The sequence below is a fragment of the Undibacterium parvum genome, assembly GCF_003955735.1.
Taxonomy (GTDB): Bacteria; Pseudomonadota; Gammaproteobacteria; order Burkholderiales; family Burkholderiaceae_D; genus Undibacterium; species Undibacterium parvum.
This window is the reverse complement of sequence record NZ_CP034464.1, coordinates 403,565-461,235: the sequence shown is the minus strand read 5'-3', so window position 1 is coordinate 461,235 and position 57,671 is coordinate 403,565. Positions and strand designations below refer to the sequence as shown.

General features: G+C 48.2%; 44 protein-coding genes, 2 tRNA genes and 3 rRNA genes (2 of these 49 running past the window's edge). 32 read left to right on the top strand and 17 right to left on the bottom strand.

The annotated features are described in order from the left end of the window. From EJN92_RS02035 to EJN92_RS02015, 5 genes are all read left to right on the top strand, one after another. On the top strand, positions 1-1,562 hold the 3' portion of the coding sequence (locus EJN92_RS02035; protein WP_126126303.1) for a LuxR C-terminal-related transcriptional regulator. The gene continues 1,051 nt to the left of window position 1, outside the view; only the last 1,562 of its 2,613 coding nucleotides appear in the window; the start codon falls outside the window, past its left edge; it ends in the stop codon at positions 1,560-1,562. A 910-nt stretch (positions 1,563-2,472) separates the two neighbouring features. Further along, positions 2,473-3,279 (top strand): TorF family putative porin, encoded by an 807-nt coding sequence (locus EJN92_RS02030; protein ID WP_126126302.1) that lies wholly within the window; start codon positions 2,473-2,475, stop codon positions 3,277-3,279. Positions 3,280-3,328: 49 nt separating this feature from the next. Then, positions 3,329-5,356 (top strand): methyl-accepting chemotaxis protein, encoded by a 2,028-nt coding sequence (locus EJN92_RS02025; protein ID WP_126126301.1) that lies wholly within the window; start codon positions 3,329-3,331, stop codon positions 5,354-5,356. A gap of 270 nt (positions 5,357-5,626) precedes the next feature. After that, positions 5,627-6,790 (top strand): glycosyltransferase family 4 protein, encoded by a 1,164-nt coding sequence (locus EJN92_RS02020; RefSeq protein WP_126126300.1) that lies wholly within the window; start codon positions 5,627-5,629, stop codon positions 6,788-6,790. Positions 6,791-7,003: 213 nt separating this feature from the next. Beyond that, positions 7,004-7,522: a DUF2867 domain-containing protein gene (locus EJN92_RS02015; protein WP_126126299.1), complete on the top strand. Its 519-nt coding sequence runs from the start codon at positions 7,004-7,006 to the stop codon at positions 7,520-7,522. 258 nt (positions 7,523-7,780) lie between these two features. Here the strand turns inward: EJN92_RS02015 and EJN92_RS02010 are convergent, their stop codons facing one another. Beyond that, a complete protein-coding gene (locus EJN92_RS02010) occupies positions 7,781-8,470 on the bottom strand; it encodes a glutathione S-transferase family protein (protein ID WP_126126298.1) in 690 nt (229 codons plus the stop codon). Between the two features lie 13 nt (positions 8,471-8,483). After that, complete coding sequence (locus EJN92_RS02005) at positions 8,484-8,915, bottom strand: DoxX family protein (RefSeq protein WP_227869660.1); 432 nt, start codon at positions 8,913-8,915, stop codon at positions 8,484-8,486. A gap of 78 nt (positions 8,916-8,993) precedes the next feature. Here EJN92_RS02005 and EJN92_RS02000 point away from each other — a divergent pair, with 78 nt between their 5' ends. Beyond that, on the top strand, positions 8,994-9,878 hold the full coding sequence (locus tag EJN92_RS02000) for a LysR family transcriptional regulator (protein ID WP_126126297.1): 885 nt from the start codon (positions 8,994-8,996) through the stop codon (positions 9,876-9,878). Between the two features lie 164 nt (positions 9,879-10,042). Here the strand turns inward: EJN92_RS02000 and gorA are convergent, their stop codons facing one another. The 6 genes from gorA to EJN92_RS01970 form a co-directional block, all read right to left on the bottom strand. Beyond that, a complete protein-coding gene (gene gorA, locus EJN92_RS01995) occupies positions 10,043-11,395 on the bottom strand; it encodes a glutathione-disulfide reductase (RefSeq protein WP_126126296.1) in 1,353 nt (450 codons plus the stop codon). A 187-nt stretch (positions 11,396-11,582) separates the two neighbouring features. Beyond that, positions 11,583-12,287, bottom strand: a complete 705-nt coding sequence (locus EJN92_RS01990; RefSeq protein WP_126129713.1) for a glutathione S-transferase N-terminal domain-containing protein — start codon at positions 12,285-12,287, stop codon at positions 11,583-11,585. A 181-nt stretch (positions 12,288-12,468) separates the two neighbouring features. Continuing rightward, the gene (locus EJN92_RS01985) at positions 12,469-13,275 is read right to left on the bottom strand and encodes a siderophore-interacting protein (RefSeq protein WP_170174850.1); all 807 of its coding nucleotides are present in this window, start codon (positions 13,273-13,275) and stop codon (positions 12,469-12,471) included. 45 nt (positions 13,276-13,320) lie between these two features. Next, the gene (locus EJN92_RS01980; RefSeq protein ID WP_126126294.1) at positions 13,321-14,763 is read right to left on the bottom strand and encodes an efflux transporter outer membrane subunit; all 1,443 of its coding nucleotides are present in this window, start codon (positions 14,761-14,763) and stop codon (positions 13,321-13,323) included. Further along, positions 14,760-17,909, bottom strand: coding sequence for an efflux RND transporter permease subunit (locus EJN92_RS01975; RefSeq protein ID WP_126126293.1), 3,150 nt, complete (start codon positions 17,907-17,909; stop codon positions 14,760-14,762). The genes EJN92_RS01980 and EJN92_RS01975 overlap by 4 nt, the downstream gene beginning before the upstream one ends. A 15-nt stretch (positions 17,910-17,924) precedes the next feature. After that, positions 17,925-19,055, bottom strand: a complete 1,131-nt coding sequence (locus EJN92_RS01970; RefSeq protein WP_126126292.1) for an efflux RND transporter periplasmic adaptor subunit — start codon at positions 19,053-19,055, stop codon at positions 17,925-17,927. A 352-nt stretch (positions 19,056-19,407) separates the two neighbouring features. Between EJN92_RS01970 and EJN92_RS01965 the strand changes: the two genes are divergently transcribed. Continuing rightward, the gene (locus EJN92_RS01965) at positions 19,408-20,172 is read left to right on the top strand and encodes an SDR family oxidoreductase (RefSeq protein ID WP_126126291.1); all 765 of its coding nucleotides are present in this window, start codon (positions 19,408-19,410) and stop codon (positions 20,170-20,172) included. A 216-nt stretch (positions 20,173-20,388) separates the two neighbouring features. Here the strand turns inward: EJN92_RS01965 and EJN92_RS01960 are convergent, their stop codons facing one another. Further along, positions 20,389-20,655, bottom strand: a complete 267-nt coding sequence (locus EJN92_RS01960) for a DUF2798 domain-containing protein (protein ID WP_126126290.1) — start codon at positions 20,653-20,655, stop codon at positions 20,389-20,391. A gap of 222 nt (positions 20,656-20,877) precedes the next feature. Here EJN92_RS01960 and EJN92_RS01955 point away from each other — a divergent pair, with 222 nt between their 5' ends. The 5 genes from EJN92_RS01955 to EJN92_RS01935 all read left to right on the top strand — a co-directional run bounded on the left by EJN92_RS01955 (position 20,878) and on the right by EJN92_RS01935 (position 28,385). After that, entirely contained in the window at positions 20,878-21,774 is an 897-nt protein-coding gene (locus EJN92_RS01955; protein WP_126126289.1) for a LysR family transcriptional regulator, read from the top strand. A 613-nt stretch (positions 21,775-22,387) separates the two neighbouring features. After that, positions 22,388-22,888 carry a hypothetical protein gene (locus EJN92_RS01950; RefSeq protein WP_126126288.1) on the top strand — a complete coding sequence of 167 codons (501 nt, stop codon included), beginning with the start codon at positions 22,388-22,390 and terminating at the stop codon, positions 22,886-22,888. Positions 22,889-22,962: 74 nt separating this feature from the next. After that, positions 22,963-23,739 carry a hypothetical protein gene (locus EJN92_RS01945; protein ID WP_126126287.1) on the top strand — a complete coding sequence of 259 codons (777 nt, stop codon included), beginning with the start codon at positions 22,963-22,965 and terminating at the stop codon, positions 23,737-23,739. Positions 23,740-24,534: 795 nt separating this feature from the next. Continuing rightward, entirely contained in the window at positions 24,535-25,965 is a 1,431-nt protein-coding gene (locus EJN92_RS01940) for an MFS transporter (RefSeq protein WP_126129712.1), read from the top strand. Between the two features lie 1,241 nt (positions 25,966-27,206). Further along, positions 27,207-28,385 carry a DJ-1/PfpI family protein gene (locus tag EJN92_RS01935; protein ID WP_126126286.1) on the top strand — a complete coding sequence of 393 codons (1,179 nt, stop codon included), beginning with the start codon at positions 27,207-27,209 and terminating at the stop codon, positions 28,383-28,385. 139 nt (positions 28,386-28,524) lie between these two features. Here the strand turns inward: EJN92_RS01935 and EJN92_RS01930 are convergent, their stop codons facing one another. Next, positions 28,525-29,220, bottom strand: coding sequence for a glutathione S-transferase family protein (locus tag EJN92_RS01930; RefSeq protein ID WP_126126285.1), 696 nt, complete (start codon positions 29,218-29,220; stop codon positions 28,525-28,527). Between the two features lie 145 nt (positions 29,221-29,365). Here EJN92_RS01930 and EJN92_RS01925 point away from each other — a divergent pair, with 145 nt between their 5' ends. The 6 genes from EJN92_RS01925 (at position 29,366) to EJN92_RS01900 (ending at position 34,632) form a co-directional block, all read left to right on the top strand. Further along, positions 29,366-30,265 carry a LysR family transcriptional regulator gene (locus EJN92_RS01925; RefSeq protein WP_126126284.1) on the top strand — a complete coding sequence of 300 codons (900 nt, stop codon included), beginning with the start codon at positions 29,366-29,368 and terminating at the stop codon, positions 30,263-30,265. A 695-nt stretch (positions 30,266-30,960) separates the two neighbouring features. After that, positions 30,961-31,254, top strand: coding sequence for a putative quinol monooxygenase (locus EJN92_RS01920; protein ID WP_126126283.1), 294 nt, complete (start codon positions 30,961-30,963; stop codon positions 31,252-31,254). 109 nt (positions 31,255-31,363) lie between these two features. Next, positions 31,364-32,254 carry an SDR family oxidoreductase gene (locus EJN92_RS01915; protein WP_227869659.1) on the top strand — a complete coding sequence of 297 codons (891 nt, stop codon included), beginning with the start codon at positions 31,364-31,366 and terminating at the stop codon, positions 32,252-32,254. Between the two features lie 18 nt (positions 32,255-32,272). Then, positions 32,273-32,884 carry a LysE family translocator gene (locus EJN92_RS01910; protein ID WP_126126282.1) on the top strand — a complete coding sequence of 204 codons (612 nt, stop codon included), beginning with the start codon at positions 32,273-32,275 and terminating at the stop codon, positions 32,882-32,884. Next, positions 32,881-33,771, top strand: a complete 891-nt coding sequence (locus tag EJN92_RS01905) for an EamA family transporter (RefSeq protein ID WP_126126281.1) — start codon at positions 32,881-32,883, stop codon at positions 33,769-33,771. Before EJN92_RS01910 ends, EJN92_RS01905 begins: the two co-directional genes overlap by 4 nt. Positions 33,772-34,047: 276 nt before the next feature. Next, a complete protein-coding gene (locus tag EJN92_RS01900; RefSeq protein ID WP_126126280.1) occupies positions 34,048-34,632 on the top strand; it encodes a LysE family translocator in 585 nt (194 codons plus the stop codon). Between the two features lie 216 nt (positions 34,633-34,848). Here EJN92_RS01900 and EJN92_RS01895 read toward each other — a convergent pair whose 3' ends face one another. The 5 genes from EJN92_RS01895 to EJN92_RS01875 form a co-directional block, all read right to left on the bottom strand. Continuing rightward, complete coding sequence (locus EJN92_RS01895) at positions 34,849-35,646, bottom strand: isocitrate lyase/PEP mutase family protein (protein WP_126126279.1); 798 nt, start codon at positions 35,644-35,646, stop codon at positions 34,849-34,851. Positions 35,647-35,728: 82 nt separating this feature from the next. Beyond that, the gene (locus EJN92_RS01890) at positions 35,729-36,715 is read right to left on the bottom strand and encodes an alpha/beta fold hydrolase (protein WP_126126278.1); all 987 of its coding nucleotides are present in this window, start codon (positions 36,713-36,715) and stop codon (positions 35,729-35,731) included. A gap of 119 nt (positions 36,716-36,834) precedes the next feature. Beyond that, positions 36,835-37,179 (bottom strand): 5-carboxymethyl-2-hydroxymuconate Delta-isomerase, encoded by a 345-nt coding sequence (locus EJN92_RS01885; protein ID WP_126126277.1) that lies wholly within the window; start codon positions 37,177-37,179, stop codon positions 36,835-36,837. 147 nt (positions 37,180-37,326) lie between these two features. After that, entirely contained in the window at positions 37,327-37,845 is a 519-nt protein-coding gene (locus tag EJN92_RS01880; protein WP_227869658.1) for a lipocalin-like domain-containing protein, read from the bottom strand. Positions 37,846-38,239: 394 nt separating this feature from the next. Continuing rightward, on the bottom strand, positions 38,240-39,157 hold the full coding sequence (locus tag EJN92_RS01875; protein ID WP_126126276.1) for an SDR family oxidoreductase: 918 nt from the start codon (positions 39,155-39,157) through the stop codon (positions 38,240-38,242). 161 nt (positions 39,158-39,318) lie between these two features. On the opposite strand from EJN92_RS01875, the gene EJN92_RS01870 reads away from it, so the two are divergent. Then, positions 39,319-39,912 (top strand): TetR/AcrR family transcriptional regulator, encoded by a 594-nt coding sequence (locus tag EJN92_RS01870; RefSeq protein ID WP_126126275.1) that lies wholly within the window; start codon positions 39,319-39,321, stop codon positions 39,910-39,912. Between the two features lie 173 nt (positions 39,913-40,085). Here the strand turns inward: EJN92_RS01870 and EJN92_RS01865 are convergent, their stop codons facing one another. Then, positions 40,086-40,403 carry a hypothetical protein gene (locus tag EJN92_RS01865; protein WP_126126274.1) on the bottom strand — a complete coding sequence of 106 codons (318 nt, stop codon included), beginning with the start codon at positions 40,401-40,403 and terminating at the stop codon, positions 40,086-40,088. Between the two features lie 775 nt (positions 40,404-41,178). On the opposite strand from EJN92_RS01865, the gene EJN92_RS01860 reads away from it, so the two are divergent. The 12 genes from EJN92_RS01860 (at position 41,179) to rrf (ending at position 55,152) form a co-directional block, all read left to right on the top strand. After that, complete coding sequence (locus tag EJN92_RS01860; RefSeq protein WP_170174848.1) at positions 41,179-42,666, top strand: putative bifunctional diguanylate cyclase/phosphodiesterase; 1,488 nt, start codon at positions 41,179-41,181, stop codon at positions 42,664-42,666. Between the two features lie 43 nt (positions 42,667-42,709). Next, positions 42,710-42,925 carry a hypothetical protein gene (locus EJN92_RS01855; RefSeq protein ID WP_126126272.1) on the top strand — a complete coding sequence of 72 codons (216 nt, stop codon included), beginning with the start codon at positions 42,710-42,712 and terminating at the stop codon, positions 42,923-42,925. Positions 42,926-42,945: 20 nt separating this feature from the next. Further along, complete coding sequence (locus EJN92_RS01850) at positions 42,946-44,091, top strand: serine hydrolase domain-containing protein (protein ID WP_126126271.1); 1,146 nt, start codon at positions 42,946-42,948, stop codon at positions 44,089-44,091. Positions 44,092-44,723: 632 nt separating this feature from the next. Further along, positions 44,724-45,581 carry a MipA/OmpV family protein gene (locus EJN92_RS01845; RefSeq protein ID WP_157984290.1) on the top strand — a complete coding sequence of 286 codons (858 nt, stop codon included), beginning with the start codon at positions 44,724-44,726 and terminating at the stop codon, positions 45,579-45,581. A gap of 14 nt (positions 45,582-45,595) precedes the next feature. Then, complete coding sequence (locus EJN92_RS01840) at positions 45,596-46,228, top strand: DUF2306 domain-containing protein (RefSeq protein ID WP_227869657.1); 633 nt, start codon at positions 45,596-45,598, stop codon at positions 46,226-46,228. Positions 46,229-46,420: 192 nt separating this feature from the next. Then, complete coding sequence (locus tag EJN92_RS01835) at positions 46,421-47,260, top strand: CPBP family intramembrane glutamic endopeptidase (RefSeq protein WP_170174847.1); 840 nt, start codon at positions 46,421-46,423, stop codon at positions 47,258-47,260. A 471-nt stretch (positions 47,261-47,731) separates the two neighbouring features. After that, the gene (locus tag EJN92_RS01830; protein ID WP_126126268.1) at positions 47,732-48,490 is read left to right on the top strand and encodes a hypothetical protein; all 759 of its coding nucleotides are present in this window, start codon (positions 47,732-47,734) and stop codon (positions 48,488-48,490) included. A 1,109-nt stretch (positions 48,491-49,599) separates the two neighbouring features. Further along, a 16S ribosomal RNA gene (locus tag EJN92_RS01820) occupies positions 49,600-51,132 on the top strand. Between the two features lie 96 nt (positions 51,133-51,228). After that, positions 51,229-51,304: transfer RNA gene (locus EJN92_RS01815), tRNA-Ala, on the top strand. Between the two features lie 29 nt (positions 51,305-51,333). After that, positions 51,334-51,410: transfer RNA gene (locus EJN92_RS01810), tRNA-Ile, on the top strand. 469 nt (positions 51,411-51,879) lie between these two features. After that, a 23S ribosomal RNA gene (locus EJN92_RS01805) occupies positions 51,880-54,756 on the top strand. A gap of 283 nt (positions 54,757-55,039) precedes the next feature. Then, a 5S ribosomal RNA gene (gene rrf, locus EJN92_RS01800) occupies positions 55,040-55,152 on the top strand. The 16S, 23S and 5S rRNA genes sit together here with 2 tRNA genes alongside, the layout of an rRNA operon. Before the next feature lie 317 nt (positions 55,153-55,469). On the opposite strand, the gene EJN92_RS01795 is transcribed toward rrf, so the two are convergent. Further along, entirely contained in the window at positions 55,470-56,396 is a 927-nt protein-coding gene (locus EJN92_RS01795; RefSeq protein WP_126126267.1) for a LysR family transcriptional regulator, read from the bottom strand. A 183-nt stretch (positions 56,397-56,579) separates the two neighbouring features. On the opposite strand from EJN92_RS01795, the gene EJN92_RS01790 reads away from it, so the two are divergent. Then, positions 56,580-57,671, top strand: partial view of a YeiH family protein gene (locus EJN92_RS01790; protein ID WP_126129708.1) — the 5' portion only. It continues 27 nt past the right edge of the window; 1,092 of the gene's 1,119 nt are visible here — the first part of the coding sequence; it begins with the start codon at positions 56,580-56,582; its stop codon lies off the right edge, out of view.

The following is a 57,671-nucleotide window of genomic DNA, read 5'->3' as shown; positions in this document are numbered from 1 at the left end:
GGTACGAGGTCAATGGTTTGGAGGTTGAGGCTTTTCATCAAGCGACCTCGGCAAAGGATATTCCGAGATCAATACGGCTGATCGAAGGAAATGGCATGCCGTTGTACTTTCGTGGAGAGACCGCGCCTATCATACAGTGGCTGTCATTACAGCCGCATGCCGTTCTGAACACCTACCCCTATTTATGGGTAGCATTTTCCTGGTCCTTGTTATTTGGCGGCCACCCCCGTCAGATAGAGGAAAAGTTGTTGTGCGCTGAAGCGGCCATGCGCCTTGCACCGCAAGACATGTCAGCGATGGAGATTAATGGTCAAATAGCTGTGCTTTGGGCCTGGTTGGCGGTGTATAGAAACGAGGCTGATTCCATTTATACACATGCGAGCCGCGCGCTTGAGTTATTAAATCAAGATAGTCGCCCCGCTCGCACCGCGGCGCAGTGCGCTCTAGGTGTGGCACAAATGTTTCGAGGTAAACGAGTCGAGGCTAGTGAGGCATTTTTACAAGTCATAGATGCTGTTCGATCTTCCGGAAATCTGATGTTCTCTGCGGTCGCTTCAACCGCGTTGGCTGGCATACATGCGACTAATTTCAAACTTCACCTAGCGGCTGCGACCTACCGAGATGTCATCCAAATGATTGCCGATCCAACGCATTCGCTGGGGTATGAAGCACATCTTGGCCTAGCCAAAATTTATTATGATTGGAATGAGCTGGATCAAGCGGAGTCTCATGCTCTAGTGTGTAGTGAGCTTGTCGCGAGAGTGAAAAGTGAATCAGAGGTAGGTGCTGACGTATTGCTTGTTCGCCTGATGTTGGCGCGAGATAAACACACTGAGTCTGAGACCCTGTTGGCCAGAACCAATGTGACGGCAAAAACCGGACAATTGGCAGGGCGTATGCAAGAAGCCGCGGAATTGCATGTGTTGCATTTGTTGCGTCGTGGTGAGATCAAGGAGGCGGCTTATTTTTCTAACCAGTTTCAGCTACCCATAGGCCTGGCCAGAACGTTATTGGCTCAGTACAAGGGCTTCGAGGCGTTGCGTGTCGTCGAAAGTCATCGGAGTGGAATGGAAGCACAGGGGCTCGCGCAAGAAGCACTCAAGGCAAGGGTGGTACAGGCTATGGTTCACCAAGCCGTAGGAGACGTAGATGTAGCCGTGCAGGTGTTGAGCGAGGTAGTGACTCAAGCCGAGCCACAAGGATCTATTCGACTCTTTCTGGATGAGGGTGTGCCCATGAAAACACTGCTGACCAAATTGCAGTATAAAACAGGAATGTCGACTTACGTCTCACAATTGCTAGCCGCATTTGGTACGCAAATGGCTGACGAAAAACGAGTCACCGTTGCCACATTGTCTCATTTGCCACCAGAAGTCTTTAGTCAGCGGGAGTTGGAGATATTGCGACTAATTCAGGATGGAAATTCCAACCAAAAAATCAGTGAACGCCTATTTCTGTCTCTTAGCACTGTGAAGTGGCACAACCAGAATATCTTTGCCAAACTGGATGTACAGAGGCGCACTGAAGCCGTTGCACGTGCACTGGAATTGAAATTGTTGTAGCCAGCGCGTTGCGAATGGAGTGAAAACCGTAACACTTCAGTATAAGTAGCGTAATGAAAGCTGTTGTGAACTGTTTAAGGCCATTTCATGCTTCGAGCCATCGCCTAAAAATAACCAATTCCCGACCTTTCTACACTCGAATATTGCGAGAGTGATGTCCTGATTCTTTCGCTGTTTGCACGTTTAAAAGCGATTGAGTCTTTGGTGCGCGAAGACTTCATGATTCGATTAACTCTCAACGCGTGGGTTACTTTTTAATCTTAGCCAATACCGTCTGCGACACTGCACGAAAACGGAAAAACACTTTCCAATGTCACTATTTCTTGCTTTGAGGCTGTCTGCGAACCCCTATTGAGTGGCAGTAACGGAGGCATTCCTGAAGTGGCGACGGGTATTGGAAAACGTATGCCCAGCAAGCAATCTATTACACTTAGTTTGCAGCGGCGCTTACGAAAATATGCCGATGCTTCTCTTTATCCATGAACCCACCGGTCGATTTACAATATCTAGGCTTAGCGCGCAGTTCATATTCCAAAAGTAAAATAAAAATTATCTGCCTGCTTTCGCACACTCGACGGTGCCTAAGATTTCTGCGTTATTCAGTCTTGCCTGGAAACACTGGGCAAACAAGGTCATGGAATGTTAGATGTATTGTAACGTGCCTTTTCTGGCAACCAAATACGACCGGCTCATTGCTGCTGAATTGTCACCAAAATCCATACTTTAGTATGGTTACAAAAAATGACGTTTTGCATAAGCTCTCCCTAATGAAAAAATAAAAAATGTTAGCGATAAGATTGCTGATATTCGAACTGGGAGTTCAAAAATGGTTGGAGGTATTGGGGACAGGAACGTTGGGGAGGAGGCTGCAGGGCCGTACTTGTTCAGGACTAAAAGCAGCAAGAAATTAATGAGTTTGTGCGTTCCGCAGCGTTTCATTACGCCAGTTGGAGGAGCAGCTTGTTGTGTCGTGTGGGTTCTGGGTGCGCTGTGCGCGCACGCGGAAACGACGGAACCCGTCGCCTCCGCTATCACCGCTAATGCCTCAGTCATTTCGCAATATGTGTCGCGCGGATTTCGCCAGACTTGGGGCGAACCAGCCCTGCAAGTGGGAGTCGACTATGTCCACCCTAATGGCTGGTCTCTGGGCACCTGGGTTTCCACCGTGAGTGACCGTTATATCGAGGATGCTACCGTCGAGTGGGACCTGTACGGAGGCTACGGCGGCGCAGCGGGCGGTTTCGGTTACAGTATCCTTGGCTACTACTACAAATATCCCGGCGCTGAGTATCGCGCCACCGGTACTAAATACGATTATGGCGAGCTGTCGTTGGGGCTGACCTATGGGGTAGCCTACGCCAAATATAACCACACGGTGACGCGCGATTTTTTTGGCGTTACCAATGCGCGAGGCACGGGCTACCTTGACTTGGGTGCGAACCTCGATATGGGAGGTGGCTACACCTTGAATCTGCATGCCGGTAATGGTCGAGTGGCAGGTACAGGCAACGCAATCTGGAATTGGCGTGATGCAAAGCTGGGCGTGAGCCGCGCGTTCAATGACGGCTGGAACGTCAGCGCTGCTTGGACCCGCGCCTGGGCAGCAACCGATGTCTACGACCATTACACGCTGGGCATTCCGAATCGAGCCGGCGCTATTGAAAGTTCAAATCCAGCAGCAGCCACCTGGGTGTGCGCCTTAACGAAGACATTCTGAGCCTACTGTTTGGCACCCGAATACGTTTAATCTCCACAAGGAAGACAAAGTGCAACTTTCACTGAACAGCAGAATCTGCCTGGCGGCCACTGTGCTGGCGGTCCTGAGTCTAGGTCTCACCGCGGCTGTGACCGGCTACAAAAGTACCGCCAGCGCCGAGGCGGCCGCACTGGAATTGGTGCGTACCTCAACGCGCGAAATATCGGGTGTACTGCAGGCCCGCATCGGCGCCAACCTGTCTAGCGTGATCAGCCTGGCTGGCGCGATGCGCGGCACGAAGAGCGCCAGTCTGCCCTTGCAACGCGAGCAGATCAACGAAATGACTAAGGCCACTCTGATCAGTTCGGACGATCTGATAGGGGGCGCCGTGACGTGGGAGCCGAACGCGCTCGATGACAAGGATGCGCAGTATGCCAATCAGGGGCCCTTCTATGACGCCAGCGGTCGCTTTATGCCCTACTGGACGCGCGCTGGTGATGGCAGTCTACATGTCGAACCCATCGTCTTCGACGTGGCGGCCGGCGCCAACGACTGGTACGACATTCCGAAGAAAAGTGGTAAGGTTTTCTTCACTGAACCGTATGCGTATCCTATCGATGGCAAGAGCGTGCTGATGGCTTCGCTCGTTGCGCCGATCATGATCGATGGCAAATTCCAGGGCACGGCCAGCGCCGACTTCATGCTCACGCACCTAGCGGAAATCCTCGATGGGCTGAAGGTGATCAGTGGTGGCAAGCTGACCTTGATTTCGAACGGAGGTTTGTATGCGAGTAATCCTGCCGCCGAACGACTGGGCAAGCAGGCCGACGACGTGCCGGCAGCTGGCCTTCAGCGCATACGCCAAGGCCAGCCCTATGAGTATGAAGATGCGCGAGGTTATATCCATCTGCTGCAGCCTCTGCAAATTCACGCGGACATCGCACCGTGGAGCATTAAACTGAGTTTTCCGAAAAGCGTGGCCACCGCATCGGCGCGTGAGCTGATGATCTATACGCTGGTCGTCGCCCTGCTGTGCGCAGCCGTAACGGCCAGCATACTGATCGCCATCGTGCGACGACTAACCCGTCCCCTTCGCGTCTTGGGCGCAGCGATGACGGAATTATCCAGCGGCGATGCCGACTTGCGGGTTAAGTTGGAAGTCAAAGGCTCGGACGAGCTGGCTGTCATCGGCAAGGGCTTCAATCAGTTCGTGGGAAATATACATACCGTGTTACTTCGGGTGCAGGCCAGTGCTGATAATGTGGCGCTCGCCAGCGCCGAGATCGCGCAAGGCAATTACGACCTGTCGGTACGCACGGAGCAGCAGGCCAGTTCGCTCGAAGAAACGGCTGCCACCTTGGAAGAGCTGACCGGCTCCGTCAGGGAAAACGCCGGCCATGCACGCTTGGCAAATCAGTTAGCTTCCTCGGCATCGGAGGTGGCGCAAAAAAGCGGTGCCGTGGTCGACAATGTAATCGAGACGATGATCTCGATCAACAAATCGTCGAATAAGATCGTCGATATCATCAGCGTCATTGATGGCATCGCCTTTCAGACGAATATCCTGGCCCTGAATGCTGCCGTCGAGGCGGCCCGCGCCGGTGAGCAGGGACGGGGCTTTGCCGTTGTCGCCTCGGAGGTGCGCAGCCTGGCCCAGCGTAGCGCGGCGGCAGCCAAAGAAATTAAGTTGTTGATCGACGATTCGGTGGGTAAGGTAGCGGTTGGCAGCAAGCTCGTCGATGAAGCTGGCGCTACCATGCGGCAAGTGGTCGACAGCGTGAGCGGCGTCACTAACCTTATCGGTGATATCAGCGATGCCATCACAGAGCAGAGCGAGGGCATTGGTCAAGTCAACCGGGCGCTCGCACAGATGGATGGCGTGACACAGAGAAATGCAGCGCTGGTAGAGGAGGCGGCTGCCGCCGCGGAAAGCCTGCGAGACCAAGCGGGCTACCTTGCCGAAGTGGTGAGCGTATTTAAGTTGGGAGAACAGACTCCACACGCACCCAAGGTAGCTCCAGCCAGGAAGCAGCTGTCCAATGCTAGAGGCGCACTCGCGTTTGACTCTCCGGCACCGACAGGCGACGGCTGGGAGTAAGGCTAACTCGCATGCGATGATATGTAGGCCGTTTGTCGAAGTTAAATCCGTACAGCACTGTACAACGATACTTTCTGACGTTAATGCCCTTTATGCAATTTTATTCTTGACGCAAAACCGCCCTGTTCAGAACAAAGATGTGCTGTTTTTATCAAATGCGTCTGCAACAGAAATACAAAAATTCTCTAATACAGTGGTGACCGTGGTACTCCAAATTGCAAATATTGGTTGTGCGATTAAATGGTATTTTTATAACCGATCGAGTTCTATATGCGTGAAAATTTAATCGACGTAACAAGGTTGCTTGATTGCAGAATGCAGGAGCGGTTACCTACAGGGATTGATCGAGTCAGCTTGGAGTATGTTAGGCATTTTGGTGATCGCTCGACTGTTTTGTTGCGCTTTGCCGGTCAGTGGATAGAACTGTCTATAGCGGATTCAGAAAAAATCATTGCTGTACTACTGGCGGGTGCCGATAATGTTAATGCAGTGATACGGCGGGTGGTTGTTGGTAGTTTGATGAAAAGTATTGGCCGATCGTTTTCTACGCCAAGATTTTTGTTTAATACCGGACCCAGCGGGGTAGCGGAAACGGACTACGCTCGGCGCTTACAAGGTTCAGCTTTGAAACAGGTATTTTTTTTGCACGATCTTATCCCTATTACCCATCCTGAATATTGCCGGCCTGGTGAGTCTCTACGGCATCAGAACAGAGTTAAGACGATGTTGACATTGGGGCATGGGGTTATTGCCCACTCTGACGCGACGCATGTCGAGTTGGTTGCGTATGCCAGCAAAAATAATCTGCCAATGCCACCGTCGACGGTGGCATTGTTGCCTGCAGCAGGGTTATCTGTAGCTAATGCTACTGCACCTATAGACGTACCGTATTTTTTAGTGTTGGGTACGATAGAACCCCGCAAAAACCATTCTTTATTGCTGCTGCTTTGGCGGCAATTAATAGAGCGCTTTGGCGCATATACACCACGTCTGGTGGTGATTGGGCAACGAGGTGAAAACTGTGAAAACATAGTAGATCTGCTTGAACGTTGCGAGACTTTAAATGGCTTTGTATTTGAGTATTCAACTTGTAGCGATACCGAATTGGCGACCTGGCTCCAACACGCAAGAGCCCTGTTGCTCCCTTCATTCGCAGAAGACTATGGTATGTCTCTGGTTGATGCATTAAGTTTAGGCGTACCTGTCATTGCGAGTGATCTTCCAGCCTTTAGAGAGATAGCTGGCGATGTGCCGGAATATGTTGATCCTCTGGATGGAAAGCGTTGGTCAGAATTAGTGCTTGCTTATTCTCAGTCGGATAGTCCGGTACGAGCGGCCCAATGCAAAAAAATGCTCAACTTCGTCGCACCTACTTGGGCTGCACATTTTGATCAAGTAGAGGTATTAATGGAACGTCTGCGAGCTGCAAAATAGTAACGATTTTCATGCGACTGTAATTTATGCATTGGATCTTCCATTATGAAAAAATCCAGTAGTACGGCAATTTTTTCCGGTCTTACAAGCGGTGTTTGTTTGCAATGCTGGCGATATGCCTGAGGTCAATCGGCGTAGAATCGCCAATGACTATTTCATTTACATTTATGACCGTCGTGGCGTTCTCGTCATTTCGGCGTTAGGCCCCACAAAATGAACATAGAAGCCACTGAAGTACCGACATTTAGCGCACTCAATGAGAGCTTGAAAACAGCCTACTTTTACGACTGCTACTCCGTCGAACTCCCCCCCGACTCGAGAAGCCCTCTCGAACTCTATTTGAGTGTCTTCTCGCGTACCCCGCGTTGGATTGACGCTCTCATGAACATGCGCAATAAGATCGGTGTGCGATTGGGGCTCAAAGATATGGGGCAGTTGAGTAGCATCGATTCTCAAAAGCCCTCTCAGGCTTACCAAATCGGCGATCAGGCGGGCATCTTCAAGGTGCTCGAACTGCACGAGTGCGAAGTCATCCTTGGGGAAACAGATAAGCACTTGGACGTGAAGATCTCTGTCGCAAAGCAAGACAAGCCCGGATGCACCTTGGTTTCGGTTTCTACCGTGGTTCATGTACACAACTACATGGGCCGTCTGTACATGCTCTTCGTCACGCCAGCCCATCGCATCATTGCTCCCGCAACATTGTCTAAACTAGCTCAATGCCTTCATTAAGTAAGACGCTTGCTCTATGCTCGCAACATTGCGGCTGCATTTCCTCTGCCTCTCTGGTCGGTCAAGCGGACACCAATACTAGCTAGCAAGTATTGGTTCCCTACGTGCTGCGAACTACGGCTCTGGGAGTTCGGATGCTACTGCATCTTCCCACCCCATCCAATTAATCTTCTGTTGCACTTCGAGTTTGAACTCGCGCTTGTCTTTATCGGCGTTTCCAAAAAGAACCATACTTAATTTCCCTACTAATAGTTAGTTCTAATGCGTTTCCATTCGTTTTGATAAGGCGGATTGCCGATCGACTAAAAATGTTTTTAATAGATCTTGATAGTCGTCACTAACAGCGCCTTGGATTGACGGACGCGATGCTAATTGTTGGCGCCAGGCGCGCACTTTTGGCGTGTGCTCGAAAAAGTGGAAATCATCAATCAACTCAAACGTGTCGAAATAACGAAAAAGTGGCCCGAATACTGCATCGACGATCGAAAAATCGTCTCCGGAAAAATATCCACCTCGCTCGCCTAATGCCAATTCTATTTGAGCGAATCTTTCTGCTATTTCATTGACCTTCAATGCGAGCGTTTTCTCATCCAGTGCATTGTAGAAACCCGCTATGCTGTTCAAGATGGTAGAGCCAAATTCCATCCATGCCCGGTGTCGAGCACGTTGCAGCGGATGCTCAGGATGCAGGCGTGGGCTTTGCGTTTCATCGAGGTATTCACAGATCACAGCGGATTCAAAGATTGCCTCATCGCCCACCATCAAGACAGGCGTTTTCCCTAGCGGTGATAGCTGCAAAAACCATTTTGGCTTGTTCGCCAGATCGATGTCTTTTCGTTCGAAAGGAATTCCTTTTTCGGTGAGTAAAATTGCCGCACGTTGTACGTATGGGCACAAAGGATGGCTGAGTAATGTCAATGCGGGCAGAGGTATGCTAGGGGTCGACATGTTGTTCTCCTCATTAAGAAAAAATAAAGCGTTGGCTGCGGCGGGCGGCAAAACTGCCATCGCCAATCAACCAAAGTGAGATCGAGGCGATGCTGAGAAATAGTGGGTATTCCCAACCACCGCCTGGGCTAGTGTGGCCCCAACCATTTGGCAGATGTACCCATGTCGCGGTCAACATGACAGGCACTAGCGCCAATGAAATTTGCCTGGCGTAGAGGCCAAAAATTAAGGCGATGCCACCGAAAAGTTCGGCAGCAAATACCGGATACGCCAAAAATCCGGCAAAACCGATACTTTCAAAATACCCGGCAGTGCCCGGCAACGTAAAAACGAAATACTTTAAACCGGCATGCGCCAGCCACATGATGCCCAGGCTAACGCGTAATAAGCTGATGCCGTATTGGGTCGAAGTATTTTTCATTTCTTTGTTCATTTCATTATTCATTTCGTTGCTCCATTGAGTTGTTAAGGTCTTCAGTATATGATTGCCTTCACGCATACAAAATAGGCAAATGTGAATTCTATGATTTCGAAAACGCAATACAAACTAAGTGCGGCCGATCTTGAGTTGGTGTTGGCTTTGAATCGAGGTGGCACGCTCGCGGCGGCGGGGGAACGTCTGGCGCTGGATGCGTCGACTGTCTTTCGTTCAATACAGCGCATAGAGCGTGGCTTGGGGCAACAGCTCTTTGCCAGATCACGCAACGGCTATTTGGCGTTGGAGCTGGCGCAAGTGTTGACCGCTCATGCAGAGCAATTAGAGCGCGAGCTGGAATCAGCACGTTCTGCCGCCCAGCTTGTGCCCGATCAGGTCTCTGGCACCGTGCGCCTTTCCACGACCGACACCATTTTGCATGGTCTGGTCGCTGGCGTACTCCCATCCTTACGAGTGGCACACCCACTGCTTGAGCTTGAAATGCATACGGGAAATGAACTGGCCAATCTGACTCGCAGAGATGCAGATATCGCGTTGCGCGCCACGAAAAAGCCACCACAACATTTAGTCGGAAAGCGTATCGGCCCTATCCGAATTGCCTTGTTTGCGTCAGCAAAAAGTGGTATCCAAAATTTGGACGATGTCCGTGCACAGAATAGTGCATGGATAGCTCCTGATGATGCTCTGCCAGAGCACCCCTCGGTATTGTGGAGAAAAAAATACTTTCCGAAAGTGCAGCCGCAATATCGGGTCAGCAGTATCTTAACCGTCGCTGAATTTGTGGCGCAGGGCGTGGGTGTCGGTATTGTCCCGCTATTCTTAGGCCAGCATCGTAGTGAACTGCGACAAATTACCGATGCGCTCGACGAGAACCAAACTGAACTCTGGCTACTCACACACACGGAATCGAGACATCTCAGGCGCGTGTCTACCGTGTTCGCACATTTGGCTAACCAGCTTATCTTGAATTAGTTTGCACTTTGCGCGACAGGGATCAGCTTCGATCAATTTTTGGAACTAACAAATATTGGCATCTAATCAAGCAAAAACCTCAACCCAACAACCCACCAAATACTCAAAAGTCCCATCCAAATAAATCGGCAAGTGCGTCGAATCTTCTGCGTTTGACATTACCTTTAAGTAACGATTCTCATCGTCACAAACTCTTCTGCCGCAGTAGGATGAATGCCGATTGTGCTGTCAAACACGGCTTTGGTAGCGCCTGCTTTCATGGCGACGGTAAATCCTTGGATGACTTCGCCAGCATCAGCCCCCACCATGTGCATTCCGACCACGCGATCAGTTACATCATCGACGATGAGTTTCATCATTGACCGTTCTGTGCTGCCGCTTAAGGTGTGTTTAAGTGCTTTAAATTCGCTGCGATAAACGCGTATTTTGCCGAATGTTTTTTGTGCATCAGATTCGCTATATCCGACCGTGGCAACGTTTGGATGAGTGAAGACAGCTGTCGGGATGAAATCGTAATCCATCTGCATTTGCTTTTTGCCGTACAGATGATCCACTAGGGTCATTGCTTCACCTAATGCGACTGGAGTTAGCTGAATTCGAGCAGTGACATCTCCCAGCGCATAAATGCCGGGGACGGATGTTTGATATTGATCGTTTACTTTAATTGCACCATCGGAACTTTGCGCAATATCGTTCGCTTTCAGCCCTAAACCTTGAATATTCGGTATGCGCCCAATGGCATACAAGACAGTATCGACTTGTATTGTCTGGCCGTCTTTTAAACTGACGATCAGTCCATTTTCCGATTTGCTAATCGCAGCGACATAGGCATTGATGCGTAAATCCACGCCAGATTTACGCATTTCTGACGCAAGAAATTGACGCACATCATCGTCAAAGCCGCGCAATATTTGGTCGCCGCGATAAAGTTGAGTGACTTGCGCACCAAGCCCGTTAAATATGGACGCAAATTCGCAAGCGATATATCCACCGCCCACGACCAACAATCGTTTAGGAAATGTCGCAAGATCAAACATGTCGTTGGACGTGATCACATGTTCTGCTCCTGCAATTTCCGGTACCATTGGGGTACCGCCAGTGGCGATCAACAATGTTTTGGCATGATACTCAACGCCGTTGACTTGCACCGTATTGCTATTGACTATCTTGGCCCAACCGGCAATCATCAATACCCCGGCATCGCGCAGTAGATTTGCATATACTGCATTGAGACGAAAAATTTCTTTGCTTCGGTTGGCTTTCAACAGTTCCCAGTCTAATTTTGGCTTTTCAGAAATCGACCAACCAAAGCCAGGCGCCTCATCGAAAGACTCTGAATAGTTCGCTGCATAGCTATAGAGTTTTTTGGGAATACAGCCGACATTGACGCAAGTGCCGCCTAAATCGCCACCTTCAATTAAAGCGACGCGTGCACCTTTCTGTGCTGCCATACGCGCAGCGCGTACACCACCACTGCCACCACCGATTACTAATAAATCAAACATTTCAACGCCCATTGCAGTCCTCTATCTCTATTAAGTTTCATGCCAGGACTTCCGTAAATCTGTCGTTTTCAAATATGAAAAACACTCTAATTAAACTGATCCTGTTGTGCGGGAAATCACTATGCTCATAGCACAAAGAAAAATTGGTTTGGTATAACGCTCACTTAACCATTTGGAGTGCATTTCTTCCAATCCAACTTCAGGTGCGTCTGGGTACTTCAAGGCCTCTTATAACCGCTGGTCGAACTGTGAAGCTATCTAATACTCGAATAACGTGTGGAAAGTCCTCAATACCCACCAAATCGGCGGCTCCATAGGGGCCGACTAAATTACGCACCCACGGAAAGATAGCGATGTCTGCAATCGTGTAAGTATCTCCCATCATCCAATTGCGGTTCTCCAACCGGTTATTTAAGACATTCAGGAGGCGTTTCGACTCCGTCACGTAACGATCCCTCGGTCGCTTGTCTTCATATTCTTTGCCTGCAAATTTGTGGAAAAAGCCCAGTTGACCAAACATCGGACCAATGCCTCCTATCTGGAACATCAGCCACTGAATCGTCTCATACCTTTCGGCGGGATCTAACGGTAAAAAACGACCTGTCTTATCTGCCAAATAGAGCAAAATCGCTCCTGATTCGAAAAGAGGAAAGGGTTTGTGTTTTGGGCCATTAGGGTCGAGGAGCGCTGGAATTTTGTTGTTTGGGTTTAAGGACAAAAATTCAGCTGACATTTGATCATTGTTTGAGAAATCTACCAGATGAGATTCATATGCCAACCCAGTTTCTTCTAACATAATCGATATTTTGACGCCATTAGGCGTCGGCAGCGAGTAAAGTTGAATGTCGTTAGGCCGAGTAGGGGGCCATTTTTTTGTAATAGGAAAAGCAGAAAAATTAATCATCATGTTCTTTCATTTATCTTCTTGTACTCGTGTGAATTTTGCAAATTAGAACATTACAAACTACCGTTTCAGTTTTGAACTGTTCGTCTCTAAAATTATCTCGTTTGAATAAATGTAGTTTTGCCGTACTAACGTCGGTTCACTCCCTTTACCCGAGAAGTGAACAATCATTCGCGAATGGCTATGAACGAAAATGTGTCACTCCCTTTTTCCAGTAGCCCTTCGTGCGAATCGACTCTTTGTCCAATTTCCATTTTTCTTGTAGAAACGTACGTATCACCATGACGCTACTGGACTCACCGGCCACCCATGCTTGGCCGAAGCCTGAAAGCTTTTCCATATTACTGAGTGACTTGGTTAATGCATCATCGGTTTTCAATGGGTTATGAGTACGCTTGATCCATTGTAGTTTCATATTTTTCCCTACAAAGAATGGCTTATGTTCATCAGGATCATCGACTTCAATCAAGACAGTACCAGGTAAGTCGGATGGTAGATTAGACAAGATAACTTGTATCGCGGATAAACAAGTCTCGTCTCCGATGAGAACAAGCCATTCTGATATTGGATTAAGAGCAAATCCACCATCACGAGGGCCGGCAAACGTTATGGTATCGCCGACTTGTGCCGAATTCGCCCAAGACGAAGCAGGCCCGTTTTCATGGGTGAAAAAATCTATTTCGAAAGTTCCCATGCAGAGATCAAACTTACGCAGCGTGTAGGCACGGCCAACAATCTCTCCATTTGAGGACGGCACGAAGAGCTTTACCCAATTGCCGGGCGCTTGCGCTGCCTTATTACGAATAAATGTCGCCACATCATCACCACTGAAGGTGAGCCGAATCCGAGCCCTACTGAGTTGTTCGCGTGCAGTCACTACAGCTGGTAATTGTGGTCGAACCGGTATCGTCTGCTGAATGTCATTTTGCGCATCAATAGTGGTAATCGGAATGTGATTTGTTGTTGGTTTTTCTGTGTTTGTATACATTGTATAACTTAAAATTTTGGGTGCCATCGAACGACGATTGCTCGTCTATTTACTAACGGCATTGCCGACATCAAAGCCACCCGCAAGCGCGAAATAGGAGCGTGCTGTGCTTATAGCGAAGTCGCGTTTTGCGCTAATGAATTGCTCATTGGTTGCCAGCGCGATTCGTTCCGATTCTAGGGTATTGAGAAGGCTTTCCATCCCTTCATCGTAGCGCAAGCGCGATAACCGAACGCTCTCCTGGGCTAGACTTAGGGCGATATGTAACTCATCATTACGCTTGCGAAGTTGCCCCCAGGTTGAGAGGGCGGTATCGGTCTCCTCGAGAGCAACGGCGACAACTTTGTCGAAGTTGGCTAACGCGGCCTGAACTTCCGCTCCAGCGGCACGGAATTGAGCACGGCGTGCGCCGGCGTCAAACAAAGACCATGAAGACGTTGCACCCACGCGCCAGCGACTCGCGTCGCCAGTCAGCCAGTTACCTGCCACGCCAGAACTACCGACGAGGGCCGACAGACTAATTCTCGGAAACAGCTCGGCGTAAGCGATGCCTTCCCTTGCAGTGGCCACTGCCAGCGCTCGTTCCGCTGCCTTCAGGTCTGGGCGGCGGAGCAAAAGCTGCGCCGGTTCGTCCGTTATGATTGTCTGCGGCAGTTTTATCGTAATAGGTTGATCCAGTAACGCCAATTGTGGTGCGTCGAGCCTTTGCCCGGTCAGTGTCGCCAGGCGGTTTCGGGCTGAACGTTCTTGCGCGATCAAGCTAGGCAAGCGCGAGCTAAGCAGTCGAAGCTGTGCCTCAAAGCGTAGACGCTCCGATGACGACGCACTACCAAAAGTTTCACGGTCACGAATCAGCTTCAATGAACTGGTTTGGTTGTCAACTTGCGCTTGGATGGATGCACTTAGCATCTGAGCACCACGTAAGTCAAGATAGGCTTCAACTACGTGCGCGAGAATCACGCGCCGAACATCGTCACGAAGGGCAGAACGTTCCTCAACCGAGGCTTGTGCAGCCTCGATACTGTGGCTAACACGCCCAAAAAGATCCAACTCCCAAGCCAGCGACATCTGCCATTGAAGGGGGCTGACAATGGTGGGGGAGCCGCTGCGGCTTTCGATTGCTGCGAGCTTTGTATGGTTTGAACCAGCATCGAGACTAGCGTTGGGTATGAGTGCGCTCTGGGCGACCTGCAACTGTTCACGACTACCTGAAAGTCTTGCTACCGCTGTACGTAAATCATAATTATTTCGCCATGCCAGTTCAACCAGTGTTTCTAGCTGGACATCGCCAAACTGCTTCCACCATAAAGCAGGCGGTGTGCCGCGTTGAAGTGACTTGCTCGTGATCGCTGATGGCAAGGTCGATACATGATTGCTATCTAGAAGCGGTGCCTTGTAGGAGGCTACGCTGGAACACGCGCCAAGAAAGAGCGTTGACAACAACACAGATAAACTCGTTTTTAATGGAAACTTCATCGTGTTTTTCATACTTTAGCTCCGATTTCGTGCGTTACTTTTTCTACACTTTTAGTTTTTCGGCGAGCCAACAAAGCGAAGAACAAGGGCGTAAATAACAGTCCGAAAACGGTTACGCCGATCATTCCGGTAAAGACTGCAGTGCCGACGGATTGGCGCATCTCTGCTCCTGGTCCAGTCGAGTATGCTAGAGGTAATACACCCATCAGGAAAGCGAGTGAGGTCATCAGTATGGGCCTCAATCTTGCATGCGCCGCTGCGATTGCTGCTTCGCGAGCGGTGGCTCCATCGTTAAACGCTTGACGTGCAAACTCAACAATCAAAATAGCGTTCTTAGCGGCGAGCCCAATTAATACGACAAAGCCGATTTGAGTCAGGACGTTGTTGTCCATTCCACGCAACCACACACCGGTAAGAGCTGCCAAAATGCACATCGGCACTATCATTACCACCGATAGGGGTAACAGCCAGCTTTCGAATAGCGCCGCCAGCAACAGGTAAACGAACACCACGGCAAGCGTTAATGCAATCAAAGTGCTGCTGCCGGCTTGCTTTTCTTGCAGCGCAAGCTCGGTCCATTCATAGTCGAATCCTGCAGGCAGACGTGCCGCCAACATAGATTCCATGGCCGCGATTGTTTCACCGGTTGAGAAGCCCGGCTTGCTACTTCCTTGAAGTTCTGCTGTTGGAAATAAATTGTAGCGTGGCACGCGGTAGGCGGCGGTTGTTTGTTGAAAGCTAGCCAAGCTACCCAATGGAACCATGGCTCCGTTGCTGCTGCGCGTCTTCAGTGCGGCTAAATCGTCAACGTTTCGTCGATAGCTTGAATCAGCTTGCGCGGTGACACGCCAGACTCTCCCCATTAAATTCATGTCGTTAACGAACACCGATCCCATATAGGCTTGTAGCATTTCATTTACACGATCAGGGGTAACGCCCAACAACTCTGACTTGGTACGGTCGATGTCGACCTTGAGCTGTGGCGTCATTGCGTTAAATGGGGTAAAGGCGCTTGCAACCGAGGGTAGCTTAGACGCGTGTTCAACCAATTCGCGGGCAACCGCCTGTAACGCCTGCGGACCCTGACCATTGATGTCGCGGATCTGTAACTTGAAGCCACCTCCGGTCCCGATTCCTCGTACCGCCGGTGGCGGAATCACCATGACACGTGCATTGCTGATTGGTGCCAGCGTCTTGCGCATGGCCGCTAACATCGCGGGGCCATCAAGGTGATATCCCGCACGCTCGTTAAAATCCTTGAAGATTGTAAAAATGACGGCAGCATTCGGTGCAGCTGTAAATGTTGCGCCATCGGTGCCGGCAAAGGCGGCTGTGTGCGCCACACCTTGTTGCTTCAGTAATCGTTGGGTTACCTCGTGGGTCACTTGAGTCGTGCGTTCCAATGTCGAGCCGGGAGGTAGCTGAATCGACACAATTGCATAACCACGATCAAGCTGCGGAACAAAGCCAGTGGGCGTGGCTACAAAGCGCCAGACTGTGAGTCCAACCAGACCAACATACAACGGCAGCATTAACCAGCGGCGTGACAAGGTAAATCCGATCAGTTGAGTATAACGATCAGACAATCGCCCAAAACCACGGTTAAAAACTGACATCCATCGCTCACCAATGCTATCGCCGTGTTGGCTGTGTTTGGGCTTCAGTAGTAATGCTGCTAGAGCAGGTGAGAGCGTCAGTGACACCATCGCTGAAATCACTGTAGATGCGGCAATCGTGACTGCGAACTGTCGATAGAACATGCCGGAAATACCATCTATAAATGCAGTAGGAATGAATACAGCAACAAGGACAAGTGCAATGGCAATCAGTGCAGAGCCGACCTCACTCATGCTACGACGCGCGGCATCTGCCGGATTCAGGCCTTCCTCAATATGGCGTTCGACGTTTTCAACCACGACGATAGCATCGTCCACTACGATACCTATTGCTAGCACCAAGCCAAACAAAGACAAGGTGTTGATTGAAAAGCCTAACCCGGCCATTACTGCGAAGGTGCCGATGAGCGAGACAGGAATTGCTAAAATAGGTATCACTGCGGCACGCCATGATCCCAGAAACAGAAGTACAGTCAAGCAAACCAATAGGGCTGCTTCGAAAATCGTATCCCTGACTTTGTCGATTGATGCTCGAATGAAATCGGTCGGGTTGTAGTGTGCATTAAAGGTCAAATCGTCGGGGAAATCGATTTTAAGTTTTTCCAGTTGTGCGAGTATTCGATCTGCTGTAGCTAAGGCATTCGACCCTGGTTTTTGGCTGATGCTTAAGGCAACCGCATTCTGTCCATCGACAAAACCACTCTCCGTATAATCTTGCGCACCCATTTCGACACGTGCGACATCACGCAAGCGTACGATGGCACCGTCAGTTTGCGTTGCGACTATGATGGATTTGAACTCCTCCACATCACGCAGCCGACCTTGTGCCTGTACTTGAATCTGAAAAGCGCCATCACTACCGCCCGGCGGTTGGTTTAGTACACCGGCGGCTACCTGCACGTTAGAGCGCCGTATAGCGGCAACCACTTCTGATGGTGTCAGCCCCATATTAGCCACACGTGCTGGATCGAGCCAGATACGCATCGAAAAATCGCGTGCGCCGCGGGTGTAAATATCGCCAACACCATCGAGGCGGCTCAACGCGTCCTTCACTTTGGCACTGACGAAATTGGAGATGTATTGTTGATCGTGGGTACCTTTGGGCGAAGCGAACATCACCACCATCAATTGATCTGGCGACGCTTTCTTGACGGCGATACCCTGACGTCGAACTTCCTCAGGAAGCCGAGAATCCGCAATCGCGACCCGGTTCTGCACTAAAGATTGCGCGTCGTCGATATTGGTGCCGGGTTTAAATACGACGCTGATAACTAGCTTACCGTCGCCAACTGACTGGGATGAAAGATATAACATACCATCGACGCCATTGAGTTCTTGCTCAATCGGCGCGGCAACCGTTTCAGCAATCTCCTGCGCAGATGCGCCAGGGTAACTCGCCTTGACTGTGACGGTCGGTGGTACGATTTCGGGAAATTCTGAAATAGGGAGTTTAAAGGCAGCGACGGCACCGATTAACGTTAGAAGGATTGATAGAACAATCGCGAAAATAGGGCGTTTGATGAAGTAGTGTGAAAAGTGCATGAATACGACTCCTTCCTAAGCGCCAGTGACCGGCGTGGAGAGTTTTACACTATCTCCAGGACGTACGCGTTGGGCGCCAGATACGATTATTTTGTCATCAGCAGACAATCCTGATAGCACTACGCGCTTTCCGTTATACAGACCACCCAATTCGACTCGCTTGGGCGCGACCTTACCGTTAGCATCAACGACTAGCACGAGTTTTTTGGTTTGATCACTTTGTATAGCAGAATCTGGCACAAGGAGTTTTTCTTCTGGTGCGCCAACGGGAATGCGAACGTGTGCGAAACTGCCGGGCTTGATGGTTTTGTCGACATTGGCAATGCTGGTGCGAAGTCGCAATGTGCCTGAGCGCGCACTGATTTCGTTGTCGATAAAATCAATTGTGCCGACTTGGGTGCCAGTGACTCCATCTAGTCGTATTTGTATGCGCTCAGGTAGCTGTTTTTGTTGCCGTAGTCGTGCGAAGTCATACTCAGATAGATCGACCGTGGCACGCAATGGGCTTTGCGCTACGATCGTCGTGAGCAAGCCACCTTGCGCGGTACCGCCGACAACGTAATTGCCGATGTCTACACGATGGTCAGATACCGTGCCGGAGATGGGTGACTTAATGGTAGCAAACGACAGTTCAAGATCTGCACTGCGCAGTTCCGCTTGACTCAATAGCACAGCTGCCTGCGCCCCTTCAAATTCACTACGGATGCGGTCGAGTTCATCGCTACTTGATGCGCCTGATTGCTGTAGATGTGTGATGCGAGCGAGCTGTTTTAAAGCCAGTTTCTGGCGCACGATGGCTTGAGCAAAATTTGCCTGCGCACGATCTCGTGCGATCGCAAAGGGCCGCTGATCAATTACAAAGAGTGGGTCACCCGCCTTGACCTGTTGTCCATCGCGAAATTTGATCGCTTGCAGGTAGCCAGATAAGCGTGAGCGCACTTCCACTCGTTGTGAGGGCTCAATTCGACCGGTGTAATCCAGAGTTTCCTGAACCATCGATTTCTCGGGTGCTGCTACTGTAACGGTTGCTATGGGCTGCGCACTTCCCGGCGAAACAGTTTTTGACGGGCCACAGCCCGATAAGACGGCGGCTGAAGTGATTGCAACGAAAAGTATTGCAGAAGCGCTTGGATGGATTTGTTTCATGACATACCTTCAGCTACTTCTTTAAATTGTTTTGAAATGGTTGACTGCAAAATGACCTCTGCTTATTGAGTTGCGCTCAAAATAGAGCTGCTAGAAAGGTACCATCTTGATTTGTGCGGCGGAAGCCGCACGATTTGCACGTTATTAATGCGTTCAGCGCTATGCGGGGGTAACAGTAGGAACCCCAGAAAATTCTGTCTGAGCTATTGGTTCTGAGCCAAAATCCACGATTTTTTTAGACTCACTCGACGCTGTCGCTCTAAAGTTGAGTTTAAATTTCATGGCCGAATTCGGCCAGACAACACCAGACCCACAACGCAGACTACGTCCTTTACATCAAGGATCGATTTGAATGAACTCTCTCTCAAAAAAAGTTGCAATTGTCACCGGTGCAAGCTCTGGTATTGGTCGGGCAACGGCTCTGCTTTTTGCGCAAATGGGCGCATCGGTTGTTGTTGGCGCGCGCCGTAGCGATGAACTGAATCTACTTGTTGACGAAATCGAGAAGGCGAATGGACGCGCGGTGGCTGTGGTGGGCGATGCTAGAGATGAGTCTTTTGCGGTGGAGATGGTTCGTAGTGCCATTAATATTTTTGGCGGGTTGGACATTGCTTTCAACAACGTGGGCACATTGGGTGAAATGGGATCAACGCCCGAAGTATCTGCCGCGGGTTGGCGTGATACGATTGACATCAACTTGTCCAGCGCGTTTTACTCCGCGAAACATCAGATTCCTGCCATGCTCGCACGCGGGTCTGGGTCTGTAATTTTTACTTCGACATTTGTCGGTTATACTGTAGGTTTCCCAGGCGTAGCCGCCTATGCCGCGAGCAAAGCGGGTTTGATTGGTTTGACGCAATCGCTCGCTGCGGAGTTCGGCCCTACAGGTGTACGGGTGAACGCAATCCTTCCAGGCGGTACTGACACGCCAATGGGGCGGCAAATGACTAGCTCGCCGGAGGCGCTCGCGCATGTCAAAAACCTTCATGCACTTAAACGCTTGGCTAAACCTGAAGAGATTGCGCAATCAGTTCTGTATCTCGCTTCTGATGCGTCGTCGTTCATGACTGGTGCGGCAATGTTAGTGGATGGAGGTATTTCGATCAATCGTAGCTAGATAGGAGCTGCCGCTGGAGTCCAAGGTCCAGCGAGCCAGTAAACGTAGTTAGGTGGCCAAGTGAGGTATATCCAACTTCGCCATCAACTTTATGCAAATCGTCCGAAACGAATACGAGGTTCACTACGAACGTCCACGCCAATACAATCAATCACGAGCTGCCGTCTTGGTCATTAGTCCTTGGAGCACAACAATTCGTGTTGTGATGTAATTACTCTATTTATGAATAGTTATAGTAACCAACTTCATCACTATTGGGCGTACGAATAGAATACAAAGAAATGCCGCAGGCATTGCCAATTGATAGGCATGGGAAACGCGACTAAGGAAGCCAGCACCTATCCCAGTATTGGCTGCCACGATCACAGCCGACATTAACAATGCCATGATAGCTGCCATGTAGAAGGCAAATACTTGTGCGGTATAACGAGCTGGTAGTTTCCAGCGATTCACTGTCGTTTTTTGTTCATCAAGCTTACTCATTTCATTTTTCTTTCATCAGGGCTATTCAACATATACCTACCAATTTGTATATCGCATCTTAAAATTAGGGCTTAAATAGAAATCAATTTCTGTGACGACGGTCAACATGATGCATCTGCACAAATTACCACTATTATTCTTGGGATTGAAGTCGCGCCATGTGCACTATATGCATGCGTTTGACGCTATATTGTCTGAAGTTAGCTGTGCTAAACTCAGCGAATGTCAACACCTGATTTCAACTTACTCCTTACTCTTGATGCCGTTCTAACGGAGGGAAGCGTTGCGCGTGCAGCCAAGCGACTCGGACTGAGTCCGTCGGCTATGAGCCGCGCGCTCGCGCGATTGCGAGAGACGACCGGTGACCCACTATTGGTTAGAGCTGGCCGCGGTTTGGTTCCGACACCTCGGGCATTAGAGCTGCGTGAAAAAGTAAGTCAGATCGTTCAAGATGCCGAAGCGGTGCTACGACCTACTGAAAATCTCAATCTCAAACAGCTGGAGAGAACGTTTACGATAAGGACCCGCGAAGGTTTTGTCGAGAACTTTGGCCCAGGCTTGCTTGTTCGTGTTGCAGAGGAGGCTCCCGGCGTGCGGCTATGTTTTGTGCAAAAGTTAGACAAGGACAGTGTTCTATTGCGCAACGGTACGGTCGATCTGGAGACGGGAATTGTGGGGAATACGATGGGGCCAGAAGTACGAGCGCAGGCATTACTGCGTGATCGGTTGGTTGGTGTTGTACGAATAGGGCACCCACTTAGCAAGGGGGAAATCACTGCCGCCAGTTATGCAAGTGGTAAGCATATCGGCGTTTCATTGCGTGGTAATGAAAAAGGGCTAATCGACGAAGCACTCAGTTTGCTTAACCTGGAACGAGATGTAGCAACAATTGTCGGTGGTTTTTCGACCGCACTTGCCTTGACGCGAGCCACTGACATGATCGCTAGTGTTCCTGAACGTCATACCGGAAACCTGAGAGCCGGAATGTTTAGTTTTCCACTTCCAATCACGATGCCGGAGTTTACTGTTTCATTGCTTTGGCATCCCAGGTTTCATGCTGATCCTGCACACCGCTGGTTGCGCGGTCTTGTTTTAGATGCCTGCGCCTCGTTCCGCTGAAGCCATCATGCTCGTCGTCGTGCCGTTACTTGCAATCGACATCAGAATCGTCAGATATAGCGTAGCTTCCTCATTTGCTCTTTCCATTCCCATTTAAGTAGCGAACATTGGGATGTCGTATGCGCGATTGATTGCGCAGATGACTCCTCTTGGTGTTTCTAGTCCCCCGTGATTTTTTTCAGTGGCTTGTTCTCGTGAGTTAATACTGCGCTAAATAATCATGTGTTTATTGCAAATTCAAAGTGAACTATTCTTAGCTACATCGGTTATTTCTATTTCCTAAATGATAAATTAAGCTTTGAAAAATTATCGATTAATAAAACATCATTGCTTGGGGACGAGAGAATTAAACTGACCTTGTAGATCACACGCTATTTGGCACTCGTCTTGTGGAGGCGTTCGCGATCAGTCGAAGAAAAAACCGTACTTTAGTACGGTTACGAATTCAGAGCAGTTACCTAAAATGAAAACTACTCTGAGATGTTGGAATTTTATCTATCATCATTTCATTTTGACGCCTTGTCTCAAACAATTAGCTCATGGCCATTACTGGGCAAGTTTTTTTGATCTTCGCAGGTAGGAATGCAAACAAATTCACCTTGGGATAGTTCACATGAAAATTGAATCTCAACTGAGCAACATTTTGCACGCAAAAAATGTATCTGCTAGAGGCTCTGTTGGCAACGCTGAAAAAACAGCATCCTTCGCAGCGGTGCTCGCAACGAAAGTTCCAATGGTCGCCGGTGCCGACGAACTGCAATCGGAAGAAGTTATCAAAAAGGTCGAGAATATTGATTTCTCAAACATGACGCCGCGGGACGCGCTAAACATCGTAAACAAGCTTGTTCGGAGTGGTCAAATGACGCTTGATGAATCGTCACCATTGCTCGGCATAATCCCCTCGCCAATGTCTAAAGTGAAGTACGACGGCCTCATGCCGGAGTCTTTCGACCAACCCTGCAATTTCTTCGAGAAACTCTACGCGGCCCGCGACGGCGCACTTCAGAGAACGGAAACTGCAAGCGCCGCACACATGCAAATGGGTATCGACGCATTGATGCGCTTTCAGGATAAATCAACAGGTGGCAAGGTACGGGTCAATATAACCTGTTAGTTAGAGGCGGAGCGGGACTTGAGTAGCCGGTCAACTGCTGAGTTATTGAAAAAAACGAAAAAATATCAAAAAACATGAAAAAAATCAGCAGCATCCTTATGTTTCTCTTCGCTACTAACGCATATAGTCATGCAAGTGAGCAGTCTGTTGAAACTACTCAGACTAATATCACAGAGGAAAACCTTTCTGAAGTCTCTGTAAGCGGAATAAAAAATGCTGGAATTAAGCCATATCGAGTAATGTCAGCAGGTCTAGACGCCTTTCAGGAGCATCATTCGCGTGCACCAGCAGCACAGCTCAAGTTTAGACTGAGCAAACGGACAGACGCCAATCAATATAGATCAAATTTGGATGGTGTAAGTTTGCGTATTGTTGGTAGTGACACATCAACACCTGTTCCTATCGCAAGTGACGGCACATTTATATTGCCGCGCAGCGAAACAGCATATGTTGAGGATTCAGATCTAATATTAAATCAAAAAAAATCGCTGATTCGCGTTAGTCCCGATGTACGGACGCCAGGTTTACCGAGCAACGTAAGACGTTTGGGTGATCTAAGATTGGAATGTGAAGTCATTGTGGCGATTCGGAAGAAAGAACTCAATTTTGCGCAACGTGCGGCGATTAATGTATTTATGCTAGGTGGAGATTGGTGCGCAAGAGGGGTGGGTAAATTTAGCTTTGCGTTACCAGATTGGGCGGTCAATGCAACGCTAATTTATGAAGGGACGCGCAAGAGCATACCTGTATTGGGATATGATTTTATTGCGCCTATTCAAGATGCATCTGTGCCTGATGACGCTCTTGTCGAATTTGAGTTTCGGCCTAGTTTAAGTAAAGACAATATGTAGAAATTGTTCTGCTCGCAATCCATTTATCTAAAGAGTTCAGTCAATAAATGGGCACTTAACATATTCTTTTCGCGGTAATCCAATGCAACTTGCAACGCTGTTATTTTTTTCTGAAGTCAGGGAAAATTGATTTTCATTTACGTTCACAAGGTGAAGAGATTGATTTGTGCAGGAGTGCTGAAAATGCCACTACCATACTTGGTGCTGATCACTCTGTAGCTTTGCAATGATCTAACTTGATTTTGAATACTGAACAACTTGGACTGTATAAATTTGCTCTGAATGTACAAGATCCTGATCTGCCTGTTGTTAATATCAATTTCGTTAGGACTAATAGCGAAATTAAGTAAATATGGTTGAAAATTTTCGAGCTTTCGGACGAATGTCATTTCGCAGTGCTCGAAGAGAATCTCGAACATGGCATTGCACTCTGAAGTTTGGCTTCAAAAGCCAAATTTCATTCCAAATTTGTTTGGGTTAGAGCTGATTTGTCTAAAGTTTTTCGGCTTTTTCTGAACGCATTAAGCGTGAACTCTGTGGCATTGTGGCGGCAATCGCTTTCGGCAAGCAGACATGAGAGTAGGTTGCAAAAAGCGGTATCGACGGGACGCTGAATCAATTGATCTGAGAATAGCCTGTTTTGTATCGCGTTACATGCATCAATACAATGCAAATGGTGCGCCTTCCGCCACGTTAATTGAGGGCGTATCTTTTGCATAGATCTGAATTTCGTTCACCCATCATGCAGAGGTTAAATTGAAAACTACCCTACCAAAACACGAGCCAGCAGGACCAATGGCGGCTAAGAACGAAGGACTCAACTCCACAGTTCGCTGGACAATAGCCAGCCTTTCGCTTTCCATGTTGCTATCCTCACTCGGCACCAGCATCGCTAATGTTGGATTGCCGACCTTGGCACACTCGTTCAACGCTTCCTTCCAACAAGTCCAGTGGGTGGTCCTGGCCTATCTTCTAGCCATCACCACTCTAATTGTTAGCGTCGGACGGTTCGGCGACATGATTGGTCGCCGGCGCTTGCTGCTTGTGGGGATCACCTTGTTTACGTTGGCCTCAGTCCTGTGTGCGGTTGCTCCGACATTATGGTTGTTGATTGCGGCTCGCGCGGTACAGGGCTTTGGCGCGGCCATTATGATGGCGTTGACCATGGCGTTCGTAGGTGAGGCGGTCCCAAAAGAAAAAATCGGTAGTGCGATGGGGCTGCTTGGCACTATGTCGGCAGTGGGCACTGCGCTTGGGCCGTCACTTGGTGGTGTCATGATTGGCGGTTTTGGTTGGAGATCGATTTTCTTTATCAACTTGCCTTTGGGTTTATTGACGTTGGTTCTCGCTTATCGTTTTCTGCCCGTTGATCGTCCAGCGTCGAACACAAATCGTGCCCGGTTTGACCATTTAGGTACGATTCTGCTTGCGCTAACGCTAGCTGCTTATGCACTTGCGATGACGATAGGGCGTGGTAATTTTGGCGCAATCAATGCGGCACTCTTGTTCGCTGCACTTGTCGGCCTTGGCCTGTTCGTATTTGCTGAAATGAGGGCCAAGTCACCTTTGATTCGTATGGCGATGTTTCGCAATTCGTTGTTAAGCGGTGGCTTCGCAATGAGTACCTTGGTGACCGCCGTAGTGATGGCCACGTTGGTGGTTGGCCCGTTTTATCTTTCAGGTGCGCTTGGACTCGATGCCGCTCATGTTGGCCTCGTTATGTCCTCCGGTCCGATAGTTGCCGCACTTACTGGAGTCCCTGCTGGGCGGGTTGTTGACCGGTTTGGTGCACATAGTATGAGTATTGCCGGCCTGGTTGGTATGTTGGTTGGTTCCTCCATCCTGCCAATGCTGCCGACCAGTTTCGGTATTCCTGGTTACATCGTTCCTTTGGTAGTGATTACCGCTGGCTACGCGCTGTTTCAGGCTGCAAACAATACTGCGGTGATGACGAATATTCAAGCCGACCAGCGCGGTGTCATTTCCGGCATGCTCAATCTGTCGCGCAATTTGGGACTGATCACTGGCGCATCGCTAATGGGGGCGGTTTTTGCGATTGGGTCTGCGACAAGCAACATGATGACAGCAAGCCCTGATGCTGTTGCTTCTGGTATGCGAATGACCTTCACCGTGGCAGCAGTGCTCATCGTAATTGCTCTTTACATCGCCTACTTGAGCCATTCTCTCGCTCCTTCAGACTGCGACTGCGCTTCACAAACAAAATGACATTGATGAGCATCAATATAGTGTGATCAGTATACTGGGTCAAGCAGTCTTAGCATCTGCTAAAGATCCGCAGTTGAGCAAGTCAAGCCAAATCAAATGTTAAGGATCGGAAGCGCTAGGTACGAATGTATCGTGACCGAACAGCCCCTACCACTCAATGCATCCGGTTGAGGGTCTGATATAGGTATTGATTTCCTAGCCAGTCGTTGGGGGGAAGCTTGAAGCGGCATGCATGCGAATGCGCATGCCGCGCCATTCAAAGCTTTTCCAATTGGTGGTGACGCTTCAATGACGTTAAGCGCTGAGGCTCGCTTGAGATCCGACACTTTCGATACAGACATAACAATTGGCAATCACTATCAGCAGCATTTGTTTCGTGGTGTTTTTGGTGGTCATCTGCGTTTTGACTCTCACGTCCGCGTTTATGCCGTGGTCTCCACTGGTCCGGTAGAAGGTCGCTAAAAGACAGTTAACGCTAACTTTAAGAACGATACTTCACTTCAGCAATTGTTTGTTGACACCCGCTTGTAAGATGCTTCGAATCTTGTGGGCGTCATGATCGAGCGACAGAAATTTTCTGACGGTCCTCGACAAATCATCAATTTAAGTGAAGGCTCCAATATCCATCACACTGATCGTATAAATAAAGTCTGTATCGCTTAATTATTCGTTAGCTTGACAGGTATTAATAGCAAAAATTTGAATTGGTCTGTATCGATTGAATTATATCTGGCCACTTGTGGCGAGTCGAAAAATATAGTTTGTATCCGTCAAATCCGTCGTTATCTCAATCGTTCTACATTCTCCTTTATGCAGCCTGACCCGGCATTTTCCCAGTTCGTCGCAAAGTACCGGTCGATTTGATTGAACATTGCTACGATTATTCTTCGAATGAGCACATATCGACTTTGAGCTCTGGCGAAACAGACACCATCCACTGAAACGAAATCGCAGTTTTTCCTTGGAACGGGTGATTCACACATCTCTCTGGAACTTCGTATGCACCGACATTTTTCACGTAAATCACCGATATCATTGGCCATTGCCTTGATTAGTTTAACGCTGCAACGGGCAACATTCCTGGCGTTAGGCGCTCCACCCGTTGTTAAAGAAAACAAGCCTAACACCTGACATTTCCCAAACTTGCGAATGCCTTCGGGGCAGAAATCAAGCGGTTATTGTCATTTCCTGCAATACAGGTTCTACGTAAGCTGGGCCAGCAATTAACAACAAGGAATCACATGAAACAATTTAATAAATTAAGCAAGCAAACCTTATCAGCAATGACGATGATGGCCGCGACTATTTTTGCGCATGCCGCAAACGCGCCTTCCGACGATGAAAAATCGATACGGACCGAAGATAAACCGAAGACCACGTATATTTGCCAGATGGGCAACCACTCGCATATGGCTGGCATGGGACCTGAGCAGGAGTATGACAAGCCCGGTATCTGCCCGACCGATGGCATGGAAATGATTGCCAAAAACTCGCGGCTGAGGGTGGCTGTTCTGGTATATGAAGGCGTGCAAGATATTGACTATAGCGGGCCCATGGAAGTATTTGGTCAGGCAGGCGCAAAGATTTTTACGGTCGCGGCTAACACCGAAAGTGTGCACTCAACTTATGGTATCAAGATGCAGCCCGATTTCGAACTTGATCATGCGCCAGAGGCAGATGTGTTGCTGATACCGGGTGGGAATGTCAATGCCATCATTAACAATCCCAAGGCCTTGGCATGGGTACGTCAGCGCAGCGGCGACGTAAAGACAGTCCTGTCGGTCTGCACCGGCGCATTCATCCTTGGTAAAGCTGGTTTGCTGGACGGCCTGTCGGCGACGACCATCGCAGGCGCAATTCCTCAACTCGAAAAAATGGCGCCAAAAGCGCATATTGTGACTAACCGTCGCTATGTCGATAACGGGAAATTCATCACTACCGCTGGTCTTTCGGCCGGCATGGACGGCGCGCTGCATGTGGTTGATCGTGAGATCGGCAGACTGCGCGCGCAAGACGTGGCACGTGGCATAGAGTATGAATGGCATCCGGACGGCAAGGGCAGCTTTGCCTTGCTGGCGGCCTATCAAATGCCGGATGTCTCCATATTGCTGCCAGAGGGTACACCTTGGGAGCGCACCGTCGAACGCGGTAATACCAGGCAATGGGAAGTGCGCGGCCGTGTGGAAATAGCTAACAGCGCGAAGGATTTTCTGGATGCCAGCGCCATTGCGATCAAGACAGAAAAATGGACGCCGGTTTCTGACAAAGACCAATCGCATCGTCATTTTATCAAGAACAAAGATGGCATATCTTGGGAGCTAGATTTAAGCTTGGCTAATGATAATGCGCCATCGGCTTATCAATTGCGCCTGGTGGTCAAAGTGGTCTCGGGAGATAAGAAAAAACTGGCCAAAATCTAAGTCCATGCATTGAGCATAAGAAAAAATCTGGCCACGAATCGCTATAAAGCGATCGCGGCCAGTTTGATTCAGGAACTTGTCGAGCTTAGAAAAACTCGTTGCAAGTGTTAACCACGACTGTCTTCGATTGCGTTTCTACTTATACCGCGCAAACAGCTTGTTTGGTATTGTGCGGAAATAAGGCCTTGAGCGTATCCGCATCAAAATCCGTCTTGTGTGAATGTTGGTTTTTTAAATCTTCCGTACGTTGTGCCGCTGGTCGTGCGTTGATTTCGTCGAACAGGCGTTTAACATGAGGTAATTTGTCAAATGCAGAACTACCTAGCGCGAATGGGATGACCCTGGCCCAACCCCAAATTGCCATGTCAACGATTGTATATGCCTCGCCTAACATATACCGCTGTTTCGCCAATTGCGCGTCAATCAAATTCCAATGGCGCCATGCTTCGAATTCGAAACGATTTAGGGCATAAGGAAGAGGCTCCGGTGCGAAGAATTGGAAATGTGCGTATTGACCTGTCATTGGCGCGAGACCAGTGCCTTGCAACATCAGCCAGGAGTACATTTGTCCGCGCGCCTCTGGTGTGGCAGCAGGTAAAAATTGACCAGTTTTTTCCGCAAGATACAGCAAAATTGCATTGCTATCGAAGACGGTTACATCACCATCGACTAAGGCAGGGGTTCTCCCGTTTGGATTGATCGCCAAGTACTCTGGTGTGTGTTGCTCACCTTTGTGAATATCGACCAATATGAGTTGATAAGCTAGCCCACTTTCCTCGAGAAAAAGTGCAACTTTGCTAGGGTTTGGAGATGGGTGATAGTAAAACCTGATCATGATTTTTTCCTTAAGTTTATTTGAGATCGATGGATTGTTGCGTCGATGTCTAGAACTATAATTGATGTAAAATCGTTCCGGAAGGTAGTGATTTTGACTAAGATATATTCCAATTTGGAATGATTGGTAGTTCAAGAAAGAATCGATGGATAAGCTTTTTGCGATGCAGACATTTGTACGTGTGGTTGAAACGGGAGGGTTTTCTGCTGTCTCGCGTGAACGCAACACTAGTCAAAGTAGCGTGAGTAAACAGATCGCTGCGCTGGAGAATTCTCTGGGCGTCAAGCTACTAACCAGAACCACAAGATCTCTTACCTTAACTGAAGATGGCGAACAATATTTTGAAGAGGTGCGTAGGCTAATCTCTGAGGTGGCCGAGGCTGAGGCGCGCTTGCGCCACGGAGAACAACAATTGCGCGGCTTATTACGTGTCGCAGCACCAGTTGCCTTTGGATTGCGGGTATTAATGCCTCACGTACGTGACTTTTTGAAAATCCATCCGAATATAAAAATTGACCTAAGACTCAACGACAATGTGATCGATCTGGTGGAGCAAGGAGTTGACGTGGCGGTACGTATCGCGCATTTATCCGACAGCGGTTTGATTGCCCGTTGTATCGGCGAAAGTCGCGCAGTATTAGTTGCTAGCCGTAGTTATCTCGCATCGCTTCCGGATAATTTAGCTGTGCCGAAAACGCCAGATGAGCTGCGTATGCACGCTTGTATTGTCTACACAGAACGCCTGACAAAAAATGCCTGGACGTTTACCAATGCGCTGGGCGAGAGTGTTTCTGTGACTGTCAATGGCCCATTGCAAAGCAACAGTTCCGAAGCTGTACGCTCGGCAGCATTAAATGGCCTCGGTATTGCCTACGTGCCGATCTGGCATTTTGAGGATGAAATAAAGTCTGGTGAAATGCAAATTTTATTACCCGATTGGCCTGTCCCTCCACTCCCTATATACCTTGTTTGTCCATCTCAACGCCGCCAAACCGCAAAGGTGCGTGCGTTTTCTGATTATCTTGTTGAAGTGCTCAAACCTTAGATGTTGAAATAAATATTTACAAAATAATGTATATACGGAAGAACGATTAAAGATAGTCTTCACTGTCAATTAATGGCAGATCGCGCATTGCATTAATATCAGCTCGAAATCAATCCGGCTCCCCAGAAATTACTGATCCACGCGTACTCATCAAAAACAAACCCAGGGAACAATTTAGTTCTAGCATCAACAGCTAATATAGATTGCGTCCATATTAATGAGGAATAGATTAAGACTTTATCTATATGCATAGCTTGACAGGTATTAATAGCAAAAATTCTAAGTGCCAATCGGTTGAACTTTATCTGGCCACTTGCCGCGGGTCGAAAAATATAGTCTGTATCCATCATTTTTTATCGACTAGTTCAGCTTTCAATTGCATACGTAGATAAGAAAAATTTAGCAGACTCGCTTTACATCACAACCAAAATTCAACGCGACTCGCCATTCAAAGGGGAGGGGCGGTAAACACCTTGCCCTACTATTTATCGTGCAAAGGTCCCATTAAATCTATTCCAGAAAGCAAATCGAAGCTCAAGTTTAGCTTGACCACATAACGATCGTGATGTATATTTAAATCACGGTCGTTATTTAATGAGCTAGCCGCATCAATGACATCGGATACGACCAACGTTTTAGGGGGGGCTTACTTCTCACTCAAAATTGCTTACTTTAAAAATTATAGGAAATCAAAAATGTTCGCTTCTGGCTACTACATGACCGCTGAACTGCGGATAAAAGATGAAACACGGGTAGACGAGACACTTGCCGCCTTATTAAAACTGGCATCAATTACGCGTACCGAGCCGGGTTGCCGGCTGTTTATGCTACACCAAGACGTAATCGACAAACAGCATCTATTTCTTTGGGAGGGCTGGGATAACGAGTCGGCATTAGCCACTCACCTTGCCGCTCCGCATACACAGACTTATTTCGCTCTTGATCTGACCGAAGTTCTGCTAAACGTCGGAACAGCAGCGCTACTTTAATAAGTCCCGACTCAAGGCAATGGCGCGAAAGATCACGGACTTATTCCGCGCTGTTTTTCTCGCTACATCAATATTTAATCGACCCGCCCTGGGTTAAAAGGAAATCATCATGAAACAGATGCAGCAATCCAAGACGATCGTTATTACAGGCTCAAGCAGTGGCTTTGGCGCGCTCACGGCCAAGTCATTGGCGGCCCATGGTCACGATGTTATTGCTACGATGCGTGACGCTAGTACGCGCAATCTAGCCAAGAAGGCAGACCTCGAATCTTTCGCACGAAGTGGGGGATATAGACTCCAAGTCGTCGAGCTCGACGTGACGAGTGACGACTCGGTGGCCGCTGCCATGGATCACATTACTTCCACCCATGGCGTTGTTGACGTTCTCGTCAACAACGCTGGCGTGATGAATATCGGGGTTACTGAAGCGTATTCGATAGCCGAATTGCAGACCCAGTTTGACGTCAACACTCTTGGCCCGGCACGCATGTTTCGCGCCGTGTTGCCAGGTATGCGGACACAAGGGTCAGGGTTGATCGTCAGCGTTACATCGCTTGCCGGTCGGGTCGTCTTCCCGTTCTTTGGAGCCTATGCCGCAAGTAAGTTCGCACTAGAGGCGTTAGCAGAAGCGTACCGCTATGAGCTCAGCGGAACGGGAGTCGATTCTGTAATCGTTGAACCCGGTGCATTTGGCACCGAGCTCCTACCACGAAGCCCGGCCCCAAACGACAAGGCTACGGTGGATGCCTACGGTGCCGTGGGCCGGATACCTGATGCAATGAAGGCCAGCTTCCAGAAGATGTATGACTCACCAGAGCCACCGCAACCCCAAGATGTAGCTGACGCAATAGTGCGTCTGATTGAGCAGAACAATCGCCGCCCTCTTCGCACCGTCGTAATGGCGCCGGGTATGGATTTTGGCGTTGAACGCCTGAACCAGGCGGTCAGCACAATTCAAAACGAATTGATGACGACGCTAGAATTCGGATCGATGGTCTGAGCAACTTTGAGGAACACCATGCACCTGTATCTTCTCTTCCTTGCGATGGCCGCGGCGACCGTCCTTAGCCCTGGCCCAGGCGTCGTCATGACTATCACTAACGCGCTTCGTTTTGGCCTGCGCGGCACCATCGGCGGGATTCTAGGTATCGCGTTCGGAGCGCTTTTCGTCGCTGCTACTTCAGCCACAAGTCTAGGTGTACTGCTCGCCACGTCAGTACTGGCCTTCACAGTGCTCAAGTTTATGGGGGCGGCGTATCTAGTCTACCTGGGTGTTCGGCTTTGGAGAGCCCCCGAGTTCAAACTCACTGGAGAGCCCGCGCATGAGGCGAGCTTCCGCAAGCGCTTCATCGAGGGCTTGTCGCTACAACTCAGCAACCCGAAAGCAATCTTCTTTTTTCTTTCCGTATTCCCGCAGTTCATCGATCCGGAGAGGAACTATTTGACTCAGTTCACCACTCTCGTTATCACCTACGCGTTCCTAGTCGTCATCATCCACAGCATCTATGCGACCTTTTCGAGCCGCGCAAAGGTATGGCTCACGTCGGACCGCGGAGGCCGGGCGATTAGACGAACCTCTGGCGTGACACTGATCATCTTCGGCACAATTCTTGCTGCAGCAAAACAATGACGAGTAAGCTAGACGTCATCTCAATGCGACACTTTCTCCTCGCACTGGCAGTTGTTTCCATCTGGGGTACGAACTTCGTCGTCGTCAAGGTCGCTCTAGTGCATCTGCCACCGCTACTGCTCGCGGCACTGCGCTTCTCCCTTGCCTTTATGCCTGCGACGCTCTTCGTCCCGCGTCCTGCGGTCAGCATTGGCAACCTTGCGCTATATGGACTATTGATCGGCGTCGGTCAAATTGGACTTCTCTATGTCGCCATGAATGGATACATCTCGCCTGGCATAGCCTCCTTGGTGGTTCAGATGCAGGTGTTCTTTACCATTGCGCTGTCGATGCGAATGAATGGAGAGCGGCTACGCACAATTCAATGGCTTGCGCTGCTGCTCTCCGGAGTAGGCTTGGCGATCGTCTTCTTTCATACAGACGGTATGGTGACGGGCTTTGGATTGTTTCTTGTATTGACTGCGGCGCTGGCATGGGCTGGTGCGAATATGACAGCCCAAAAAAGCGGGGCCACAAACATGTTCTCTTACGTTGTCTGGTCTAGCGCATTTGCCATTCCACCCCTTTTTGCATTGTCATTCGTAATCGATGGTTGGGATACAGACCTGGCTGCCATGCGTCATGCGGGCACTGCCACCTGGTTCGCCGTCATCTGGCAGGCCTGGGGTAACTCACTCTTTGGTTTCGCCGTTTGGGGATGGTTGCTGGCTCGCCATCCCGCAGCAACAGTAGTACCTATTGCCTTGCTGATCCCCGTGTTTGGTATCGGCGCCTCAATACTATGGCTGGGTGAGTCTTTTCCGACCTGGGAATTTGTCGCAGCGGCGCTCATCGTTGCGGGATTGGCAGTGAACCTGCTCAGAACGCCGCCTGCTAATGGCGTATAAACGAAACTCAGATTTTTGGGGTATCTAGATTCTTAATTACTTTCGTTTGTGCGCGCCATTATAAAATTAATATTCACAAAAGCCAAAGTGATTCATTCAATTGCATTAATAAAAGGAACCGCAATATGTTCGCTTCAATAAGCGATTATCAAGAATGGTGTCGTTATAAAGTGCCAGCCGGACAAGCGATTCGCCTCATTTGGAAAAACCGATTGGCTATTCGTTTTGAACTCTGGTTTTAGGTTACTTACACTTCCAACCTACCGATTGCATACAATGACAGAATTACTCCCTTTGATGAGCTATTGCCTCGTAATGTCAGGTACTCCCGGACCCAATAATGTCATGCTCGCTACTTCTGGTGCCAATTTTGGCTACCGCGGCGCTCAGCCCGCTATTCTGGGCATCCAGTTTGGTGTGTTTGTGCAAACTATTGTCACCTGTTTCGGGCTCGGTAGCGTCTACATCGCTTATCCCAGGGCACAACAAGCGCTGCACATCGCGGGGTCTTTATATCTGGTGTATCTGGCTTATAAACTCAGCGGCGCTTCGATAGGCGAAGCGCACACCCCGAAGCAAGTGTCGTTCGCACAGGCGGCTATATTTCAGGCGCTTAATCCCAAGAGTTGGGTCAAAGCCGTTACCCTTGCATCGGTATTTATGCCCCCCGATTTGAGTACCCTGAATGGGGCGTTACTGGTGGCGACAATTGGAACATTGATCGGAACTCCCTGTAGCATCATGTGGGCATTGTTCGGAGTGTCGATTCGTAACTTACTGAAAGATTCATTCAAACAACGCGCTTTCAATTTGACGATGGGTGCGATCTTGCTCACTCTGGCCATCCTGTTTTTACGCTAGAGGACTACCATCTGGGGTGGCGGTGATTTGGCGGCGCTTCGTTCCAAGGGGGCGTAACACTGCATTTTAGAACGCAGATGCACGATGAAGATCGCAAGTGCCGAATGTGACATGGCGAAACAAATTTAATGTCGAAAAAAATTTGCGCGGGACAAGGGATAGTGATTGTGTGGCCTTGTCACTCTCGCGTGCCGTCTAACCCTCAGTTTTGCGCACTCACACATACGATGCATTGACTTCAGCATAAGGGGCTGCGCCGTCTAGCAATGGGGCAGACTGTCCATCCTTCAAAAAGTTACTGGCAAGACGCTGCGTAATTTGCCAATTGGTCTGAGGCATCAATGAACCCGCAGATAGTCGCCGTACCCCGAGTACACTTAAGGTCTCTAATGCTGGCAAGTTAGGGTATGCAACGACATTCAATAAAAGGCCACTGCTTTGGGCGATTGCCCGTATATCGTCTTGGTCTGTCAGGCCGAGGACAAACAGACCGTCGGCACCGGCCTCGCGGTATAGATGCGCTCGCGCCAAGACCTCGGCGCGTAGTTGATCCGGCGCTACCAACGCGCGTGCATAGACATCCGTGCGGGCGTTAATGTACAGATCCACTCCCATACGTTGCGCCATGTCACGTGCTTCAGCAATTTTTTTGCATAAGATTTCTGGCGCTTCCGTACCATCTTCGATATTCAAGCCAACTGCGCCTGCATCTATCAATCGCGCCGCCACGTAAGCGCCCGTTTTTCCATAGCAACCTTCGACATCGACGCTTAACGGCACATGTATGACACGCGCAATACGCCTGATTGCTTCGACGTGCAGATCAAGTGGCAGCTGATTACCATCTTGATATCCTAATGACCACGCGACACCCGCGCTCGTTGTGGCGATTGCGCTCGCACCGCACTGCTCAATCAGACGTGCGCTTCCTGCATCCCAGACGTTGGCGAGGAGGAGTGCTTGGTATTGATGATGTAGTGCGCGGAAACGCGCATCCATAGGCGTTGATTGCATTGAGCTCTCTGAATTTCCTTTTCCTATTTTATTGATATTCACTTTTTTCCCGGTTTGATTGATGTTTGTCTTCGACATTAACTCAATGAGTCGCACCATCGAGAAATTCGTGCAAGCGGGAAAAGTAGCTATCCGTTTCTTCTACCCATGGCCGATGTCCACTCTTCTCGAACGTGATCAATTGCGTACTCCCGACCGGCAGTCGGAGCAAGGTTTGATAGGAGATCTCAGGGGTTGTTACGCGATCGAAACGCCCGCTTGTGATGAGAATCGGTGCACGCAAGTGCGGTAAAAATGCTCCTGGGTCATAACCCCGGAGTGTTCCACCGACCGTTTCATCTGGGTCGTCACCAAGCATCGCAGCATATACCGTGGCACTAAGACGGTCAGCAGGCTCTGCCTTTTTCATTTTTTCCGAAAAATCTGCATTGTGCCAATACACCATCGCGGCCAAGCGGCTGAACTCCCGACTGCTTCGTTCATCGCTCGATTTAATCCCTTGCGCCCGCAAGGCTTTTACGCGCTCCCATGAGTCAGGGTAATAGGTTCGAAGATTCGCTTTAGTGGCATCAATGTTGGCCTGAAAACTTGCAGCACTAATCATCGCAGAAGATAATACGAGCTTGTCAACGTGCTCCGGATACTTCAACGCATACAGTAATGCAGGAATGCCTCCGTAGCTTTGGCCGAAGAGCGAAATTTTGTCAACGCCAAGTGTCGCGCGTAGCACCTCAATGTCATCGACGTCGCGCTCAACGGTATAACGCGTCGGGTCTGCAAGACGTGCTGAACGCCCGCGCCCGATAGCGTCGAAATAGACAACAGTGTGCGTATCGGCAATCTTGGAGAACCAGGGTTGAAAGCTGATCCGACTGCCACCTGGCCCCCCAGGAACCAACACCAGCGGCCGCCCTTTGCCTTCAGTTTCATAATACAAATCGCCGTCGCGTGTTGCTACGATATGCGTAGTCAATAAGTTCGTAGTGGCACTCGAATTTTCCGCCGCCTGCACCGTTATCGTCAGACACAACGCAGCAGCAGATTGAAATATAAATGTTCGCAGATTCATAATTTGTTCCTAGATTTTGAAAATAATGGTGATGCCTCGGGCTCAATAGAAAAATTAGATCGGAGTTGGGGCCGCATGCACAATAGTCATAACCTGCCGGTTCTAGCTAAGTTCGGGATTTAAAGCATATTTCTATTGCAATAGGTGGCCTTTTCAAAGTCGCTGACGCTTATTGCAATATTAAGTATTTGCGGAAACATCTCGGTCAACTTACTAACAATTGTTTTCGATAATTCCGCCTTTTGAACAATTGTTCTGCCTTCCAAAACGTAGGCAAATACATGGATGAAGTCTTCACGCTTATTTCCAACAAGATATTTCTCGTAAGGATGTAATCTGACTTTTATATCGTTTTCATCAAATAATTTTGTTGTGTTTGCAACGATGTGAACTTGTTCAATTATGTGTTCTTCTGTGTGCGCCTCTAAAATACTTGCGGAACAATCGATAACGAAATGGGGCATTATTTCTCCTGGTTATTGCATGAACGGATTGGTTCAATTTCAACTTCAACTTCACCATTAAGCAAAATCTGGGATCGCGCTAATACTTTAAGTAAAACTGCGCCGATGTTGCACTACTACTCTATTGATTCAAGTGGCATCGTAAAATTAATTGGATGAATACTGCCAAATAGAATAGGCGATAGTGCCATTGCCGGATGCACCCGCGGGTACCTGATAAGTCAAAAACCCGTCCTTGAACGTGTAATCGCGAATCTGTTCTGTTCCCTCCCAGTTGGCATATGATGCTGTTTCAATTTGAAAAATCAATTTCCCTTTGAGTGACTCAATAACAACCTTGCCCGTATGGGTGCTGGAGCCCAAAACTGCTTGACGATATTCCTCTGGTGTTCCTTTTGTTTTATCTTTAGCGATGAACCTAGGTCTATTAGGTCGAAAAATTTGTACTGAGTAACGTCCATTTTTATCGACCATTAGCAAACCATTTGGATGTTCACCATAATTTGTAACGCGAGTCCCATCGGCCAGTATTTCATATGCTGATGTCATGACCCAAGTGCCCTCTAAAGAAGTAGGCTGATCTTGTGCTCCTATTGTGTCTGATCCCATCATTAATAGGGGCGCTGCAATACTTATTGAAGCAGTGTATTTACTTATAATAAACATGAAAATTCTCGGAAAATTTAAGTAATTTAATAAATATTGATGTGGTGGTTAGTTGAAACTTGTTCAAGTTTTCGAAATGTAGACTTCCAAACCTAGAGTTTTTTTTAGAAAATTATCCGTAACTACATTGTTTAAATTTTGAGAAAAAAATAAATCGTATGTGACTCTTTGAAATAGCTATCTAGCTTTTGATAATTTTCAAATTTCTTCCAAAATGAAAAACCCCTTGTCCTTGCTCGACTTCATAGTATTCAAACAGAAAGCGTTTCTGTTCCTGTTTGCTGGCGAGGGCAAGTTTTTTATCGCCTTGTGGTAATTATCAAGTTTTTTGAGTGCGACCTTGATGATGACCGACACATACAATTGATTCATTTTTTTCTCAGACACAGTAAATTTAAATCATAGAATCAAATTGCATGGTTTTAAGTAATGCATTCTGAATTTCGCTGACACCCTGATTTAATTTTTCAACACCGAAGTCCATTCCTTTTGGCATCACCACGGTGCGCAATGGTCGTTTATCTGTCTGCTCAATGAGTTTTACAATGGCATCGGTCACATCTTCTACGCGCGGTGGTTCTGGTGAGTCGTACATGCTTTGGAATCCTGCTTTCATCGCGTCAGGAATTTTGCCGATATCGCCATAGGCATCAACGATATTTTGATCACGCGGTGCGGGGCTTCTTGTTAACAGGCTAGTGCCGAACGGACCTGGTTCGACAATGACAGAATCAATGCCAAGGCCAGACAATTCATAGCGGTAGGCTTCAGCCAAGGCTTCCAGGGCAAACTTACTTGCGTTGTAGGCGCCAAAGAAAGGGAAAACTACACGACCCGCGAGTGAAGTAACACTGACAATCAATCCCGAACGTTGTGCGCGCATGGTCGGTAAAACTGCACGTATCATACGCGCCGGACCAAAGGTATTCACTTCGAACTGTGCTTGCAATTCAGCACTGGAATACGCTTCCGTTACACCAACATTCATAACTCCAGCGTTGTTAAGTAGAACGTCTATTCGTCCATGTGACTTAGCAATTGCAGCGATTGCCGTTTTGACAGAATTATCGCTAGTCACATCGAGCTCTACGACTTCTAGTTTATAGCCACCTTGTTTTGCGAATGCTTCCAGTTCGGCCTTGAAAGCAATATTGCGCGTGCCCGCATCTCGCATGGTCGCGATTACGTTATGGCCTTTAGCAGCGAGTGCTTTTGCAGTTAAAGCGCCAAAGCCGCTGCTGCTGCCGGTGATGACGATTGTCTTAGGATGACTATTTTTGCTATCGGAATTTTCTTTGCTAAGGGTGTTCATTTGTATCTTTCTTATCAAGGGTATATAAATGCTAATCTGTTTTCAGCAGTGTTTTCGATGCACTCAAACATTTAAAATCACGACCGTGATGTGAATATACATGACGATCGTTATGTGAGCAAGTATAATTTCAACTTAATTTAAAATAGATTGAGGGCAGCATGTCTCGAAATGAACAAAAATTACAAACTCGTCAGCGCATCCTAGAGGGGGCGGGGCGCGGTTTTAGAAAAGGCGGCTTTGCAGGCGTAGGAGTGGACGGTTTGGCGAAAGAGGCAGGAGTCACTTCCGGCGCTTTCTATGTGCACTTCGATTCCAAGGCGCATGCATTTCGTGAAGTTGTGATTCACGGCATGAGCATTTTAAAGAATGGATTGCTCCAATTTCAGCGAGAGCATGGAAAACAGTGGTGGCATTTATTTGTGCATTTCTATCTCAATGAAAGGCGGATTTGCGACCTATCTGATAGTTGCGTATTGCCGTCTTTAACATCAGAGGTAGTACGTTCCGATGAGTTGTCGCGTACCGCATTTGAGACGGAACTACGGGAGGTGGCGAAGTTAATTGCAACTGGCCCAGCGTCGGTCGATTTACCAAAAGATGTAGAAAGTGCATTTGCAGCACTGGCATGTTTGATTGGCGGCGTTTCTTTGGCGCGTGCAGTGAGTGATCCCGATTTGGCTCAAACCATTGCGACGGCGGTCGCGCGAGCATTGCTACCGCAACACTCTCTAAAATCATCAAAAAAAGAATGACCCGGCAAAAATAGGCTTCCTACGCATATGGATTTTAATCGCAATTCGCATGCATTTTCGATAATTATTCTGATCTTGCAAGGAATACTACGCCGCTAAATTCCCGAATATTTCGGGAATTGAACTATATTTCCACACTTGTTGGAGTGCATTGAAAAAGGATATAAAAACCTTTATGGATCAATCGCCGGCGGCGCTTGACCGTTAAAGACCTCCATTGCATCGAGTAAATTCTCTTTTGTCAGTTTATTTCGTTTGATTTGATATACCGGCGCTGCTTTCTTTTTTTTCGAAATTGCAGTCCCAGCTATTTCGTCATAGACCTTACGTTCAGCTGCTGGTAGCGATGACTTTAGTAGTTCCTGGTTGATCCGTTCTTTATAGCTTTTTATTGCCGACGGTACTTCGATGACATTGCTTTCGGCTGTCTCGTCGGGGAACGGACACCAAAGATCATTTCTCGCTTTCTTATTTTCAATAACTTGTTTCATTAGTAGCTCTACGTCATTACGATGCAGCGAAAATCCTGAGGATCTATCCAATATTGGCTGGAGCAGATCAACCCGTAATCGCCTTGACCAGATCCCTTTTTTTAAGATGGTTTTAACCGTCTCCTGATTGACTCCATGGTCGCGCATCGCGCGCTTGACCAACTAGAATGCAAGGATGTCCTTACCAATGGCGACTTGAGATTGGACTGGATATTGGCTCTTGGCGCATCAGAGTGGTAAATGTTTGAATCGTGAGATTGATGCATGGGGTCGGTTTAGCGTCCATATTTGGGCTCTCTCCATTGACGACTGGAAGCCTCGTCTTAATGCGCCTATCGATATAGCATCCAAGGACTTCAACTAGCTTTATGCAAGCTCAAATTATCTCGCTGAACGTGAGTTTCTTAGCCTTAGCAATTTATTGATTCTGGTGGTTGTCGCGAATAAGCTTACTAAATGCATTTAGACGACGGAATCGATTAACCATACTCAAAACCGTACTTTAGTCTGGTGGCGTGCACAAAGTATTCAAATATAGTCGTTGCGAATCGTGAGGTGAAGATTTTTGTCATCGTCTTCAAAAGAGTCGCACTGAAACAGCCGTGATCTTTCGTAAATCCAGACTGTATAGCGAATCGTGCAATGAGTGTTAGTGTAGTCGGCTAAGTATATCAATGAGCGTTGCACAGTAAAGCAATAACGTGTAATTCGGTAAATGCTGAGTAATTTTTTGACGAGAAATCGAATTTTTCTTAAAAATATCGAAGGGAATTGTATGGATGTCCGCGTGCGTGAATCGTTACTTATTGATGAGATTTCAGAACCCTTGTCGGTGCACACTGTTGAAGTGGCAGACAGCAGTTCATTCATTGCCGAAGATGCGCAAGAATTGAGCGAGTTGAACTACGCCAGTAGAGATAGGCTGACCTCGTTGCGAAATCGTTTCTGGCTCATGAACTACTTAAAAAACCGTATTAACGACGTGAACGGAACAAATATCCAAATGGCGTTGCTATTTGTCGATTTGGATGAATTTAGAAATATCAAGTACACATTTGGCCACGCCTTTAGCAATGAATTGTTGTGTGATGTTAGTGATCGATTAAGTTCGCTATTGAGGCTCGGCGTTCATATTGCGCGGCTCAGCTATGGAGAGTTCGTATTCGTCTTAAGTGATTTTTCGAGCATAGATGAAGCTCAGAATATGGCGGAACAAATTTCCTTTTCTCTTAGTATGCCATTTGAGTTGCATGGAGAGCGACACTATTCATTGCGAGCGTCGATAGGTATTAGCATCTATCCTCAAGATGGTGAGGTCGCTGAAACATTACTCAAGAATGCAGATATCGCGATGTATGCGGCAAAATCCCAAGTAAAAGAGTCATATCTCTTTTATCAAACACAGATGTCAGCAGCCATCCTGATAAAAATTACGTTAGAACAAGCCTTACGTAAGGCGCTCAAATGTAATGAATTTATTTTGCATTACCAGCCACGCGTTGATAGTTTCACTTGCGAACTGCGTGGACTTGAAGCACTGATACGCTGGAATCACCCGGAGCGAGGCTTGTTAGCTCCAAGCGAATTTATACCGATTGCTGAGTCATGTGGATTGATTGTGCAAATAGGGGAGCTGGTAATCGAAATGGTCTGCCAGCAAATTGCAAGATGGAAGGAGCAAACCTTGCATGCAATTCCTATTTCAATCAACGTATCACCACTCCAACTGAATGTGGGGGATTTAAGGACAAGATTATTAAGGCATACGATTACCTATGGAATTGATCCTGCCATGTTGGAAATTGAAATTACCGAATCATGCATCATTGAGCATGATCAAAGTGTAAAACAACAACTCAATTCTCTCACCGACCTAGGATTGAAGGTACTGCTAGATGATTTTGGTACAGGGTATTCTTCGTTATCCGTGTTACAGCAATTTCAGATAGATATGTTGAAAGTCGATAAATCTTTTATCGACAATTTGCGAGTAGGGGAGAGGGGAGAAGCGTTGGTGTCTGCAATTATCTCGATGGCGCATGCGTTGGACATGAAAGTTGTCGCAGAGGGTGTTGAAACAATAGATCAATTACGTTTATTGCAGGCACTTTCATGCGATGAAATACAAGGATATTTTATTTCTAGACCAATGGCAGCGGCCGACGTTGCTATATATATGAGTAAGACTCCATCGTTTAACGATGAGGTCATCGAATTATTAGTGAAAAAAATTAACCAACTATCAGTCGATGAATCAGTGTGAGCTTACAAAACATTGCAATGGGTTTTATGAGGAAATTTAGGTTATGAAAACGCGTGATATTTTTACTGCAATATTTTTGCTGTCTACATTGACGGCCTGTACTGCCAATCAGGTTTACAGCTCTTTACAAGATAGCGCTCAGGATAAATGTAAAAAAATGTCGGAATCCGACAGGGCTACGTGTCTGAGTCGTGTTTCGGTTGGCTATGATAGCTACAAGATGCAACGTGAACAGACAATGGGCGCAGCAAAAAACTAAGCAATTTTGGAACTACTGATATGCATACTTTTATTTTTTTGCGTCACCCGCGCTGCTTGAATTATTTAATCTTCTTGAGTTTTATGGTTTTCTTCTGTCCCATTGTAGCCTTAGGTAAGTCAGATGGTGTGGTTCTTGATGCACATGAAGCACGTACAACAGATACTCGTGCACAAGAAATTGATGCAATGCTATTGAAGTATTTTCGGCTCGACGAGCCAGGCGCAGTGGTAATTGTTTCTCAATATGGCGCAATATTATTCCGTAAAGCCTATGGTCTAGCGAGTATAGAAACCAAATTGCCGTTACAGCCAGAACTGACGCTACGCGTGGGCTCGATCACTAAGCAATTTACTGCATCGGCAATCATGTTGCTTGCTGAGCAGGGCAAGCTCTCCGTTTCAGATGAAATAGGCAAATATTTCCCCACGTATCCTGAGCATGGCCGTCACGTGACGATTGAACACTTGTTGACGCATACGTCTGGGATCAGGAATTACACGGTGATGCCGCAATTTGGTGCTCGAATGGCAAACGACGTGACCGTAGATGAGGGCATTAGTTTTTTCTGGAATGTGGCACCAGAATTCCAGCCTGGCCAGCGTTTTTCATACAGTAACTCCAACTATTTTCTTCTTGGCGCAATTATTGAAAAGGTGTCCGGAAAAAAATACTCGGACTTCATGCGGCAGCATATTTTCCTGCCTCTGCAAATGGATGATACGGTGATAGAGGAGGCGGAGACGCCTTCGTCACCAGTCATTGGATATACGAAAAACAGAACAAATATCTTAAGTGTGGCGCATTACAGCATGAGCTGGCCTTTTGCAGCGGGCGCATTGCGCACCAATGTTAACGATTTGGTACGGTGGGACTCAGCCATAACAGCAGGAGCTTTGCTCAAGCGAGAGTCTTGGGATCGTATGGCAATAGATTACACCTTGAACGATCATAGGCGTGCTGGCTACGGTTATGGCTGGTTCATTCGAAACATTGGTGGCAATTCTGTGCTTGAACATGGTGGCGACATAGGCGGTTTCAGCGCGCACACTTGGCGCTCCCCCCAGAATGGTATATTTATTGCGGTTCTTGCCAATAATGACGCCCATAAACCCGAACCGGACAATATAGCCGAAAAAATTGCAAAAATTATTTTACGCCATTGATCCTAGCTTAGTATGGTGCGATATATCTCTGTGATTGTTTGCATAGGTAGATTCCCTTGAATTTCAAAATGTTTTATTCATTTCAAAACGTGTCTATAAATAGTTTGTGGATTTACGGCTTATTGAAAAATAGATGATCCATGTTGAAGGTCGCCGCAAAATTGATTGTGCTTATGGGTATCCTGCGCTAGCAGCACCACCTTTTTCTTTGGCTATATCGATATCAGTAAGTAATTTTCTTGCGTACACCTGATGGTCAACATTGGGGGGGAACCTTAACCTCGATCGCATTGGGTCTGGAATTGCTGACCACATGCAGTACAAATGATGCGTTTTCTGATCGAGTGCGAGTCAGCCACTAGGATCTTCGCGCATTTCGCTGATATCAAAAGTATTGCGCTGATGATCATGGAATGCATCGTGTCTGCTCAACTTGGCGCACATACCATTAGTTGGCATCTATTATCTTCACTATCTCAACAACCATACCTAAAACTGTACTTTAGTATGGTTACGAGCGCATAAGATTTCCATAGACTAGGTATCAATCGAAAAAGCCAATGCTTCGCCGAAGCTCATCTCGGTGCGATTCCTTAGTTCCTATCATTTATTTTATAAATTCAACTTACATCATGACTATTCCATCTCATTCCATCTCATCTGTCGGACGCAGAACAAACCTCGTTTCCAACACTTTTCGCTTGTTAGGTACTGCTGTTGTTACCAGCTTGTTCCTACCATGTAGCTTGGTTCTCGCACAACAGACGGCAGACAACAGATATCCAGACGCGTTGCCAACGAGTGGCATTATTGGCGTTGGCGTAGCTTCCTTGCCGAAGTACCAAGGCTCAGACGAAACCGAAACTAAAGGAGTCGCAATACTGGAATATCACTGGGCGAATGGCATTTTTGTTGGCGGTGACAACAACACATTGATTGGCTTGCAGTACGAATTACCGTCAAAGGTGCAATACGGCTCGGCGCTCGGCATAGACGTTGGCCGCAAAGAGAGTCACTCTAGAGCTCTTGCTGGCATGGGGGACGTGGAGAGAAAGGCAGTGTTTGTCAGCTTTATTAGAGCTGCGATAACGGATCAATTTTCGATCAACAGCAGTGTGCAAATAGGATCGGGTAATGAACACAAAGGTGCTTTGTTAAAACTTGGCGCAGCCTACGCAATTCCATTGAACTCATCGATGCAAGTCAGTTTAAACGTGGATTCGACGTTGGCTAACGATTCCTACATGGAAAACTATTTTGGTGTCAGTGCTACCCAAGCCAGTACGAGTCGATACCGTGTATATAAAGCATCGAGCGGTCTTCGAGATGTTAGCGTCGGCGTGCGCTTATCTTATCAAATTAATCATGATTGGAGTGTGTTGGCCGCAGTGAGTAGCACGAGCTTAGCTAGCGCCGCAAAAGATAGTCCGTTAGCACTGCAGGCCAATACTCAACAAGTGCTTTTTGGCGTGACATACAATCTTAAATAGGCGTAAAAATGATAATGAAGCGCTTGATAAATTTGGAAAAGCGAATTGATTGGGCTGTGCCAACCGCACTGCTTCTATTAAGCGTTGTCCCAGTTTTGGCTGGTTTCGTTCGGTTATCCGGGCTTGTCGCCGGCGGCCCTGCGACTCCTGAAAATACGCGCTTTATTGCTTCGCCTTTGCCCATATTAGTTCACTTACTCAGCGCCACATTATTCTGCCTACTAGGAGCATTTCAGTTTTCCTCAACATTTCGTCAATCTAGCCTAGATTGGCACCGCCTAACTGGGCGCCTGCTTGTGCCTTTCGGGTTGTTTGCTGGTTTGTCAGGCTTGTGGATGACAGAAATGTATCCGATCGATTTGCAGCAGCAAGGCGTGCTACTGTACAGCGTCCGCCTCTTAGTTGGTTCGGCCATGGTGCTATCGATAGTTATTTCTTTGCTTGCCATTTTGCGTCGCGATATTGCGAAACACCGTGCATGGATGATCAGGGGCTACGCGCTCGGTCAAGGTGCTGGCACACAAGCACTTCTCGGAATACCGTGGATGTTGGCTTTTGGTGCACTAAGTGGGCTGCCAAGGGATGTATTAATGAGCGCCGCGTGGATGATCAATCTTGCTTTGGCTGAATGGATAATCCGCAGATGAACATTGTAGGCACTTGTTTACGAACAAAACCTCAACTTCACGTTTTTTGAAATGATATTTATCATCGGGTAGGTAATATTGACCTAAAAATAATTATTTATTTCGCGGTTTATGCGCGTTATTGTCTCTAATCGGGAATACGAAGTAATTTTCCAGATTACTTTTCTTATTAAATCAATCATCATAAAAATCATGAAAACTTCAAATAATCAATATTCTCAGGGACTTTCACGTAGTGCTCGGCTTTTTGCTCACCCGATATCACGAATCTTCATTGCAACGCTTTTTGTTGCATTACCGGTTGCGTTGACATTGATCTTGGTCCAGCAGGCATTGGACAAGTCAATGCGCCAAGTCTGGCCGCAAATGGTGTGCGCTGTGTTGTGTATCGCAGCTTACGTGATGTATGTAAATAAGGTGGAGAAGCGCGAAGTTGTTGAGTTTTCTCGCGTCGGTGCCGCAAATGAATTTGGTTTTGGTGTTGTAATAGGCAGCGTAGCAATTTTGGTCGTCCTCTGCACTTTGATGGCAACCGATGCCTTTCAGATTGTCAGCACGAATCAGTGGATCACCTTAGCATCACCATTTTCCGAAATGCTCCTCGTGGCATTTTTTGAAGAAATTTTGTTTCGAGGAATTATTTTTCGCATTGTTGAGAAGTCAATAGGAACCTTATCGGCTCTTCTAATTTCGGTAGTTCTATTTACATTGGCTCATTTTCCAAACGCTGGTATCACTTTGTTGTCCATCGCCGTCACAGCGGTAGCTGGCTTGCTGTTTTGCGCCGCCTATATGGTCACGAGACGCTTGTGGTTGGCCGTTGGTATCCACTTTGCTTGGAATTTTATGTCGGTTGCCGTGTTTTCGCTTCCAACTTATGGTCATCCTGCCAAAGGTTTTTTGCAAGGCAAACTCTCTGGGCCTGAATGGCTAAGTGGAGGTGCTTATGGGATTGAAGGATCGTTAGTAACGTTGGTTGTACTCACGATCGTAACGTTATGGCTATTAAGGATTGCTAAGCGGAGAAATTAATTTACTTAACGTCGGTCGGCTGTATGAAACGATTTCCAGGAACAAAATAGTCAACAGATCGAATTTTGGGATAGAGAGTTGTTGAATTCTATGAGGCGGCTTGATTAATAAATCGGTCACCATGCGACGCTCCCGTGATGCAAGTTAGAGCTGCGCATGATTCGCCCAGCATCGGCTACGTCGGAAGTTTGGCCCGCGCACACAATGCTATTACACAAGCTATCGCGCTTACGGCGAGGGCCGGTATCTTGTTGAATCAAGCAGAAGTTGCTGCGAACCTGGAAGCGAATGACGACTATCGGAAACTGCGGCTTGCGCGATCAAGTCGATCGAAAAGTATTCGTATTCGGAACGCATCAGGAATACTCGCACCGCACTAGCTGGCGACTTAACCAAAGCGTGGTGATCAAATGGTCTGTTTCTGTTTTCTAGGAGGCGATCCAATCCACATAAAAAAATTGGCTAGAACAAATGAAATATTATATTTATGCAGTAATTGTTGCCACGCAAATGCTTGCGTGCGCAACAGCACAACCCGCACCAACTAGTGTTGATGCGGAGCCCATGCCCGAGGTGCAAGCTGTTTTTGTAGCCAGCACCAGAGACCCTGATTGGAAGCCGTATAAGGCATTCATGACAGGCATAAAAGTATTCGATGAGCAGCACAAGCTGGCGCCAATGGCGGATTTGCTCTTTGTACTACGCCCTCGTTACGACAATGTAACTGTAACTGACGTCAAAATGACGATCGAGACGGATGATATTAGGATCATGGTGCCGGTGGCCCCTAATGGGACATTTGCTTTGCCGCGCAATGATGAGGTTGCCGAAAAGGGCGCAGAGATCATGTTAAGTAAGAGGCGTAACACGCTTAGCTGGCGGCCCGACATCCATACACCCGGCATACCTGTAGGCACACGCCGCTTGGGGGACCTGCGTCTGGAATGCGCTGTGCGCTGGGCGGTAGAGCAGGCCGAACTATGGTCTTTCTTCCGCAATTCCATCAACGCTTTCGGTGGTCCATGCAATAGCGCAGCGATTAAAGTTGACTACATCTCGCTTCTTCCACTTGCAGCTGTGTATCTGATATCTACTCAACGGCGCGAAATGCTGGCATCTAAATGGATAGAGGAGAATGGTCATATTTACCTGCCGCCGATACATGATCGAAGCTGGCCTGACGATACGCTTGTGGAGTTTGAATACCGGAGTGCGGTAACGATTCAATAAGAAAAGATACATCGGTAATGTTTAACGACAATTGAGACGGAATGTGTTGGCGTCGACTGAATATTGGCCCATCGGGGGGGGGGGCGGACAAAAACTTGGACTACTTGGAGATAGCTCATGTTAACGTTCTAAAAAACATAAAAGAATGACTGAAAACTTTCCAATACCTATCCGGAGAGCTAAGTAATTCGTTGTGGGTAACTTTTGTTTTGTTGGAAATTTGATGGATAAGAGTGAAGCTGGACGTGGCTTTGAGCGTGGTGTAGTTCCGGATTGTGATTCCTGTTGTCGTGGGTTCGAGCCCCATCGTCCACCCCACCGAATTCGTTGTAAAATCAAAGGATTACAAGGTTATTCTTGTAATCCTTTTTTTCGTCTAGACTTAAAAAACATTCCATGTATCCGCTGTGTCCCTGATTTCGGAGGTGCGTCTCTAGCTGGGAAACCTAATTATGAATAAAACCATTCCAAGAGGTCCTACGTCGAATTCTGTGCTTTATTGGCTTATTATCGAGATTGGTGGCATTGCTTAGTATTTTTAGACTGCTTTGTGTATCCCAGTAAAAATTTAAGTTCGTATCGTATGAGTTGAGTCCCTCCGCAAATAATCGTTAAAACAAAAGCTTGCCAATCCAGCGCAAGCTTTGCTATAGTTCGCCTCCCGCTGAAGAGCGGGGCGAAATGAAGAAAGTAAGGCAAGCGAAGCAGTCCTAGGTTTGAGTGACGATGTGAATCAAATTCAAGCGCTAATAAAACAAGGGGTTGACGAGTAGAAGGAAATGCCGCATAATCTCATCTCTCTGCTGCTTACAAACAAAACGCTTTGTAGCAATCTGGCAGAAACGCTTTGCAGTCGGTGAGAATCGATAGTGACGCGCCAAAAAACAGAAGACAGATCTTTAACAATTAACAGTCAATAAATGTGGGCACTTGATAAAGAGCGCGGCTAATTACTTCGGTAGTTAGTTCAACTTAAAAAATATCAAATGTTCGCAAAAGTAATAAATAGGATGCTTGAGAACGCAAGTTCAAAAGTAGCCTGTCAGTTATTTGAGTGAGCGACACCGTTCGCAAGAACGGAGTTCAGAAATGAACACAAAACAGAGATTAAACTGAAGAGTTTGATCCTGGCTCAGATTGAACGCTGGCGGCATGCCTTACACATGCAAGTCGAACGGTAACGCGGAGCAATCTGGCGACGAGTGGCGAACGGGTGAGTAATATATCGGAACATACCCTAGAGTGGGGGATAACGTAGCGAAAGTTACGCTAATACCGCATACGATCTGAGGATGAAAGTGGGGGATCGCAAGACCTCATGCTCATGGAGTGGCCGATATCTGATTAGCTAGTTGGTAGGGTAAAAGCCTACCAAGGCGACGATCAGTAGCTGGTTTGAGAGAACGACCAGCCACACTGGAACTGAGACACGGTCCAGACTCCTACGGGAGGCAGCAGTGGGGAATTTTGGACAATGGGGGCAACCCTGATCCAGCAATGCCGCGTGAGTGAAGAAGGCCTTCGGGTTGTAAAGCTCTTTTGTCAGGGAAGAAAAGGTAGTCTCTAATACAGACTGCTCATGACGGTACCTGAAGAATAAGCACCGGCTAACTACGTGCCAGCAGCCGCGGTAATACGTAGGGTGCAAGCGTTAATCGGAATTACTGGGCGTAAAGCGTGCGCAGGCGGTTATATAAGTCAGATGTGAAATCCCTGGGCTCAACCTAGGAACTGCATTTGAGACTGTATGGCTAGAGTGTGTCAGAGGGGGGTAGAATTCCACGTGTAGCAGTGAAATGCGTAGATATGTGGAGGAATACCGATGGCGAAGGCAGCCCCCTGGGATAACACTGACGCTCATGCACGAAAGCGTGGGGAGCAAACAGGATTAGATACCCTGGTAGTCCACGCCCTAAACGATGTCTACTAGTTGTTGGGTCTTAATTGACTTAGTAACGCAGCTAACGCGTGAAGTAGACCGCCTGGGGAGTACGGTCGCAAGATTAAAACTCAAAGGAATTGACGGGGACCCGCACAAGCGGTGGATGATGTGGATTAATTCGATGCAACGCGAAAAACCTTACCTACCCTTGACATGTACAGAATGCCGAAGAGATTTGGCGGTGCTCGCAAGAGAACTGTAACACAGGTGCTGCATGGCTGTCGTCAGCTCGTGTCGTGAGATGTTGGGTTAAGTCCCGCAACGAGCGCAACCCTTGTCATTAGTTGCTACATTAAGTTGAGCACTCTAATGAGACTGCCGGTGACAAACCGGAGGAAGGTGGGGATGACGTCAAGTCCTCATGGCCCTTATGGGTAGGGCTTCACACGTCATACAATGGTACATACAGAGGGCCGCCAACCCGCGAGGGGGAGCTAATCCCAGAAAGTGTATCGTAGTCCGGATTGTAGTCTGCAACTCGACTACATGAAGTTGGAATCGCTAGTAATCGCGGATCAGCATGTCGCGGTGAATACGTTCCCGGGTCTTGTACACACCGCCCGTCACACCATGGGAGCGGGTTTCGCCAGAAGTAGGTAGCTTAACCGTAAGGAGGGCGCTTACCACGGCGGGATTCGTGACTGGGGTGAAGTCGTAACAAGGTAGCCGTATCGGAAGGTGCGGCTGGATCACCTCCTTTCTAGAGTGCGCTACAAGTTAAGTGTCCACACTTATTGACTGTTAATGATAAAGAACGTAGCGATGGAGCGATTCATCGGTACCGAGTTCCCGAATTGGGGGTTTAGCTCATCTGGTAGAGCACCTGCTTTGCAAGCAGGGGGTGAACGGTTCGATCCCGTTAACCTCCACCATTTACGTAGTAAAGAAGTCGTAAATAAGTGGGGCTGTAGCTCAGCTGGTTAGAGCACCGTGTTGATAACGCGGGGGTCGTTGGTTCGAGTCCAACCAGCCCTACCAGTAAAATGGAGTGGGAAGAAAAAACAAATGTGAGTAGCGCGCGCGCTATTGAGATTTGTTCTTTCGAAACGAAAGCAAAGTATCAAGTAAGACCGTTCTTTAACAATTGAGAAGAAGTAAAGTAGAAATAATCAAAATTATTTCTGTGAAGGAAATTAATAACGACAGTTATTAACGATAATTCATGGAAGGGTTGTGATTGTATCAAACAAACATAAAATGTATTAAAAAGAGTTTGAAAAGCACTGTAGCAATACAGGGTTTTAGAAAATCAAATATCTTGAGATACGGCAAACGCTAAAGTAATACTCATAGTAATAAGAACTATAGCGATTTTTTGGTGATGAACCTGAGCGTAGGTGTTACTGGAAAAATCATCTGGCTCTGCCAGTGATTTTGAACTAGCACCACATCAAAGTAGATTTTTACTTTGATGTGAACAATCAGACGCCAGAATCTAAAGTTATAGGGACAAGTGACTAAGTGCACATGGTGGATGCCTTGGCGATTACAGGCGATGAAGGACGTAGTAGCTTGCGATAAGCTGCGGGGAGTGAGCAAACACACTTTGATCCGCAGATTTCCGAATGGGGAAACCCACCCTTAGGGGTATTGCATACTCAATACATAGGTATGCAAGGCGAACGCGGCGAACTGAAACATCTAAGTAGCTGCAGGAAAAGAAATCAACCGAGATTCCCAAAGTAGTGGCGAGCGAAATGGGAACAGCCTGCAAGATTTAGCATCTTTGATAATAGAATGGAATGGAAAGTCCAGCCATAGAGGGTGATAGCCCCTTATATGAAATCATCGGTGTGGAACTAAGTTTGCGACAAGTAGGGCGGGACACGTGAAATCCTGTCTGAACATGGGGGGACCATCCTCCAAGGCTAAATACTCGTAATCGACCGATAGTGAACCAGTACCGTGAGGGAAAGGCGAAAAGAACCCCGGAAGGGGAGTGAAATAGATCCTGAAACCGTGTGCATACAAACAGTAGGAGCGGACTTGTTCCGTGACTGCGTACCTTTTGTATAATGGGTCAGCGACTTACATTCAGTGGCAAGGTTAACCGCATAGGGAAGCCGTAGAGAAATCGAGTCCGAATAGGGCGAAATTAGTCGCTGGGTGTAGACCCGAAACCAAGTGATCTACTCATGGCCAGGATGAAGGTGCCGTAACAGGTACTGGAGGTCCGAACCCACTAATGTTGAAAAATTAGGGGATGAGCTGTGGGTAGGGGTGAAAGGCTAAACAAACTTGGAAATAGCTGGTTCTCTCCGAAAACTATTTAGGTAGTGCCTCAAGTATCACCATCGGGGGTAGAGCACTGTTATGGCTAGGGGGTCATCGCGACTTACCAACCCATTGCAAACTCCGAATACCGATGAGTGCGAGCTTGGGAGACAGACGTCGGGTGCTAACGTCCGGCGTCAAGAGGGAAACAACCCAGACCGCCAGCTAAGGTCCCAAAGTATCGCTAAGTGGAAAACGAAGTGGGAAGGCTAAAACAGTCAGGAGGTTGGCTTAGAAGCAGCCACCCTTTAAAGAAAGCGTAATAGCTCACTGATCGAGTCGTCCTGCGCGGAAGATGTAACGGGGCTAAGCGATACACCGAAGCTGCGGATATGTTTTAGGACATATGGTAGGAGAGCGTTCTGTAAGCCTGCGAAGGTGTCTTGTAAAGGATGCTGGAGGTATCAGAAGTGCGAATGCTGACATGAGTAGCGATAATGGGGGTGAAAAGCCTCCACGCCGTAAGCCCAAGGTTTCCTGTTCAACGTTCATCGGAGCAGGGTGAGTCGGCCCCTAAGGCGAGGCAGAGATGCGTAGCTGATGGGAAGCAGGTTAATATTCCTGCACCGTCGTATGATGCGATGGGGGGACGGATCGCGGAAGGTTGTCAGGCGGTTGGATGAGCCTGTTCTTGACTTGTAGAAGGCACTTAGGCAAATCCGGGTGCGTAATTCAAGGGGTTGAGACGAGTGAACTTGTTCACGAAGCAATCGGAAGTGGTTCCAAGAAAAGCCTCTAAGCTTCAGTCATACGAGACCGTACCGCAAACCGACACAGGTGGGCGAGATGAGTATTCTAAGGCGCTTGAGAGAACTCGGGAGAAGGAACTCGGCAAATTGGTACCGTAACTTCGGGATAAGGTACGCCCTTGTAGTTTGACCCCCCTGCGGGGGAAGGATGAAAGGGTTGCAATAAACTGGTGGCTGCAACTGTTTAATAAAAACACAGCACTATGCAAACACGAAAGTGGACGTATATGGTGTGACTCCTGCCCGGTGCTGGAAGATTAAATGATGGGGTGCAAGCTCTTGATTGAAGTCCCAGTAAACGGCGGCCGTAACTATAACGGTCCTAAGGTAGCGAAATTCCTTGTCGGGTAAGTTCCGACCTGCACGAATGGAGTAATGATGGCCACACTGTCTCCTCCCGAGACTCAGCGAAGTTGAAATGTTTGTGATGATGCAATCTACCCGCGGCTAGACGGAAAGACCCCATGAACCTTTACTGTAGCTTTGCATTGGACTTTGAACCAATCTGTGTAGGATAGGTGGGAGGCTTTGAAGCGTGGACGCCAGTCTGCGTGGAGCCATCCTTGAAATACCACCCTGGTTTGTTTGAGGTTCTAACCTTGGTCCGTTATCCGGATCGGGGACAGTGCATGGTAGGCAGTTTGACTGGGGCGGTCTCCTCCCAAAGTGTAACGGAGGAGTTCGAAGGTACGCTAGTTACGGTCGGACATCGTGACGATAGTGCAATGGCATAAGCGTGCTTAACTGCGAGACTGACAAGTCGAGCAGGTACGAAAGTAGGACATAGTGATCCGGTGGTTCTGTATGGAAGGGCCATCGCTCAACGGATAAAAGGTACTCTGGGGATAACAGGCTGATTCCTCCCAAGAGTTCATATCGACGGGGGAGTTTGGCACCTCGATGTCGGCTCATCACATCCTGGGGCTGTAGCCGGTCCCAAGGGTATGGCTGTTCGCCATTTAAAGTGGTACGTGAGCTGGGTTTAAAACGTCGTGAGACAGTTTGGTCCCTATCTGCCGTGGGCGTTGGAAGTTTGAAGGGGGCTGCTCCTAGTACGAGAGGACCGGAGTGGACGAACCTCTGGTGTATCGGTTGTCACGCCAGTGGCATTGCCGAGTAGCTATGTTCGGAATAGATAACCGCTGAAAGCATCTAAGCGGGAAACTAGCCTTAAGATGAGACTTCCCAGAGACTAGATCTCTTTAAAGGGTCGTTCGAGACCAGGACGTTGATAGGCTGGGTGTGGAAGTGCAGTAATGCATTAAGCTAACCAGTACTAATTGCCCGTAAGGCTTGTCCCTATAACTTTAGTGTTATAGATTTACGACAAGTATTGTTTGTGTGTTTGCCTTATGTAGTCGAGAAATCGACGAAGTTTGGTACAAATCACAACCGCCTAAGTCCTGCACTCAACATGCAGGCACGCTGCAGCGATGGTCAATCGCTCAGCACAAAGATTATTGATGGACAAGTGAACCATGTTCGCTTGCCTTGGTGGTGCAAACCGCCCTACGACACTTCTTCCCAATTGGATTGTTTGCGATTCACAGAATAACGTGAACCACAATCAGTCAACAAGTTATGCCTGATGACCATAGCAAGTCGGTACCACCCCTTCCCATCCCGAACAGGACCGTGAAACGACTCCGCGCCAATGATAGTGCTGCAACCAGTGTGAAAGTAGGTCATCGTCAGGCTTTTATTAGAAAACCCCTCAACAGCTACCTGTTGAGGGGTTTTTGCTTTGCGCAATCCGTTCGAAGACAACTCCCATAGCGCACTGCACTGACCTTGCATGTTCCGACACCCTGCGAGGACGCGACGCATGCACCACCTTCTTCTAGGCCTCAGGCATGTCCCGAGAGTTCTTTAAACCCAAGGCTTCGCCTGAAACGCACTCACCAACCTGCCACACCTCAAAAATACTCCCCTCTGTATATTTAAAACCCACAAACACTGCGCGGGCAAGCGGCTGATTTACTTAAAAAATCGGGGGAGTATATCTAATGAGGATTTAGCTTAAGTGCCAATCGCGGCAAAACTGCATAAAGTGCGCTAGTCGCGATGACATGATTTTGTGCTTTCTGTATATCAGATAGAAATGACGTTGCAGCGGCGGCAGTGCTGTGTGCAGTTCTACCAGGCTGCCTAACGCGAGCATGTCGGTCACCAGCACGCGTGACAGGCAGGCCAATCCTAGTCCAGCCGCCGCCGCATGTTTAATTGCTTCAGAGTTACTTAGTTCTGCCGCGCAGTTCAAATTATGCAGGTGGGGTAGCAAGGCGTGTTCCACTGCCGCGCGGGTGCCCGAGCCGGCTTCACGCATTAGCCACGCCGATGTGCTTAAGGTGGATAGCGAAAGTTGTTCACTATCCTGAGTGCGATTCGTGGTGGCATTTTTATTTAGCCGTACTGCATGCGAGGGAGCGCAAACTATGATCAATTCATCTTTAATCCAGGGCTCCACGATCAGCTCAGGCTGCTGGCAAGGGCCTTCGATGAAACCCAGGTCTGCCGTAAAATTGGCCACTGCCGTGGCGACTTCGCTGGTGTTGGCAATGAAGACGCGTGGATTAGCCTGCACTGTCAACTCTGAAAATCCGGCAAGTAGTTGCGGTAAATGGTAGATGCCTATGGTGGTACTGGCAGCTAAGCGCAGCTGTATGGCTAGGCTTACATTCTCACCGGAGAATTGCCGTTCTATGTTGACTGCGTCATCGATTAATTGGCGCGCCTGCGGTAACAGTAGGCGCCCATTATCATTGAGAATTAGGCGTTTGCCGACGCGGTCGAATAGCTGTGTGCTTAGCAGGTGTTCTAGTTCATTCAAGGCGGCACTGGTGGCCGATTGCGACAAAGCCACCACGTTAGCGGCGGCGGCAGTACTGCCCTGGTCGCATACGGCGAGGAAGATCTGTAATTGTCTAAGACTTAGCCGCATCTGAAAAATATTCCAATTAAGTTTAAGGAAAAAGCAGTAAGGCCTAGAAAATATTGAGCTGCAATTGAGTTGGTATCAAGCTGAAATTTAGCTTGATTATACATAAACAAGTCGTTTTATAGTTTCAATCGGCATCTGTAGACTACTTATATTCGGTTTTGTACCGTTATCGATAGGAACATGATGTCTAGCCTAACTGCCAAATTCCCTGTTTTCAGTGCTGTAAATCTGCTTGTCGCTGGCCCGGCTTCCTGGCTATCCAAAGTGGCACCAGGCGCGCTATTGAGTGCAGCTATTGCCTGGTTTTCCAGCGCTTTGGGGCAAGTTGCCTACTTCCAGCAGCATGCGCTGAGCACACTAACGATTGCGATACTTCTAGGAATATTTTTCGGCAATACAGTGTTTCCGCGCATAGCGACACCATGTGCTGCTGGCGTGGCTTTTTCTAAGCAAACTTTACTGCGGCTGGCGGTCGTCTTGTACGGTTTGCGTCTGACGTTTCAGGACGTGGCGCAGGTCGGTGTCGCTGGCGTGTTGATCGACGTCCTGATGCTCAGCTCTACCTTTGTGCTGGCGCTATTGCTAGGCTTGAAGCTGTTCAAGCTTGATCGTGAGACGGTTATCCTGATCGGCGCCGGTAGTTCTATTTGCGGTGCAGCTGCGGTGATGGCGACTGAGCCGGTATTGCAGGCCAAGTCGGAAAAAATTACGGTGGCGGTGGCGACGGTGGTGGTCTTTGGCAGTATCGCGATGTTCGCTTACCCCTTGCTGTATCAGCTAAATCAAGAATGGCAATGGCTGACTGTTTCGCCGCAGGTTTTCGGTATTTATATAGGATCGAGCTTGCATGAGGTGGCGCAAGTCGTGGCAGCGGGGCGCGCGGTTAGCCAGGATGCTGCTAATACCGCAGTCATCGCCAAAATGCTCAGGGTGATGATGCTGGCCCCTTTTTTGATAATGTTATCGATTTATCTGCTGCGCGATAAGCGCGTTGCTGAAGAGCGCAATCAACCAGCTGAGGGGGCATTCAGCGGCATCAGCTTTCCTTGGTTTACTCTGGGCTTTATGCTGGTGGTCGCGCTCAATTCGCTGGCGTGCCTATCTGCTGAAGTCGTCAACTGGCTAATCAATTTTGACGGCCTGTTAATGGCAATGGCCATGGCCGCTTTAGGTTTGACGACGCAGGTCTCTGTGATCCGACAGGCGGGCATTAAGCCGCTGTTGTTGGGGGCATTGTTATTCTTGTGGCTGATGCTAGGCGGGGCACTGATAAAT

Coding starts and splice junctions, on each gene's coding strand:
- EJN92_RS02030 (WP_126126302.1), top strand. CDS start 2,473: ATGAGTTTGTGCGTTCCGCAGCGTTTCATTACGCCAGTTGGAGGAGCA.
- EJN92_RS02020 (WP_126126300.1), top strand. CDS start 5,627: ATGCGTGAAAATTTAATCGACGTAACAAGGTTGCTTGATTGCAGAATG.
- EJN92_RS02015 (WP_126126299.1), top strand. CDS start 7,004: ATGAACATAGAAGCCACTGAAGTACCGACATTTAGCGCACTCAATGAG.
- EJN92_RS02010 (WP_126126298.1), bottom strand. CDS start 8,470: ATGTCGACCCCTAGCATACCTCTGCCCGCATTGACATTACTCAGCCAT.
- EJN92_RS02005 (WP_227869660.1), bottom strand. CDS start 8,915: ATGAATAATGAAATGAACAAAGAAATGAAAAATACTTCGACCCAATAC.
- EJN92_RS02000 (WP_126126297.1), top strand. CDS start 8,994: ATGATTTCGAAAACGCAATACAAACTAAGTGCGGCCGATCTTGAGTTG.
- gorA (WP_126126296.1), bottom strand. CDS start 11,395: ATGGGCGTTGAAATGTTTGATTTATTAGTAATCGGTGGTGGCAGTGGT.
- EJN92_RS01990 (WP_126129713.1), bottom strand. CDS start 12,287: ATGATTAATTTTTCTGCTTTTCCTATTACAAAAAAATGGCCCCCTACT.
- EJN92_RS01985 (WP_170174850.1), bottom strand. CDS start 13,275: ATGTATACAAACACAGAAAAACCAACAACAAATCACATTCCGATTACC.
- EJN92_RS01980 (WP_126126294.1), bottom strand. CDS start 14,763: ATGAAAAACACGATGAAGTTTCCATTAAAAACGAGTTTATCTGTGTTG.
- EJN92_RS01975 (WP_126126293.1), bottom strand. CDS start 17,909: ATGCACTTTTCACACTACTTCATCAAACGCCCTATTTTCGCGATTGTT.
- EJN92_RS01970 (WP_126126292.1), bottom strand. CDS start 19,055: ATGAAACAAATCCATCCAAGCGCTTCTGCAATACTTTTCGTTGCAATC.
- EJN92_RS01965 (WP_126126291.1), top strand. CDS start 19,408: ATGAACTCTCTCTCAAAAAAAGTTGCAATTGTCACCGGTGCAAGCTCT.
- EJN92_RS01960 (WP_126126290.1), bottom strand. CDS start 20,655: ATGAGTAAGCTTGATGAACAAAAAACGACAGTGAATCGCTGGAAACTA.
- EJN92_RS01955 (WP_126126289.1), top strand. CDS start 20,878: ATGTCAACACCTGATTTCAACTTACTCCTTACTCTTGATGCCGTTCTA.
- EJN92_RS01950 (WP_126126288.1), top strand. CDS start 22,388: ATGAAAATTGAATCTCAACTGAGCAACATTTTGCACGCAAAAAATGTA.
- EJN92_RS01945 (WP_126126287.1), top strand. CDS start 22,963: ATGAAAAAAATCAGCAGCATCCTTATGTTTCTCTTCGCTACTAACGCA.
- EJN92_RS01940 (WP_126129712.1), top strand. CDS start 24,535: ATGGCGGCTAAGAACGAAGGACTCAACTCCACAGTTCGCTGGACAATA.
- EJN92_RS01935 (WP_126126286.1), top strand. CDS start 27,207: ATGAAACAATTTAATAAATTAAGCAAGCAAACCTTATCAGCAATGACG.
- EJN92_RS01930 (WP_126126285.1), bottom strand. CDS start 29,220: ATGATCAGGTTTTACTATCACCCATCTCCAAACCCTAGCAAAGTTGCA.
- EJN92_RS01925 (WP_126126284.1), top strand. CDS start 29,366: ATGGATAAGCTTTTTGCGATGCAGACATTTGTACGTGTGGTTGAAACG.
- EJN92_RS01920 (WP_126126283.1), top strand. CDS start 30,961: ATGTTCGCTTCTGGCTACTACATGACCGCTGAACTGCGGATAAAAGAT.
- EJN92_RS01915 (WP_227869659.1), top strand. CDS start 31,364: ATGAAACAGATGCAGCAATCCAAGACGATCGTTATTACAGGCTCAAGC.
- EJN92_RS01910 (WP_126126282.1), top strand. CDS start 32,273: ATGCACCTGTATCTTCTCTTCCTTGCGATGGCCGCGGCGACCGTCCTT.
- EJN92_RS01905 (WP_126126281.1), top strand. CDS start 32,881: ATGACGAGTAAGCTAGACGTCATCTCAATGCGACACTTTCTCCTCGCA.
- EJN92_RS01900 (WP_126126280.1), top strand. CDS start 34,048: ATGACAGAATTACTCCCTTTGATGAGCTATTGCCTCGTAATGTCAGGT.
- EJN92_RS01895 (WP_126126279.1), bottom strand. CDS start 35,646: ATGCAATCAACGCCTATGGATGCGCGTTTCCGCGCACTACATCATCAA.
- EJN92_RS01890 (WP_126126278.1), bottom strand. CDS start 36,715: ATGAATCTGCGAACATTTATATTTCAATCTGCTGCTGCGTTGTGTCTG.
- EJN92_RS01885 (WP_126126277.1), bottom strand. CDS start 37,179: ATGCCCCATTTCGTTATCGATTGTTCCGCAAGTATTTTAGAGGCGCAC.
- EJN92_RS01880 (WP_227869658.1), bottom strand. CDS start 37,845: ATGTTTATTATAAGTAAATACACTGCTTCAATAAGTATTGCAGCGCCC.
- EJN92_RS01875 (WP_126126276.1), bottom strand. CDS start 39,157: ATGAACACCCTTAGCAAAGAAAATTCCGATAGCAAAAATAGTCATCCT.
- EJN92_RS01870 (WP_126126275.1), top strand. CDS start 39,319: ATGTCTCGAAATGAACAAAAATTACAAACTCGTCAGCGCATCCTAGAG.
- EJN92_RS01865 (WP_126126274.1), bottom strand. CDS start 40,403: ATGAAACAAGTTATTGAAAATAAGAAAGCGAGAAATGATCTTTGGTGT.
- EJN92_RS01860 (WP_170174848.1), top strand. CDS start 41,179: ATGGATGTCCGCGTGCGTGAATCGTTACTTATTGATGAGATTTCAGAA.
- EJN92_RS01855 (WP_126126272.1), top strand. CDS start 42,710: ATGAAAACGCGTGATATTTTTACTGCAATATTTTTGCTGTCTACATTG.
- EJN92_RS01850 (WP_126126271.1), top strand. CDS start 42,946: ATGCATACTTTTATTTTTTTGCGTCACCCGCGCTGCTTGAATTATTTA.
- EJN92_RS01845 (WP_157984290.1), top strand. CDS start 44,724: ATGACTATTCCATCTCATTCCATCTCATCTGTCGGACGCAGAACAAAC.
- EJN92_RS01840 (WP_227869657.1), top strand. CDS start 45,596: ATGAAGCGCTTGATAAATTTGGAAAAGCGAATTGATTGGGCTGTGCCA.
- EJN92_RS01835 (WP_170174847.1), top strand. CDS start 46,421: ATGAAAACTTCAAATAATCAATATTCTCAGGGACTTTCACGTAGTGCT.
- EJN92_RS01830 (WP_126126268.1), top strand. CDS start 47,732: ATGAAATATTATATTTATGCAGTAATTGTTGCCACGCAAATGCTTGCG.
- EJN92_RS01795 (WP_126126267.1), bottom strand. CDS start 56,396: ATGCGGCTAAGTCTTAGACAATTACAGATCTTCCTCGCCGTATGCGAC.